Below are 57,671 nucleotides of genomic sequence, written 5' to 3'. Positions count from 1 at the left end.
TGAAGAATGCCGACCAGCTGTTCACGCGACTCGACAAGGAAGTCGTGCCGGAGGCGCGCGACACGCTGGCTGCGGCGAAGCAGACCTTCGGTTCGGCCGAGGCGACATTGCAGCAGGACTCGCCGTTGCAGTCGGATGTTCATCAGGCGCTGCAGGAACTGACACGTACGTTGCAGTCGCTGAATGCGCTGTCGGATTATCTGGAACGTCATCCGGAATCGCTGTTGCGCGGTAAAACAGGAGATAAACCATGATGTTTGCCCGGCTCCCCCGCCCGCCGCGCGGGCTTGTGCGCGGCGCTGTTTATGTCGGCGCTCTGGCCGGACTGATAGCGATGGCGGCGTGTTCGTCGCCGTCGAGCCGCTTTTATACGCTCGGCGCGGATAGTGCGCCTGCTGGCTCTGCGGCGGCGGTTAGCGCCCGGACATCGGCTGCGCCGGCGTGGCTGATCGAAGTCGCGCCGATCGATGTCCCGCCGCAAGTGGCGAAGAATCAGCTTGTGGTGCAGACGGGACCGACGCAGGTTCAGGTGCTCGAGCAGGAGCGTTGGGCTTCGTTGCCGGGTGACGAGCTTCGTCGGGCTTTGTCGACCAGTCTTACGCAGCAGCTGGACACGATCGATGTGTATGGCACTGCGTATGCCGATACGACACCGGTGTATCGGGTCAGCATGAATGTGCAGCGGTTCGAGTCATGGCCGGGGTCGCATGCGTTGATCGATGCGGTTTGGAGTGTGCGGGCTGTGCGTAGTAATGCTGTGATGACCTGTCGGAGCGTGGTGAGTGAGCCGGTTGGCGGCGGCTACGATGCGCTTGTCAATGGGCATCGGGTGGCGTTGCAGCGGATTGCTTTGCAGGTGGCGGGTGCGGTGCAGGCTATGGCTTCTGCTGCTCCGCAAGGGAAGGTTGGGGGTGCTACGGGCGCTGGTTTTGCCGTGCCGGCGTGTCCTTCAGCTGTTGCGGCTGCCAGTGCGGGGAGTTGAAGGTTTCTTTGCCAGATCAGGAAAAGGCCAAAACGACCCGTAATCCCGACCGCGTACAATAGCGCCTTATCTAACGCCTTCCGGCAACCTCAATGTCCTTCGATTTCTTCCTTCCCTGTCCGCGTGGCCTTGAAGCCTCGCTCGCCACCGAGCTCGCGGAAATTGCCGCGAAGCACCTGAACGGCGCGCCGTTCACGGCTGGCGCGCAAGTGCCCGGCGGTGTGCATTTCCGCGGCGGCTGGGCCGCCGGCATGGCCGCCAACCTGCACTCGCGCCTCGCGAGCCGCGTGCTGCTGAAAATCGCGCATCGGCCGTATCGCAGCGAACAGGACATTTACGCGCTTGCGGTCGAACAGCGCTGGGAGCAGTGGTTCTCGGCAAACGAAACGCTGCGCGTGGACGTCACCGCCATCAAATCGCCGCTGCGCAGCCTGGAATTCACGACGCTGCGCGTCAAGGACGCGATCTGCGACCGTCTGCGTGAAGTGAGCGGTGCGCGTCCGAACATCGACACCGCCATGCCCGACGTGCGCGTGTTCGCGTTCCTCACCGCCACCGATTGCACGCTCTATCTCGACACCTCCGGCGACCCGCTCTTCAAGCGCGGCTGGCGGCTGGACAAGGGTGCGGCGCCGCTGCGCGAGAACCTCGCGGCGGGCATCCTGCGCCTGACCGGCTGGACCGCCGGCACGCCGCTGTACGACCCGATGTGCGGCAGCGGCACCTTCCTCGCGGAAGCCGCGCAAGTGGCGCTGAATATCGCGCCGGGCGCGGAGCGCCGCTTCGGCTTCGAGAAGCTCAAGCAATTCGACGCCAGGACCTGGCAAACGCTGAAGGCCGCCGCGCTCGACGCCAAGCACGCCGCCCGCAGCTCGCGCGCCGATCTGCAGATCTTCGGCAGCGATATTTCCGGCGACATGCTCGACAAGGCGCGTGCGAACTTCCAGCGCGCTGGCCTGCCGTCAATTCCGCTCAAGCAGGTCGACGCACGCGGCATGACCGCACCGTCGGCTGAGCCGGGCATCCTCGTCGCAAATCCGCCGTACGGCGAGCGGATCGAAGTGCGCGGGCGCAACGCACGTGGTGAAATCCGCGAAGGCCGCGCCACACGTGAAGGCCGCGACGACGAGAGCTTCCACCGGGCCCAGGAAGAAGCACCGGATAGCGAGTTTTTCCAGTCGCTCGGCGATGCGCTGAAGCAGCGCTTTACCGGCTGGCACGCGTTCATCCTGACGTCGGATCGCAAGTTGCCCGGTCAGTTGCGTCTGCGTGAATCGACCAAGACGCCGCTCTTCAACGGCGCGCTTGAATGCCGGCTGTTCCGTTTCGACCTGATCGCGGGCAGCGTGCGTCAGCGGCCGCCGAACAACGACACGCCGCCGGCCTGAGCCCTTGCAGAGCAGCACCGGAAAAAGCCGCGGATCCAGGTCCGCGTTTTTTTCGCCGGTATGCCAGCGATCGGCGCACGCGGGGAGTTGGTTTCGCGGCCCGCCGCGAGGCAGGCCGCGCAGCACAGCGGTCCGTTATTCCACCGCCTTCACCATATCCTCGATCACCTTCTTGGCGTCGCCGAACACCATCATCGTCTTGTCCATGTAGAACAGGTCGTTGTCGAGGCCGGCATAACCTGCTGCCATAGAACGCTTGTTCACGATGACCGTGCGCGCCTTGTAAGCCTCGATGATCGGCATGCCCGCGATCGGCGACTTCGGATCGTTCTTCGCCGCCGGATTCACCACGTCGTTCGCGCCGAGCACCAGCACCACGTCGACCTGACCGAACTCGCCGTTGATATCGTCCATTTCGTAGACCATGTCGTACGGCACTTCGGCTTCGGCAAGCAGCACGTTCATATGCCCCGGCATCCGCCCGGCTACCGGGTGAATCGCGTACTTCACCTCGATGCCCTTCTCGACCAGCTTGTCGGTCAGCTCCTTCAACGCATGCTGTGCGCGCGCGACCGCCAGACCGTAACCCGGCACGATCACCACCGTTTCAGCATTGCCGAGCATGAACGACGCATCGTCAGCCGAACCGGATTTCACCGGACGCTGCTCCGCCGACCCACCTGCAGCCGCCGCACCCGCCTCGTTGCCGAAGCCGCCGAGAATCACGTTGAAAAACGAGCGGTTCATCGCGCGGCACATGATGTACGACAGGATCGCACCCGACGAACCCACCAGCGAGCCCGCGATGATCAGCATCGGATTGTTCAGCGAGAAGCCGATGCCCGCCGCCGCCCAGCCCGAGTACGAGTTGAGCATCGACACGACCACCGGCATATCCGCGCCGCCGATCGGGATGATGATCAGCACGCCGAGCACGAACGCGATGATCGTCATGATGATGAACGGCAACCACGACTGCGTGAGGAAGAAGATCACGCCGAAGCCGAGCATCGCGAGCGCGAGCAGCAGGTTGATCAGATGCTGCCCCGCATAGACCACCGGTGCGCCCTGGAACAGGCGGAACTTGTACTTGCCCGACAGCTTGCCGAATGCGATCACCGAACCGGAGAACGTAATCGCGCCGACAAACGTGCCAATGAACAGCTCGACGCGATTGCCGTATGGCAGGAAGCCCGGAATTGCATTCTCTGGATCGACGAGGCCGAAGGCCGACGGCTCCGACACCACCGCATACGCGATGCACACCGCGGCAAGACCGATCAGCGAGTGCATCGCCGCGACCAGTTCCGGCATCTTGGTCATCTCGACGCGCGCCGCGACGAACGCGCCGATCGCGCCGCCGATCACCAGCGCGACCAGCAGGAGGCCAAGCCCTAACCCAAGATTCGAGCCGAGCGCATTCGCCTGTTTGACGATCAGCGCGATCGTGGTGAGGATCGCAATCGCCATCCCGACCATGCCGAAGGTATTGCCGGTGCGCGCCGTCTTCGGATTGGACAGCCCCTTGAGCGCCTGGATGAAACAGACCGACGCGACCAGATAAAGCAGCGTGACGACGTTCAGACTCATTACGCGTTCTCCTTTGCAACTGCGGGGAGCTTCTTCGGCTCTTTCTTGCGGAACATCTCCAGCATTCGCCTCGTCACCAGAAATCCGCCGAACACGTTCACTGCCGCGAGCGCGACCGCGAGCGTGCCGAAGAACTTGCCGGTGTCGCCCACGGTGAGGCCGGCTGCCAGCATTGCGCCGACGATCACGATCGCCGAGATCGCGTTGGTCACGGCCATCAGCGGCGTGTGCAGCGCGGGCGTGACGTTCCAGACGACGTGGTAGCCGACGTAGATCGCCAGCACGAAGATGATCAGGTTAATGACGGTGTGGTTGATGACTTCCATCGCCGCTCTCCTATGTATTGATTCGATGTCGGCCAGAGTAAGCGCTTTAGCGCTTACTCTGGTCCCATGCAATTAATTGCTCAGGCCTTGCGCGTGACTTCGCCGTCGCGGGCCAGCAGCGTGGCCGCGACGATGTCGTCCGCGAGATCGATGTTCAGGGCGCCTTCCTTGGTGATGATCAGCTTCAGGAAGTCGAGCAGGTTGCGTGCGTATAAGGACGACGCGTCGGCGGGCACCATCGACGCCAGGTTCGTGTAACCCACGATCTGCACGCCGTGTTTTGTAACGACCTGGTCCGCTACGGTGAGCGGGCAGTTGCCGCCGCGCTGGCCTTCATACTCCGCGCCACGGCCTGCGGCGAGGTCCACCAGCACGGAGCCGGGTTTCATCGCCTGCACGGTTTCGACCGAGATCAGCGTCGGCGCGGCCCGGCCTGGAATCAGAGCGGTGGAAATCACTACGTCGGCCTGCTTCGCCCGTTCGTGGACCAGCGCCGACTGGCGCGCAAGCCACGATGGCGGCATTGGCCGCGCGTAGCCGCCGACGCCCTGCGCGGCTTCGCGCTCCTCGTCGGTTTCGTACGGGACGTCGAGAAACTTGGCGCCGAGCGATTCGATCTGCTCCTTGACCGCCGGACGCACGTCGGAGGCTTCGATCACGGCGCCCAGGCGCTTGGCAGTTGCGATCGCCTGCAAACCGGCCACGCCCGCGCCGAGAATCAGCACGCGGGCCGCTTTCACGGTGCCGGCAGCCGTCATCAGCATCGGCATGAAGCGCGGATAGAGCGTGGCCGCCAGCAGCACCGCCTTGTACCCGGCGATGTTCGCCTGCGACGACAGCACGTCGAGGCTCTGCGCGCGGGTGGTGCGCGGCGCGGCTTCGAGCGCGAACGCCGTCACACCCGCAGCCGCGAGCTTTGATGAGTTTTCGGTATTGAAAGGGTCAAGCATGCCGACCAGCGTCGCGCCGCGCTTCAGAAGCGGCAACTCGGCATCGGTCGGCGACTGGACCTTCAGGACCAGATCCGCGCCAAACGCGGTGGCCGCATCGACGACCTCCGCGCCAGCGGCTGTAAAGGCCTCGTCAGGAAAGCTTGCGCCGGTACCGGCGCCGCTCTGGATCGTGACCCGGTGGCCCTGGGTCACATACTTCCTGACCGTTTCGGGCGTCGCGGCGACGCGGGTTTCGTGCGCGCGCGTCTCGGCTGGCACTCCGATGTGCATCTTTTCTCCTCCTCGACTTCCTGTTTTACGACAGAGCTGCCGACGAGGCACGCCGGCATTCCGGTGCAACGGCTAACGGCGTCACTTTAACCGAAACTTGGTGCGGCGCAAAAATCGGGGACAATCCGGAGTCTTCGCCGCCGCCCGCTTCCCGGCAGCCCGGGCCCATAAACGGTAAAATGCGCACCCATGAAACCGGAAACCTGGCTGCCGCACGTCACCGTTGCGGCCATCGTCGAGCGTGACGGGCGTTTTCTCGTGGTCGAGGAACATACCGCCGACGGCCTGCGCCTGAATCAGCCCGCCGGCCATCTGGAAGCAGGCGAAACGCTCCTGGAGGCGGTCGTCCGCGAAACGCTCGAGGAAACCGCCCATCCGTTCAAGCCCGCGGCGCTGGTCGGCATGTATATGACGCATTTCGAGCGGCCCGGCAGTGAGGGGGTGACGTATCTGCGCTTCACCTATTGCGGCACGAGCGGCGCAGCGGATGCAGCGCGCGCGCTCGATCCCGACATCGTCCGCACGCTATGGATGAGCGCCGACGAATTGCGCGCCTGCCCCGAACGGCATCGCACGCCGCTTGTCATGCAATGTCTCGACGATTACCTCGCAGGACGGCGTTTCCCGCTCGACTTCGTGCACACGCATTCGGTCGCGCGCAAGCAGGTATAAGCAGACGTAAGCAGGCATCGCCAGGCCGAACCGGTCATAAACGGGCCTGATCCGTCACGAGCGGCCAGGCTGGCGACCGGGCAACACGGTCAACCTACGATCAATGAAGTCACGCGGTACCCAGTGAGCATCTTATGAGTAAGCAGAAAGTCGTTGTAGGCATGTCGGGCGGCGTCGATTCGTCGGTTACCGCGTGGCTGCTGAAGGAACAGGGCTACGACGTGGTCGGCCTGTTCATGAAAAACTGGGAAGACGACGACGACAGCGAGTACTGCTCGACACGGCAGGACTGGATCGACGTTGTTTCGGTGGCGGATCTGATCGGCATCGACGTCGAAGCGGTCAACTTCGCCGCCGAATACAAAGACCGCGTGTTCGCCGAATTCCTGCGCGAATACTCGGCCGGCCGCACGCCGAATCCAGACGTGCTGTGCAACGCCGAGATCAAGTTCAAGGCCTTCCTCGATCACGCGATGTCGCTCGGCGCGGAAACCATCGCGACCGGCCACTATGCGCGCGTGCGCGAGAACAACGGCCGCTTCGAGTTGCTGAAGGCCTTCGATCATACGAAGGACCAGTCGTACTTCCTGCATCGGCTGAATCAGGCGCAGTTGTCGAAGACGCTGTTTCCGCTCGGCGAGATTCCGAAAACCAAAGTCCGCGAGATCGCCGAACAGATCGCGCTGCCGAATGCGAAGAAGAAAGATTCGACCGGCATCTGCTTCATCGGCGAACGGCCGTTCCGCGACTTCCTGAACCGCTATCTGCCGACCAAACCCGGCCCCATGAAAACCACCGACGGTAACGTGGTCGGTGAACACATCGGCCTCGCGTTCTACACCTTCGGGCAGCGCAAGGGTATCGGCCTCGGCGGCAGCAAGGAAGGCAGCGGCGAGCCGTGGTTCGTCGCCGGTAAGGATATTGCGTCGAACACGCTGTATGTCGCGCAAGGCCACGACCATTCGTGGCTGCTGAGCCATACGTTGAGCGCAGGCAATACGAGCTGGGTCGCGGGCGAAGCGCCGGCCGACGGTTTCGCGTGCGGCGCGAAAACCCGTTACCGGCAAGCGGATGCGCCGTGCTCCTTTAGTGCGGCGGCCAGCGTAGCAGGTCGCGACGAAGGCCTTTTCGAACTGAATTTCGACGCCGCCCAATGGGCTGTCACACCAGGGCAATCTGCAGTGCTCTACGATGGCGACGTGTGTCTCGGCGGCGGCATCATCGAACATGCGGTGACCGGGCAGCCAACGGCGCGCCAGCCGCAACAGGCAGCGTTGCTAAGCGCCCGTTGAGCCAAGGGATTGATCGTGCGGCTACGCCTTGGCCCCGCTGCACGCGCTTCACCTTCATGTCTCATCTCCAAGCTTCATACTTCACGCTTCACCCATGCGTTTCATCTTCGAGCGCAGCTAGCTTCACCCTAACAAGCAGTGGTTCGTTTCCCTTCGCGGCGAATTCCGTCTGCGCCGACAGCGTCGACGATCCCTCCGCGACGATACTCACTGCACTGGAGTCCCCATGCTTTCCCGACGTTATCTGGCGATGTGGTGCGCAGTCATTCTGCTCGCAGCCTGTGCTCTGCTTGCCGCGACGCATCACCTTTCGTGGTTCTGGATCATCGTGCCGGTGGCGCTCGTCGCGCTCGGCCTGTTCGACCTCACGCAGCAGCGTCACGCGATTCTGCGTAACTATCCGCTGTGGGGCCACTTCCGTTTCCTGTTCGAATTCATCCGCCCCGAAATCCGCCAGTATTTCGTCGAGGACGATACCGACGAGAAACCTTTCTCGCGTGCGCAACGCAGCATCGTCTATCAGCGTGCGAAGAACGACGTGGATAGCCGCCCGTACGGCACCGAGCTCGACGTCAAAGCCGTCGCGCACGAATGGATCAGCCACTCGCTCGCGCCGACCAAGGTCGATAGCCACGACTTCCGTATCGTCGTCGGGCCCGACCGTGCGCAGCCTTATTCGATGTCGATCTTCAACGTCTCCGCGATGAGCTTCGGCTCGTTGTCGGCGAACGCGATCATGGCGTTGAATCTCGGCGCGAAGAAAGGCAACTTCGCGCACGACACGGGCGAAGGCTCGATGTCGAAATATCACCGCGAGCATGGCGGCGACATCATCTGGGAAATCGCCTCGGGCTACTTCGGCTGCCGTAACGACGACGGCACCTTCAGCGCGGAGAAGTTCGCCAGGCAGGCCGCCGAACCGCAGGTGAAGATGATCGAGGTGAAGCTCTCGCAAGGCGCGAAGCCCGGTCACGGCGGCGTGCTGCCGGCCGCGAAGATCACGCCTGAGATTGCTGAAACGCGCGGCGTGCCGATGGGCCGCGATTGCATCTCGCCCGCCACCCATTCCGAATTTTCTTCGCCACGCGGCCTGCTCGAATTCGTCGACCGGTTGCGCACGCTGTCCGGCGGCAAGCCGACCGGATTCAAGCTGTGCATCGGGCATCCGTGGGAATTCTTCGGCATTGCGAAGGCGATGCTGGAGACGGGGATTCTGCCGGACTTCATCGTGGTCGACGGTGCGGAGGGCGGCACGGGCGCAGCGCCGCTGGAGTTCACCGATCACGTCGGCGTGCCGTTGCAGGAAGGGTTGCTGCTGGTGCACAACACGCTGGTCGGCATCGGCTTGCGTCAGCGCATCCGCATCGGCGCGAGCGGCAAGATGATTACCGCATTCGATATCACGAAGACGCTGGCGATCGGCGCGGATTGGGTCAACGCGGCGCGCGGCTTCATGTTCGCGGTCGTTATCCACCCCAAACTACTCCAACTATTCAATCGAAGCCTGTTTCGACTCTTGAACATGATTCCCAAGCGGGACGGGGTTATGCTCGCAACTGCGTGAGCGCCAAATTTCCCATTGATTGGAAAAATTTAACCTGGTAGAGTGTAATAGACCTCTAACTATTATACTCGGAGGGTTGCCATCGTCCGCAGAACGATTCACTCGGTAGTTGAGGTTCCTATCGCGGCGGGGGCGATAGGAACCAGCATTCCGTTTCTGTTTCTGGAAACGGGAGAGGTCAGCATATTTGCGCTGGCGTGGGCTCGGCATCGCACCCTTCAGGACCCAATGGCATCAAGTGGGCTCTCGAAAGCGATTCACGCCATCGGCTGGTTCTATGACTATTACTATCTGATTGAGGGCGGTCGCCCTATCGACGCTGACGAGCTTGGCGGCGTCCTCGCGAGATTCATGGAAGCTCGCGAATTCGGAACATCGATTCTGGGCTGGGATGCCGTTCGCAAGAAAACTGCAATCGACGATGTCCGATACGTCAGCGCATTCACAGAATTCTGCGCCGACGAGTTTGGCCACCAGCCTATAAACAGGCGCGAAACAAAGTTCGCAACAGACCTTAATGTGCGCGAGCAACGCCGGTTCTTTGCCGCGCTCAGCCACCGCAAAGACTGGGACAACTTGGCGCACCTGGTACCTTCAACGCAAGCCGGAAAGGGCATCGTCAGCCGACCCGCGTTTGACCCGAAAGAAAAGCGGCGCACGAAGGCATCGTATGACCGGAAAAGCTTTCCGCCCGCGAAAGTCCTAGCCCTTATTGCTACCACCCCATCGACTCGAGACAAGCTTTATCTGCTGCTCTTGTTTTTTGGTAGTTTGCGGGCGTCGGAGCCATTGCATCTGTTCGTAACGGACGTAACGATTTCTTCCGACGGGACCGCCAAGGTGATACTTGGTCACCCCCGGACCGGCGCCTACGAGTGGGCAGATTCGCTGCGCGGTCGGCAGACTGGTAATCGAGCTACCTTTCTCAAGGAGAGATATTTCCTGGGCCCTCGCCACAAGCTCGGAGCCAAACATCCGCTGCATGCCGGCTGGAAGGGAATGGCATTCGATTCTGCTTCGAGAAACGAGGCCGAAGTCACTTGGCTCGTCCCCGAAATGGGAAGGTACTTCGCACGACTGCATATTGAGTACATGCATGCGACACGGCGACACGTTCGGGATGAGCACCCTTACTACTTCGTCAACGAGAAGGACGGAGCTCAATTCGGTAAGCCGGCGAAACTCTCAAACATGACGAAGGCATTCTACCGGGCTGCGCGACGAATCGGGCTATCACCTAGCGATGAAGGTGTTAATCCTCACGGCGCTAGGCATTTCTACGGCTATTTCTGTGCGTCTCAGCTGCGCATTTCTCTTGATTTGACACAGATGATGATGCATCACACAAGCATCCTATCCACCAAAACCTACTATGACCTTGACAAGGCGGTCGGCCGAGACGAACTCCAAAAAGGCCAAGCACGAATAGCGCGGGAACTTCCGTCCTTTTGCGCCGACGCGGCGCGTTTATTGACGTCAGGCTAAATCGACATGCCCGTTCAATATTTCAAAGCTCCCGGCTCCGGCAAACTGGTCGCGTTCAACAGTAGCGACACCGACTGCGTCTTGCTTGAAGAAATCTCGATTGAAGAGATGCGCGGCGCAATTGCCGAGTTTGAGCGGAAACGAATCGAAGCGTATTGGGAAGAAACCATGCTTCCCCAGTCTCCGCATGGTCCCTACATCAGCGCGTTCCTCCCCGAGAAAACAGCGACCTTTACCGGTCCCGTTTACTATAAGTCCTCGCATCTTCAAAAGCTACTCGACACCAACCAGCGCGGCGCAGCATTGCTGGGCAAAGCTCATGCCCTGTCAATCGATGTACAGCGCGACCTTGTGCTAGAGCACAGACCGACATCGCGAGCGAAGTTGCAGGAGGTTCTTCGAAGTGCAGCCCCGGTCATCGCACCAGACTTTTATGCGATGCTCGATGAAGCGGGGAGCGCTGATGAGTTTATTCAGCGATTAGCGCAGCCTCTTTGGAAAAATGAGCTGCCGACCATGCATCCGTTCAGATATTTTGAGCTTCTCACAATTTTATGGGCTCGCGGATGGTTTCTGTTTCCACAACGGGTGGCCGAATGGGAAACAAGAATAAAGTGGATGACCCTCACGAACCCGCTGTACGGCGCCGCTCGAAGTCTGCTGATTCGAGCTATCCACGTTCCGCCTCCGAAAGGCAAGTCCGACACCGGATACACTCACACCTGCACTTTCTTCGCGACAGCCGACGTCCGCACTTCGAAGGACCTTTCTCCTGACCTGATTGGCGCGTTCGAAGAGATATGCGTTGCAAAGGTCGGGGAACGATACCCACCAGACACAGCGGAAAAAAAATTCCGCTCCATGCGCGGCAGAGTGCGTTCGGTCGCGCTCTGGCTGCTTCAAAACTTCAATGTCGAAAACCCGCATCACGCGGTTGAACTCAAACGGCCGAAACGGAACGACGTTGCCGACGAAGACCGGCGCTCTGACGGTCAATTTCGCTGGCTGGCGACAATGCGACCGGAACTGGGTACGTGGGCAGACATGTTTCGGTCCTTCATCAAGTCTCAAGATACGGCTCGTCTACGGAGTCAAATTGATAGACTGAATACTTTCGGAAATTTCCTCTGTTCGCTCAGCAGCCCTCCACTGGAGCCATCGTCGGTTGTCAGGCATACGCACATTTACGATGCAACGCTCAAAAATTCCGACACATACCTTGAGTATCTCCGTGAGAACATGGAATCGGCGAAGCGCCGTAACGACAACCTCTCCACTGTCAGGAAGTTCTTCGACTGGCTACGGGACTATCTCATCGCCAGCGGCAACGAAATCGGTAGCTCATTCGCAAACCCCGTTTTAGCTTCCGATTCGGTCGGCAGGCCCGACCCGCCGTCTAAAACCGACCGTGACGCCCTCCCGCCATACGTGATGAACGAGATGAAGGAAATTCTCGTTGAAAATGATTTTGCCTTCCCGAGAACATACAGCAGTGCGACGGTACAAGTGCATGACTACCAAACCGGCCTTAACACGCGGGTGTTTGACCCGGGCCTCGCCACTTGCCTCTACACGCTATTTGATATGCCAATTCGTAGCCATCAGGCACGTTGGCTGGACTCGGGTCACCTCGACGAGAAAATCTATGACCCGAGATTGAATGCGCTCGTCCCAAACGATTCTGAGTTCGCAATCAAGGGCCGTCGCGAAGGTGCTTTGAGACTTGAGCACGACGGACTGCGCGCAGAATCATGGCTCACGCTTTGGGTAAATACCAACAAGACCGCCGTGTACGATAGCCCGCACATCGGATACGTTATCCCTTATGTGTCACCAACGCTCTCAGAGCTTCTGCGCACGTACTCTCAGTGGCAACAACGCTATCTGCCCGCGTTGCGAAAACCTCTCGCGTATCAAGTCTTTCAGGAAGATGTAAAAGAACGCGAACGCCCCCATGGTGTTAAGGGGCCACAAATTGCGCCGCTCTTCAGAGACCCGAACGCAGCGGACCAGAGTCGACCGATTGAATATAACCGGCTCGCACGTTTTTACACAAAAGTTCTCTCGGAAGCTCAAGCACGCATTGAGCGTAAGTACGGGCATAGGCTCAAGCTCGTGACCAAAGACGACAAGGGGGGACTAAAGTGGGCCGTCGACTTGCACTCGCTGCGCGTCAGTGGAATTACGAATCTGATTGAAGCGGGCGTCCCCCTTGAGGTAGTGCAACAATTTGTAGCAGGGCACGCGACCCTTGTTATGACACTGCACTACCTCAAATACTCGCCGGCGAAGCTTCGCAAATTCATCGAACTTGCACACGACCGGATGCTGAATGACGCAGATTTCCTCGGCTCTGAAATGTTCGCTGAGTATCTCGACGAATTCGCACCGTTTCTACTCGGGCAGAACGGAGCTGGCACGGGGGCTGGGTTTCGCGCACTGCAAGAGAAGTCCGGCATCATGACCATCACATCGGAAGGCATTTGCCCGGGTACATCGTGCAGCACGGGCGGTGCTCTCGAGAACCGCGCGCAGAAGAAATATGGACCCGTGCCAGGCGGACAACGATGTGGGCTCTGCCGGTACTGGCTCACGGGGCCGGCGCACTTACTCGGCCAGGTGGCAGCGGTCAACAACCTTGCATACGCCATCCGTAAGAAAGGACTAGAAATTGCTAGCCTGAATGACCAACGTATCGATGCCGAAGATGAGAAAAATCAGAGAAAAGCTAGAGAGCTTCGCGATAGGGTCGATATCCTGAACAGAGAGCTTGAGATTGACGTGAATGAATGGGCCGCGCGTTACCGTTACGCAGAGAAGTCCATTGCCCTGATGGAACAGTATTTGTCGGCCAAGCAAAAGATTATCGGCACCGGCGCGACCGTCCCGGTTCCTATCTTGACGTCTAGCAGCGCGCCTGAGCTCAAAGTTACGCTGGAGCAGGCACATGAATTCGCACTTCTCGACCAGATTACCCAGATGAGCGACTTCACAACGGGATTTAAGAATCGAGAAGCAGAACTGGAAAAGAACACTATCCTTTCCAGAATGATGGCCGCAAATGGCATTAAACCATTTCTGCTCAGCTTGAACGACGAACAGGCCCACGAGGCGGGCAATCTGCTCTCGGCCATGGTGTTGCAGCAAGTGCGCGGGCAGGAGCTCGACGAGGTATTGACTGGCAAGAGGTCCTTGGATGCGTACCCTCGCCTTGCAAACGCAATCAAGTTGTTAGAAGAGAGCTCCACACCCGAAGCGCTTGCACAAGCCGGCGAAATGAGTCGACTAGCGTCGCTTATGGGTGACGCCCCTGCGGCAGCCACACCGGAAGAAGACGAGGAGATGTTCGGATGAATCAAATCGCTACCGTCGACAACGTCTTTGCGGAATTGATGAAGGCCTCGTCGAATCCGCGCCAACGGGAGTCGCTCGAACGCATCAAGAAGGCATGTGACTACCTCGAAGAGCAAGGTCTGAAGATTTCACCGCCCGCAATCGAGGGCTACTGCCTCGATAGAGATTGGGGTGGACCGAAAGGGCAGTCCATCCGGAATTCAAAGGTTCTGAGCCACTACGTCGAAATTCGCCAGTCCGGGCAGAAGGTGACCATTAATCGGAACGCGGTATCGGCCGAACCGCTAATTGCTGATGAGACGATTCGGGCTTATGTGCGGCTTCTTCAGGAGGAACGTGACCAGGCGGTAGCCGCTCGAAATCGCATTGAGGCGGGCCTTCGAACAATTCCCGGGATTCCGGTTGACGACTTGATTCGTGTGGGTTTCGGAGGCACACCGGCATCAACGACTGCCGCACATGAGACCGCACAGCTACCGACGACGGTCAGGGAGGCACTCAGCCTGTTGTTCGAACCTAACCATCTGGCGAATTGCGGCCTTCAGTTGCACAAAGACCGCCTGCGGCAAGCCGTCACTGGAAACGTGCTGCTGGAAAAGCATCACGTTGTCGCCCTACGCTCGCTTGCTGCTGATAAATCGGACAGCGACGCGACAGCCTGAGAAATCCGCACTGTCTTCGATTGGAGATGCATGCACATCAGGAGCAGACGTACATGGCAAGCGGCAAACAACTGGCACAACAGTACTTGGGCATCTTCATCGGCTGGGTCGCAACCAAGACCGATGACGACTTCCGGCAGATAGTGAGTCGTGGCAAGCTGTCGAGAGTCGAGATAGCACATGAGTGCGGTTTTACGAAGTCTGTGTTGAACCAAAATCCGCGCATCAACGAGGCCCTCCGAAAACTCGAGGACGAACTTCGCTCGCGTGGCGTGCTGCCGGAAGTTGCTCAGTCGGAAGTTGTTCGGCCGGAAGACAGTGAGCATCCGGAGAACATGCCCATGCGCGAGCCGGGCCAGCAGCAAGCGGCACGCGATGCAGATGCGTTTCGACGGCTTCAAATCGAAAGCGCAAGCCAGAAGGCCGAAATCGCGGAGCTCAAGCGTCGTCTGGCGAAATATGAATCGTTGCACGAGGCGCTGGCCATTACTGGCCGAGTCCCCCGATGACTGAAGTGCATTTGGTCCGAGTCACATCAATCCGTAGCGACAATCCGCTCGGTCGCGGCGGCTGCATCTTCTACGGAGTTGCAGTCGACGAGAGCGGCAGCGTCATTGATGCACGTGAGAGCTTCGTCATCGTTGCGTCCGGTCGCCTGCTCGCAGACACTTCCGTGCAAGTCGGGCAATGGTGGCGAGTGAAAGGTGAGGCGCGCCCACGTGCTCGAACAGTAAACGGGTACCGGCTTCTCGAACAACAGATTGAAGCCGAAGACCTCGAACTGGCGCTGCCATCTGGCGAACATCTCATCACGCTGCTCTCAGAGGGCGATGGCTTCACCGGCATCGGTACAGCAAAAGCGCGGCGGCTGTGGGAAGCTTTTGGAGAGCGTCTTTACAATGTACTCGACGCCGGCGACGTTACATCGCTTGCCACGGTGAAAAGCGTGAGCCAGGAGATAGCGCAACGGCTTGTTACGGCATGGCGGCTCTATGGCGACGCACGAACGATTCAGTGGTTGCACAAGCGCGGATTCAGCGTTTCGTTAGGCAGAACACTGCTTGCACACTTCGGCGCTGAGACTTCCAACGCTATCGAGGAAGACCCATATCGACTACTGTCGTTCTGTGCAAACTGGAGTACCACTGACAAGTTCGCGCGCGAACACTTCGAGATGGCGGAGGACGACCCCCGACGTCTACAAGGCGCCATAGAAGAAGCGCTCTACCGTCTGTTCGCCGACGGCCACACAGCTGTCAGCCAGCAAATGGTGATGGTGCGCCTGTCCGCTGTTCTCGGAACGCAGTCAGAGAAATTTCCGTGGCGCACGCTCGCCTCAGCAGCAATGGACTCGGGGCGACAGAATGGGAGCTATGTCGTCGGCGCAGACAATCACCTTCATCAACTCGGCGCCTACGTCATGGAAACCTCGGTTGCCAGCGCGTTTGCAAATCGACTGGCTGACGATAAAGACGGATTACGCCTGCTTGACGTGCCTCGCGTCGATGCCATCATCGCGTTGTACGAAGCTGAAGAACGGCTGACGCTGAACAACGAGCAGCGGGCCGCTGTCCACGCCGCAGCTGCGGGGCGCCTGGCGCTTATCACGGGAGGCGCCGGCGTCGGCAAGACAACCGTCCTGAAGGCGCTCTATCGCGTTTACGACGAAGCTGGCGTGCGAGTGTTTCAAGCCGCTCTCGCGGGACGCGCCGCAAAACGCATGCAGGAGGCGACCAGCAGGCCAGCGCGGACGCTTGCCGGCCTGTTGAAAAACACGACGGAGGAGGACCTCGAAAGCCCGTGCGTGGTTGTTGTAGACGAGGCCAGCATGGTGGATATCATTTCCATGTACCGGCTCTGTTCGATGCTGCCGTCGGATGTTCGCCTGCTGCTCGCCGGCGACCCGTTCCAGTTGATGCCAGTTGGTCCCGGCCTGGTGCTGCACGCTCTGGTGAACCAACCGGGCGTCCCATGCGTCGAACTCAAAGTCGTCAAGCGGTACGGTGGCGCTATCGCGCAGGCCGCGAACTCAATCCGAGATGGCGTCTGGCCCGAACTGTCAAGGGACGACACGGCCCCCATCGCGTTTCTGCATCGCGCGTCCCGCCTCTTTGGCGACGACGGAGAGCCGTCATTCCCGATAGCGTCGACCGTGCTCGACCTATATCGAAAGGCGGCTGAGCAAACCCAGATTCTTGCTCCCCGTAAAAACGGCCCGGAGGGAGTAAAAGCCCTCAACAAGCTCTGTCAGTCTGCGCTGACCGCAGACGCTGAAAAGCTCACTTTGTGGAGCGACGAATTCGACTGTCGCGTGGACACTGGACTTCGCCTCGGTGACCCTGTTGTCTGCACACGAAACCTCTGGGATATTGGCTTGCAAAATGGCTCGCTTGGTCGACTCGTGCAGATTGAGCACGAGCCGCGTGAGCTGTCCGACGACCATGGCGACATCATCGGTAACGCAATAGCGTGGGTTGCGTGGGACGACGGTGAGCGTCGGCCGGTTACGGAGGCGCTCCTGGACGACCTGGAGCTGGCCTACGCCCTCACGGTGCATAAAGCCCAAGGCTCGCAATGGCCACGAATCATCGTGCCCATTACCGGCAATCGAATCCTCGACCGGACACTTATCTACACAGCCATCACTCGGGCACAGGGCCAGGTACTTCTGGTCGGCGACGAAGACGCTGCCCGACGGGCAGTGCACGCCCTGCCGCGTGCAAATCATCGAAGCACCGCGCTCGGTCCGTTCTTGCGGCGTCGGCTCGCTGAAGAGGCGGTCATCGCCTAGCGTCTTTGCCGGGTCAAGGGCGGGCGTAAGCCCGGCGCAGCGCACCCTTGACGCGGCGGAACCTTGATACGCTGTGGCATGGCCATGAGCACGGCATTTGGGTGCTCATGGCCATGCAGACCCGCACGCGCTCAGGAACTGAGAGCCAACGCGACAAAATTCGCGCTTTTTGTCACTGTACGCGACAAATACATGAGCGTAGAGCAGCTTCTTGCGACTCTACGCGACGCGTGGTGCGCTCCATCATGGTTGCGTTCGAGTCTGGGCGACCGCCCTTCTTAGGGGTTTCGCTCACGGCGCAAATAGTTTCTCAACTACTTAGAGTCCTTTTACTCACTCACATCCAAGGCAATAGTTGTATTTTAGGGTCCATAACGGTCGGTTGCATTCAGGCGCAGACCTGCCACACCGGCCGCTGCCCGACCGGCGTCGCGACGCAGGACCCGGTGCGTCAACGTGCGCTGGTCGTGCCGGACAAGGCCGAGCGCGTGTTCAACTTCCATCACAGCACGCTGCATGCTCTGAAGGAAATCATTCAGGCCGCGGGGCTCAAGCATCCCGCGGAACTGCGCGCGCATCACATCGTGCGGCGCGTGTCGTCGCATGAAGTGCGGTTGATGTCCGATCTGTTGAAGTATCTCGATCCGAACGATCTGCTGAACGGCAACTATCGCTACACGTTGTACGAGAAATATTGGCCTATGGCGCAAAGCGATTCGTTTGCGCCGAAAGTTGAACTGGCCGCGACGTAAGCCGGTTGTGGCGGCGCTTGGCTCGTGCGCCGATCGCCGCCTAAGTCTTAAATTTTCACGACGAGTTCTTGCAGAAAAATAAGAATCCTTAAGAGCTCGTCTTATATACAAGGACGGCGGCGGACCGTACATTTGCGTGATCTTTTTCCCGCTCAATGTCCATGGTTACGCCCCCTCCTGCTCCGCTGCCGCTCGGCGAGCACACACAACTCGTCCAGACCCGTCATGGCTGGATGCTCGCCAATCCAAACGACTTCTATCTCGGCCGCGCGCTCATCGAATACGGTGAATGCAGCGAACTCGAATCCGCTGTGTTGCGACAGTTGCTGGTGCAGCCGGGCATCGTCGTGGAAGTGGGCGCGAATATCGGCGTGCATACGATCATGCTGGCGCGTGAGGCGCAGGCGCGTCGGCAGGTGCTCGTCGCGTTCGAGCCTCAGCCGGTGATCTTTCAGAACCTCTGTGCGAATCTCGCGGCCAATGGTGTGCGCAATGTGCTGGCCTGGCCGTATGCGTGCGGGGCGAGTGCGGGGACACTGTATTTTGCGCGGCCGGACTATGACGCGCCGGGCAATTTCGGCGGAGTATCGATGCAGACCGAGGCTGCGGCGAATACGCTCCCCGTCCCGTGCGTGCGGCTTGACGATGTGCTCCGCTCTCATACCGTGGGGCTGCTGAAGCTCGACGTGGAAGGGTTCGAGTTGAACGCGCTGCTAGGGGCTGAGGAAACGGTTGCCCGCTCGCGGCCTGTGATTTATGTGGAGAACGACCGGCTCGATCAGTCGCAGGCGTTGATTGAGTGGTTGTGGTCGAAGGAGTATCGGATGTGGTGGCATTTGCCGCCTTTATTCAATCCGGAGAATTTCTTTGGGCGCGCTGAGAATATCTACGGCCGCGTGGTGTCGTGCAATATGCTCGCGCTACCGCGGGGGTTGGAAATGGAGATTGATGGGTTTGTCGAGGTAACGGATTCGGCGGCGCATGCGTTGATGGGGCTGGCCAGTTAATTAACGGCGCTTCCACAAGATGGCCGAGGGCTTGCATGCGGTCAAGCGTTCCACCCTTTTGAATTTAACGACGAAAGGCGGAACTTCGGTCATTGCCGTCGCTCGCGCCGTCGGTTGCCGATGTACCAACAAACGTTTGCTATCCGGAGTCTTTAGGTAACCGACACCAACACAGAAAGCGCGGAAGAATCGTATGGTTACCTTGCGGGTGTTTGCAGTAAAATTCTGCAACCTGACGCAAGTTGCCGCGATACTAACCATGAATCGTTCTGTCGCCCCTGAAATCACGCGCGTGACTGTCACGTTGTCCAGGCATCAAATCGAGGCGTTGCAAGTGATCGCTTTGCGCTAGGACGTGAGCGTCGCGTGGCTGGTTCGCAAGGCGGTGGACAAACTGCTGCACCAAGGCCATCAGGCTCCCATGGCCAGCGGCCACCAACCCGACAGCAAGGGCATCCATGAAAAACGAAACCGTCGCGTCTGACCACTACACGGTGGCGCGCTTCTGGCGCTGTGCCCTGCAGATCAATCCGTCGGGCTACCAATCCCGGTATCGCGGCAGCGAACACGGACTGGATGAGACTACCTACAACCAGCAACTGCTCGACCAATGTCTGACATTGGGAATTAAGGTCGTCGGAATTGCGGACCACGGCAGTGTAGATGCTGTCGATGGTCTGCGTCGCTTCCTGGAGCCTCACGGCATCGTCGTGTTTCCCGGATTCGAAATCGCCTCCAGCGAGAAAGTCCACATGGTGTGCCTGTTCCCTGAGGGCACCACCAGAGATCAATTGAACCGCTACCTAGGTCGCCTCGATCTCACCGATGTGCAGGATACCGTCTGGCCGTCGCGCAAGACCTGCCTGGATCTCGCGCAGATCATTTTCGAACTCGGCGGGTTCTGGTACGCAGCACATATGACTGGCAGTAATGGTCTGCTGCGCCTAAACCAAGACGGCGGCGGACTGGTCCATGTATGGCAGAACGAAACACTGGTGAAGGCCGGACAGATACCTGGGCCGCTCAAGGATTTACCAGCCAACTACAAAGACATTGTTCTTAATAAAAACCCGGACTACCGGCGTGCGCATCCTGTCGCGATGCTCAATGCCAAAGATGTCGCCAAACCCGAGGATCTGGCCGATTCCGGGGCGACCTGCTGGATCAAGATGACGCGCCCGGGTTTCGAAGGTTTTCTCACCGCGTTCAAGGACCCTGAGTCGCGTATCCGGCTGGGTCCTTTGCCTGAGGCCCACTATTCACGGCTGGAAGCACTGAACTTTCACGGCGGCTATCTGGACGGCATCAATATTGAACTGTCGGCGCATCTGAATACGGTGATCGGTGGGCGAGGAACAGGCAAGTCAACTCTGATCGAGTGCCTGCGCTATGTGCTCGATGCGCCGCCGCTTGGGCTCGCCGCGCGACGGCAGTATGAGGACATCGTCAAAGCTAATCTCGGTGCTGGTGGTCGCATCGAGCTGTCGGTGGTCTCGCATGTGCAGAACGGGCGACACTATCGGGTCTCGCGCCGCTATGGTGAGCTACCGATGGTCAAGGACGATCGCGGGCAGATATCGACCTTGCAGCCTCGCGACCTGTTACCCCGCATTGAGATCTATGGCCAAAACGAGATCTTCGAGTTGGCTCGCGACCCGGTCCGCCAAACCGACATCCTCAACCGTTTTCTGCCTGGTGGTACGGCGCTAACCGGTGAAATCTACGCTGTAGCCAAACGGCTGGCCGAAAATCGCGAAAAGCTACTCGCAGCAACGCGTCAGAAAGATGACCTGCAGGCTCAGGTTGGCCGCCTGCCCAAACTTACGGAACAGGTCCAGCAATTCCAGTTGCTTGGACTCGAAAGCAAGCTGGCGCTAGTGCCAAAGCTGGAGCGCGAAAAGCAGTTGTCCAAGCGAGTGAGCGAAGAACTGGATCGTGTGGCCGACGGACTGACCTCACTCGGAGATAGTCTCCCTGATACGGCGTTCCTGAGCGACAAGGCGCTCGACGGCATGCCTCATGCCGAGGTACTCGTTCGGATGCGCTGCACACTCGACGTACTGGCGACGGAGATCGGCAAACACGTAGAGGACTTTCGCAAGCTGCACGGTGAAAGCACCGCGGTGGTAAACGCACAGCAAACCGTGCTCAAAGCCCGGCTAGCCGAAGAATCGGCTGTACTCGAAAAGGTTTTCGCGAGCCTGCCCGCGTTTGCTGGCAAACCGGGGCGCGACGTCGGCCGTGCCTATCAGGAACTGTTGCGCGAAATCGAGGCCATTCGCCCCAGCGAGACTCGCGTGGCAACCATCAATAAGCTGCTACATGAGCTAGACACCCAGCGGCGCAATCTGCTGGATGAATTCGCGCAGGCGTGCGACAAACGTAGTGAGGAGTTGCGCACGACAGTCAAAAAGCTCAATCGCAAGCTCGAGGGCAAACTGCGGCTGAACCTGAAGATCGGCGGCCAGCGCAAGGCACTCAAGGAATTTCTGCTTCTATTGCCTGGGCTCGGAGAAAAGAAACTGGCCTGGATCGACCAGTCTGGTGACGACCTGACCATCCCTGCGCTGGTGCAGGGGATCCGGGACGGCGAAAATGCTCTCAAGACTCTGACCTACGACTGGGGCATGCAGAACTCCGTGGTTGAGACGCTGGCGCGGTTGGATCGCAGCCATTTGCTGGAACTAGAAGAAATCGATCTGCAGGACCGTATCCAGATCGAACTGAACGTTGCCCACCAAGGTGAGCTGTTCAAGCCGCTGGACCAGCTTTCGACGGGGCAGCAATGCACGGCCATTCTCCATCTGCTGCTGCTCGAAAACGATGATCCACTGCTGATGGACCAGCCTGAAGACAACCTGGACAACGCCTTTATCGCTGAGCGGATTGTGACGCAACTGCGCGGGGCGAAGACGGAGCGCCAGTTCCTCTTTGCCACTCATAACGCAAATATTCCCGTATTCGGGGACGCCGAGTGGATCGGTATCTTTTCAGCCTCCGACGCACATGCACAGATGCCTTCCGAGGCGCAAGGCTCCATCGACGTACCAGAGATTCGTGAACGCGTCGCCGAGATACTGGAAGGAGGTCGGGAAGCGTTCTCCCAGCGCAAAGAGAAATACGGATTCTAGGAACGAACCATGCTTAAGACAGAACTTCTGGAAATCATCGCCAATGGTGAGAACTCCGGCGTGGAGTTCAAGCGCGATGACCTACGCCCCGAAGCACTAGCAAGGGAAATTGTCGCGATGGCCAATTTGCGAGGTGGCATGGTACTGCTCGGCGTGGAGGATGACGGCAATATTTCCGGCATTCAGCGCGAGGACTTGGAAACGTGGGTAATGAACGCGATATTCGCGCACGTGCATCCCATGCTTCTGCCATTCTACGAAGTCGTCTCGATGGACAACGACGAACACGTGGCAGCAGTATCCGTCACGATGGGCACGAGCAAGCCCTACGTGCTCCGTCACAATGGTCGCGAAGACATTTATATTCGCGTGGGCAGCACATCCCGGCTTGCGGACCGTGAAACGCAGGCACGCTTGTTCGCTACAGGCGGGTTGCTGCATAGCGAAACCTTGCCTGTTTCTGGTGCAGATCTGGACACACTGGATCGCGCCCGTCTGGAGGATTATCTGTTGACGTTTGCCGGCGACAGGGAACTGCCTGCAACCGAAGAAGCGTGGCTGCGACGTATGGTGGGACTCGGCTTTATGACCGAAGCAGACGGTCGCGCCCCTGTATGCAGCATCGCCGGGTTGGTGCTATTCGGGCGCACACCGCGTCGGTTTCTGCGCCAGACCGGCATCCGCTGGATGGTGTTCGACGGCAATGACAAAAGTTACCAGGCGCTCGACGACACACTGCTCGATGGCCCGCTCGTAGGCCGCTTTGCGCGCCGAGAGGGCGGTGGGCCTGGCGAACTGATCGAAAATGGGCTGATCGAAGACTTGCTGGATCGGATGCAGGGGCAGTCGCTCGTTAGCGCCGAAGGGGAGGATCTGGGCGATGGCCTTCGGCGAGAGCGCATCTGGCACTACCCGCCAGACGCACTACGCGAAGCGATCGTGAACGCTCTCGCTCACCGAGACTGGACCCGCAACTTGGAGGTGGAAATAGTCGCCTATGCAGACCGCCTTGAAGTGCTCAGCCCCGGGGCACTACAGAACTCAATGACTGTTGAGAAGATGCTCGCCGGACAACGGTCTCCGCGTAACACGACGATCGTGGGCGTCCTGCGCGACTATGGCTATGTGGACGCCCGGGGTATGGGCGTGCGCAATAAGATTGTTCCCTTGGTGCGGGCGGCGACCGGAATTGAACCCACCTTCGATGCGACGGAAGACTATGTGCGCGTGGTCCTACCTCGCTCCTGAGTAGGTGGATATATGTAGTCGCCAAGGTTTCGAGGCCGCGCTGATTCTAGCCGTCAATGCCGGAACCGTAACTGCTACTACCTTCGGGCCAAAGCAGATTTAGCACTTTTCCCGAAAGCGGACGCTCTGCCATCTTCGCCACGTAGAGATTTCCAATGTCCACAATGACCGAACATCGGATTTTCGAAGTCTGTTTGCCGAACGGCGCTTGTTTGGTAGTTAGTGCCTGCAATGTCGCGCGCAAAAATCCCGCTACGCTTCCCAACACCGAAATATCTAAAGATATCGAAGGCTGACTCCTACAACCGCCCCTTCGCGTGAAATTTGATCAACGCGAAAATCTGCGATTCAAATCAAGGCTTCGACCTTAAGACTCGATTGAAAACACGCCGGGATTAAGCTCCCCCAGGCGCCACGCTGCACGTCCGCGTCACTCCCACCGCACAATCGCGACGACCGACCCAGCCCACGCCGCTCGCCAACTCCACAACTCGCAAAACGGACACCCCCCTCCCTTTCCGTTAAAATCTACGGTTTAGCACTTCGCTCCACGGCCAGCTCGCGCGCTCCGGCGTTTGCGGCGCGGCCCTATGCCCGAAAGGCACTTCATGCTCACGTTTCAGCAAATCATCCTGACACTGCAGTCCTACTGGGATAAGCAGGGTTGCGCGTTGCTCCAGCCGATCGACATGGAAGTCGGCGCGGGCACGTCCCACGTCCATACGTTCCTGCGCGCGATCGGTCCGGAACCGTGGCGAGCAGCCTATGTGCAGCCGTCGCGCCGTCCCAAAGACGGCCGGTACGGCGAGAACCCGAACCGCCTGCAGCATTACTACCAGTACCAGGTCGTGCTGAAGCCGGCGCCGGAAAACATCCTCGACCTGTACCTCGGCTCGCTCGAAGCCCTCGGCTTCGACCTGAAGCAGAACGACGTGCGCTTCGTCGAAGACGATTGGGAAAATCCCACGCTCGGCGCCTGGGGCCTTGGCTGGGAAGTGTGGCTGAACGGCATGGAAGTCACCCAGTTCACCTACTTCCAGCAAGTCGGCGGTCTGGATTGCAAGCCGGTGCTGGGCGAAATCACCTACGGTCTGGAACGTCTCGCGATGTATCTGCAGAAGGTCGAGAACGTCTACGACCTGGTCTGGACCGAGTGGGAAGAGCAAGGCCCGAACGGCCCGGAACTTCGCCGCCTGACGTACGGCGACGTGTACCACCAGAACGAAGTCGAACAGTCGACCTACAACTTCGAATACGCAAACGTCGAGTTGCTGTTCTCGATCTTCAACAGCTACGAAGCGGAAGCGAAGCGCATGATCGAAGCACAGATCGCGCTGCCTGCTTATGAGCTCGTGCTGAAAGCCGGCCATACCTTCAACCTGCTCGACGCGCGCGGCGCGATTTCCGTGACGGAACGCGCAGCGTATATCGGCCGCATCCGCGCGCTGTCAAAGTTGGTCGCCCAGGCTTACTACGACTCGCGCGAAAAGCTCGGTTTCCCGATGCTCGGCAATCCCGTGCACGGCGTGCCCGGCCTCACGACCGACGAGCAAGATGCCGCCATGCCCGCGTGGGCGCCGCCGCTGAAAGTCGAACGCAAGATCGACCAGGACTGACGAGAACATCAAGAAATGACTCAACCCCATCAAGCTACCCTGCTCGTCGAACTACTGACCGAAGAACTGCCGCCCAAAGCGCTCGCGCGTCTGGGCGACGCCTTCGCCGAAGGCATTGCGCAGCGCCTCGCGGCGCGCGACCTGGTCGAAGGCGAACTGTCGTTCGAACGTTACGCCACGCCGCGCCGCCTCGCCGTCACGATCAAGAACGTGCGTTCGGTCGCGCCGGAAAAACACGTGCGCGAAAAAGTGCTGCCGGTTTCAGTCGCGCTCGATAAAGACGGCCAGCCTACCGCGCCGCTCGCGAAGAAACTGGCCGCGCTCGGCTTTCCCGATTTTTCGGTGAACGACCTGGAGCGCGCGCAGGACGGCAAGGCCGAAGCCTTCTTCCTGCGCTACGCCGCGCCGGGCGCCACGCTCGTCGAAGGCCTGCAAAGCGCGCTCGATGAAACGCTCGCCAAGTTGCCAATTCCGAAGGTGATGACGTATCAGCGCCCGGACGGCACCAATGTGCAGTTCGTGCGTCCCGTGCATCGTCTGACCACCTTGCACGGCGAACAGGTCGTGCCGGTCACGGCACTGGGCGTCGACGCCGATGACACCACGCTCGGCCATCGCTTCCTGTCTGAAGGCTTCGTACAGATCCAGCACGCGGATTCGTATGCCGATACGCTGATGCACAAGGGCCGCGTAGTCGCGAGTTTCGCCGACCGCAAAGAAACCATCCGTACGCACCTGCTCGCGCAAGCCGACGGCGACCAGGTCGTGATGCCGGAAGCGCTGCTGGATGAAGTGAATTCGCTGGTCGAATGGCCGGTGGTCTACGCCTGCCGTTTCGAGGACGAATTCCTGCAAGTGCCGCAGGAATGCCTGATCCTGACGATGCAGACGAACCAGAAATACTTCGCGTTGACGGATGCGAACGGCAAGCTGCGCTCGCGCTTCCTGATCGTGTCGAACATCGAAACGAAGACGCCTGGCGATATCGTCGAAGGCAACGAACGCGTGGTGCGTCCGCGTCTGGCCGATGCAAAGTTCTTCTTCGAGCAGGACAAGAAGAAGCCGCTCGCCGACCGCGTGCCGCTGCTCGCGAACGTCGTGTATCACAACAAGCTCGGTTCGGCGCTGCAACGCGTCGAGCGCGTCGAAGCGCTGGCGGGTGCAATTGCCTCGCTGATCGGCGCAGATGTCGCGCTCGCGAAGCGTGCTGCACGTCTGGCCAAGGCCGACCTGATCACCGACATGGTCGGCGAATTCCCCGAGCTGCAGGGCACGATGGGCACGTACTACGCGCGCCACGACGGCGAGCCGGAAGAAGTCGCGCTGGCATGCTCGGAGCACTATCAGCCGAGGTTCTCCGGCGATGCGTTGCCGGCCACGGCAACCGGCACCGTCGTCGCGCTCGCCGACAAGCTCGAAACGCTGGTCGGCATCTGGGGCATCGGCCTGCAACCGACCGGCGAGAAAGACCCGTTCGCGCTGCGCCGTCATGCGCTCGGCGTGCTGCGGATTCTGGTCGAGAAGCAATTGCCGGTCGACCTGGTCGAACTGCTGCGCACCGCTTACGCGCAATTCGCCGCAGTGCCGGGTGTTGCTGATTCGACGCAAGCGATCTACGAATTCGGCATGGACCGTCTGCGCGGTCTGCTGCGCGAGCGTGGTTACGCGCCGGCCGAAATCGACGCGGTGCTGGCACTGAACCCGACGCGCCTCGACGACATCGTCGCGCGTCTGGATGCAGTGCGCGAATTCGCGGCGCTGCCGGAAGCGGCATCGCTCGCGGCAGCCAACAAGCGGATTTCGAACATCCTGAAGAAATCGGAAGGTTCGGCGACCGGCGGTGTGCAGATTGCACTGCTGACCGAAGCGCCCGAAAAAACCTTGCATGCGCAACTCGAACAAGTTGCACCTCGCGTGCAATCGCAACTCGCCGCACGCGACTACACGGGCGCACTAACCGCGCTCGCTGCGTTGCGCGAACCGGTCGACGCGTTCTTCAACGACGTGATGGTCAACGCCGAAGATCTGGCGTTGCGCGCCAATCGTCTGGCCTTGCTCGGCGCGCTGCATCAGCAGATGAATTGCGTCGCCGACATTTCCCGACTCGCCGCCTGAGCCCCGCGCCATGCCGACCAAAAAGGTGGTGATCCTCGACCGCGACGGCGTGATCAACGTCGATTCCGATGCGTTCATCAAGTCGCCGGACGAATGGGTTGCCCTGCCCGGTTCGCTCGAAGCGATCGCACGGCTAAATCAGGCGGGTTATCGCGTTGCGATCGCGACGAACCAGTCGGGCATCGGCCGCGGTCTCTTCGATATGAACGCGCTCAATGCGATGCATCTGAAAATGCATCGCATGGCGGCGGCGGTCGGCGGGCGCATCGACGCCGTGTTCTTCTGCCCGCATACGGCGCAAGATCAGTGCGAATGCCGCAAGCCGAAGCCCGGCATGCTGAAGATGATCGCCGAACGTTTCGAAGTCGATCCGCACCATACGCCGGTGGTCGGCGACGCGATGCGCGACCTGCAAGCGGGCGCCTCGCTCGGCCATCCGACGCATCTGGTGCTGACCGGCAAGGGCCGCAAGACGCTCGCAGCCGGCGGCCTGCCCGAGGGCACCCGTGTGCACGACGACCTGCGCGCGTTCGCACTCGACTTCCTTTCCGACGCTCACGAGTGACGCGCACCACGCGCGTCCCCCACCCTCACTGACCACGCCGATGCGCTTCATTCGTTCTTTGCTGCTGCTGATCTATTTCGTGCTCTTCACGGTGCCGTACGCAACCGCGTGTTTCATCGCGTTTCCGTTCATGCGCGCCGACAATCGCTACTGGATGGCAGCCGGCTGGTGCCGCGCCACGCTTCACACGGTGCGCTGGCTAAACGGCATCCGCTACAAGATCGAGGGCTATGAGAACCTGCCTAACGGTCCGGCCGTGCTGCTGTCGAAGCATCAATCGGCCTGGGAAACGCTGGCGTTTCCGGCGCTGATGCCGCGGCCGCTGTGCTACGTGTTCAAGCGCGAGCTGCTGTTCGTGCCGTTCTTCGGCTGGGCATTGGGCATGTTGAAGATGGTTCACATCGACCGCAAGGAAGGCAAGTACGCGTTCGAATCCGTCATCAAGCAAGGCAAGCAGCGCATGGCGGAGGGCGCCTGGGTCATCATGTTTCCGGAAGGCACGCGCACGCCGACCGGCAAGCAAGGCAAGTACAAAACCGGCGGCGCGCGTTTTGCGATTGCCACCGGCGCGCCGGTCGTACCGATCGCGCACAACGCCGGACGTGTGTGGCCGCGCAACTCGTTTCTCAAATATGCGGGTATAGTCACAGTGTCGATCGGCAGGCCGATCGACACGACGGGGCTCACGCCCGATGAAGTGAACACGCGCGTCGAAAAGTGGATCGAAGCTGAAATGCGTCGCATCGATCCTACCGCGTACCGCGCGGCGGAAAGCACCTCCGCCGCCGCACCAATCTGACGCGCCCGCGCCCTCGAAGGCGCATTTGCGCGAAGCCGAATCCGATGCAGAAGTCTCCTACGTCGCAGCCCGCTGCGGCGCTCGATAACCGGCAGCTCGATCTCCCGCTCTTCGCCGAGCCGGGGTCGACGTCGTCGTCCCCAACACCCTTCGCACCGACAGCCGGCTCGCAGATGGGGCAGCAGCCGGCCGTGCCCCTCGCACCAGACGGCACCAGGCTGCGCAGCCTCACCATCGGCTCTCGCACGCTGCACTATGTGCTCAAGCGCTCGGCACGCCGCTCGATCGGCTTTGCGATCGACAGCACCGGCCTGATGATCACTGCACCACGCTGGGTCACGCTCGCCGATATCGAAACCGCGATCACCGAAAAGCAGCGCTGGATTTTTACGAAACTGATCGAATGGCAAACGCGGGTCGAACAACGCGCGTTGCCCAAGGTCGACTGGAAAGACGGTGCGGAAGTGCCGTATCTCGGTCAGCCCGTGCGCGTGAAGCTCGGCTCGCCGCAAGGCACGCTCGCGTTCAATGCGGATGAAGCCGCCTTGCAAGTGCCGCTGCCATTGCAAGCCGATCCGCAGCAGATCAAGGATCGCGTGCAAGGCTGGCTGCAAGGCGAAGCAAAACGCCTGTTCGGCGAGCGCCTTGCGATCTACGCGGAGAAGCTGGGCGTCAACTATCGCGCGTATGCACTCTCGTCAGCGGCCACGCGTTGGGGCAGCTGTTCGAGCGACGGCAAAATCCGCCTGAATTGGCGGCTGATCCACTTCCCGCTGTCGATTATCGATTACGTCGTGGCGCACGAGCTCGCGCATCTGCGCGAGATGAATCACAGTCCGCGCTTCTGGCAGACGGTCGAATCGATTTTTCCGGAATTCCGCGAAGCGCGGCAGACGTTGAAGTCGCATCCGCCGGAATTGCTGCCGACGCTTTAAGGCCTTCGGTCGCGAGACCTTGAAGCCCCGGCGCCTCAACGCGAAGCGCCGGCCTTCTGAAACCCGCCGCTCACTCCATGCAGAAGGTTTCCTGCAGGTGACGCCACGTCACCTTGCCGTGCGCGTCCAGATCCATCACCGCTGTCGAGCGCCGCACGTTCGCATTGCCCGCGCTGTCGCGCTGATACTCACGATATTTCACCACCGCGCCCGACGGATACTCGGACACGATCTCCATGTCGCGGATCGTGATCTGCGAGCCGGGACGCGCGCCGTTCAGCTTCGCGAAAGTCGCGCGCAGGCTCGCGTGGTCGAGCGCGAGACCGGACGGCATCACCAGCGTGAATTGCGGAGCGAAGCGCGCCATGATGCGCTCCAGCGCGCCGTGATCCGCGGAGCCGTCGAACAACGCCTGGATTTCGACGTGGATGTCGCCAAGTTCTTTGAAATAGGGATTGCTGTTATTCATTGCGTGCCTTCGCCCCGCCGCTTACGTCATTTTTTCTTCTGGATGAACTCGATCTTGTAGCCGTCCGGATCCGTCACGAAAGCGATCACCGTGGTGCCATGTTTCATTGGGCCGGCTTCGCGCACAACCGTGCCGCCTTGCGCCTTGATCTTGTCGCACGCGGCGTAGGCATCTTCGACTTCGACGGCGAGGTGCCCGAAGCCGGTGCCGAGGTCATACGACGGCGTGTCCCAGTTGTGCGTGAGTTCGAGAACAGTGCCGTCACGTTCGTCTTCATAGCCGACGAAAGCGAGCGTGAACTTGCCGTCCGGATAGTCCTCGCGGCGCAGCAATTTCATACCGAGCAGGTCGGTGTAGAAGGCAATCGAACGGTCCAGGTCGCCGACCCGGAGCATGGTATGAAGCAGGCGCATCGTGTACTCCTTGGTGCGTGATGTCGAGAACGACAATGTACCCGGAATCACGCTGCACTGCAGAGCGCGCCACACGCGACAAGACGCGGCACGCTCGTTGCCAGAACCCCGTGATTGGGCGACTTCACGGCGTCCCAACTGGCTTTGCGCTGCGACGCCCGCAGCAACGACGCGTGATACAGCCCGCGATTGCGCCGGAACGTGGGATCGCTGTATCAACCGCATCCAGGGCAAACACGAAGCTCGTCATGCGATCACCCAGCCGGCCGTTCAGCGGCCTATTCATGTCGCCAATGAGTCGGGATGCAGCAAGCCCTGCGCGGCGCGGTTGGCGTCCTCCATCACCTGTTCGGCGATCCCCAACGCGGAATGCGCGGCAGGCGAAGGCGTGCGCTCGGCCAGATACACCAGCGCGAATTCCAGCGCGAGACGCGGCGGATTGGCAAGCGGGATGTGCGCCAGCCGCCGCCTCTCCAGATCGCGCCGCACCGCGGACGCCGTGGAGAACAGCACGGCATCGGTTTGCGCTACGACGTCTTTCAGCACTGCTACGTCGTTACATTCGACCTGCAACGGAATCTGCTCGTGGGCGCGGTACTTGAGCAGGCGATGCAAGGCATCCTTCATAAACGCGGGCAAGGTCACCGAGACCAGCGGGAACTCGCGCAACGCCGCGAGCGGCACCGTGTCACGCGCAAACAGGGGATGGTCCGGCCGCGCGAACCATCCGCCCTCGTGACGCGGCAGACGCCGCAACGTGACATCGGGCGTCACGGGCGGCACACGGCGGTCGGTGACCAGAAAGTCGATCTGTTCGGCGCCCAGTTTGGCAAATAGCGCATCGCCTTCGCCGAGTTCGATCGATACCTTGATCTTCGGAAAGCGCCGAGCGAACTCCACCAGCAGGTCCGGCAGCAACACGACGGCCGCATAGGGTCCGAGGCCGATGCGCACCTCGCCGAGCTCGTGCGCCTTCAGCAGTTCGACGTCGCGAAACAGGCAGCGCGTTTCGAACAGCACCCGCCGGGCGCGCTCGACCAGCAGCCTCCCGGCCGCCGTCATCGCGACGCCGCGGGCGGCGCGGTCGAACAGTTTCATGCCGACTTCCTCTTCGAGCGCCTGAATGCTGCGGCTCAATGCGGGCTGGCTCAGATGAACCCGCTCCGCCGCGCGCGCAAAGCTGCCTTCCTCAGCGAGCGCGATAAGATGGGTAAGGCGGCGGGAATTGACCTCATGCATAGTTTGCAAGCTCCCGATAACGAGAATGCACTTGAACAATTCGTTTATACCACCTCAAATGGGCGAAAATCGAGCGCCCCGCGCCAAAATTGGAGACATGCTTTGCCCACCATCCTCAGCAGCACGAAACGCTGCGCGGCGCTTGCCGCCGACACGGCGTCGGCTCACCCCACCCACGCACGCGAGACTGCACAGGGGCGCCGGTGGGTGATCGTCGCCTCACTGTTCCTGTTCATGATGATCAACTTCGCCGACAAGGCCGTGCTCGGTCTGGTCGCGATCCCGCTGATGCATGACATGCAGTTGACGCACGGTCAGTTCGGCCTCGTCGGCAGCGCGTTTTTTGTGTTGTTTTCGATCTCGGGCATCGCCGTCGGCCTGATCGCCGACCGCGTCAACATGAAATGGCTGCTCGCCGCGCTCGCGCTCATTTGGGCGGTCGCGCAGCTGCCGCTCGCATGGCCGACCAGCTTCGCCGTGTTGCTGCTGTGCCGCGTCCTGCTGGGCGCGGGCGAAGGGCCGGCCTCGCCGCTCGCGCTGCATGTCGTCTACACCTGGTTCGACGACCGCGAGCGCAATCTTCCAACGGCCATCGTGCAACAAGGGGCGACTGCCGGCGTCATTATCGCGGGTCCGTTGCTCACCTATATCTCGCAGCAGTGGCACTGGCACGCGACGTTTCTCACGCTCGGCGCGGTCGGCATCGGCTGGACTGTCTTGTGGCTGTGCCTGGGCAAGACGGGCAATCGTCAGCACAACGCATCACCCGCGTTTGCCGTCGAAGTGGCGGCCCCTCGTGCCGTGTCATTGCGCTGTCGGCGCATGCTGAGCGACCGCACGGTCATCGGTGTGATGCTGCAATGCTTTGTCGGCTACGCGGTGGTCGCGATCGGCTTCACCTGGGTGCCCGCGTATTTCCGGCTCGGCCTCGGCTTTGCCGCGACACAGGCCGGTTGGTTATTCGCGCTGCAAGTCGCGGCGCAAATCCCGCTTGGCATCGCGCTCGCGATGGTGTCGCATCGAATGCTCAAGCGTGGCGTGCCGTCAAAGGTGGCGCGCGGCAAACTGATCAGTACGGCTTGCGTGGTGAGCGGAGTTGCGTACTGCTCACTGTTGTTCGGCGCGCCGCCGTTCGTCCAGGTCGCCCTGATGGGGCTCGCCAGCGCGTTGGCGATCCAGACTTTCACCTTCGGTCCGATGCTGGTCGCCGAAGTCGCGCCGGCGGCGCGGCGCGGAGCCCTGCTCGCGATCACCAACTCGATCGTCACTACCGCCGGACTGATCGGACCCGTCGCGATGGGCAAGCTGCTCGGCGCGGCAGGCGACGCGCGCGGCTATGAGATCGGCTTCGCGGTAACCGGCACGTTGCTGCTGATCGTCGGTGCGGCGGGTTTCGCATTGATCGATCCACAACGGTCGAAGCGACGCATGGAAAGCATACCTGCGTGAGACTCCTGGTCGCGCTGTCGCGTGGCTGATTGCCTGGCCTTTGCGCCCCGCCCGGGAGCAGCTTCCTTCACCTGCGGTCATACGGCGCGTCGCTCCCCTTCTGCGCCATTAGGGTTGTTGACTAAATTCGTCTGACGATACATTCTCTTGCACACCGTCCAGCCGCGGTATCCAAGAGACGGCGCAGCACATAGAGCGAACCCACCAGGAACTGACCAGGCCTGTTCAACTGGAGGACCACCGTATGCGTCGTGCATGCTCGCGGCATGTGCCTGTTCGTTTGCGTCTGCTTGAAGCCCTTTCGTCCGCGCTCGGAATAGCGCTCCTTCTGCCATGCGAGCCTGCGCTCGCCGCCTGTGACAACACCGCGCCGGCCAGCGGCCAGACCGTCACTTGCAGCAACAGCACCCCCAACCCGTCCACTACGCCGGTCGCCGCAGTGACCGGCAGCACCAACGTCACAGTGAACGTGCAAGTGGGGGCCGAACTCGATGTCACCGGCAACAACGTCATTCTCGTGCGCGACGGCAGCACCGTCACCAACCTCGGCACCTTGCACGGCGCCGGCGACACCTTCGACGCCATCTCGGCACACGGTGCAAGCGGCGGTGCCGGTCATGACGTCTTGATCAACCGCGGCACGATCGTCACCAGCGGCGTCGAATCGGAAGGCATGTTCAACAGCGCTGCCGCAGTGACAATGCTCAACGACACCGCCGGCGTGATCCACACCACGGGCGGCGACTCAGTAGCGATGCACGACTTCGCGAGCCCCGGTGGCGGCACGCTGACCAACAACGGCACGCTATCGACGAGCGGCGACGGTTCGCACGGCATGGCCGCGTTGACGAACAACGACACGCTCGTCAACAACGGCTCGATCACGACGACGGGTGCCGGTTCGCATGGGATGCTGGCTAACGGTAACGCCATCGGCGGGACTGGCAACAATGCGTTGACGAATCACGGCACAGTCGACGTCTCGGGTACGGGTTCGCACGGCCTCGTTTCGTTCGATGCCACGCCCGGCGTCGTGACGAATACTGGCGTGGTCACGGCGCGTGGAGCCGGCGGCCTCGGCGGTTTCTTCTCGGGCAACGTCACGCTAAACAATGCCTTGGGCGCAAGTATCGCGAGTGAGCAGGCCAACGGCATCGACGCGAACGGTGGCGGCACCTTCAACAATGCCGGAACGATCGCCGGCGCAATCAATGCGATTGCCATTGCCAATGGCGCGGCGACCGTGACGAACAGTGGCTCGATCACCGCCGTTTCAAGCCAGGCGATTAGCACCACCGGCCCATTCGATATCACCATCAACAACACCGGCACCATCGCTGGCGGCAATGGCCGCGCGATCTGGACCGATAGCGGCGACGATACCCTTAACTGGAGCGGCGGCACCGTCATCGGCTTCGTGCGGCTCGGTGCGGGCAACGACGCAGCCAACCTCACCGGCCTTACCGACGCCAATCTCGCCGGTGTGCCGAGCTTCGACGGCGGCACCGGCAATGACGTGCTCAATTTCAACCGCACGTCGGCAAGCGGTCTCGGCCGCTTCATCAACTGGGAGATCGTCAACGTGACCAACGGCAGCCAGTTGACGCTCGACACCCACGGCCTCGTGCTCGGCGACAGCGGCACGTTGACCGGCACGCTCAATGTTGATTCGAGCAGCGCGGTGTTCGCGGGTGGCTTTGGCGGCACGGCGACGATCGCGCCGGCGGTTGCAGGTCAGCTCGCGAACGTCAACAATGCGGGCACTATCAACCTGACCAACGGCGCGACGGCTACGCGCAATACGCTGGCGATCAACGGCAACTACACCGGGCTCGACGGCCGCTTGCTGCTGCAGACGGTGCTGGGTACAGACGGTTCACCGAGCGACAAACTGGTGATCGCGCAAGGCGTCGGCTCGGGCAATACTTCGCTCGGCATCACCAACGTCGGCGGCTCCGGCGGTGCCACGCTCACGGATGGCATCCTCGTGGTGCAGGCGAGCAATGGCGCGACGACTACGGCGAGCGCATTCACACTGCCGAAACCGCTGTCCGCGGGCGCTTATACGTACTACCTGTTCAAGGGCGGCGTGAGCGCGGGGACCGCGGACAACTGGTATTTGCGCTCGAGTCTGGCTGCGGTGGCGGCTCCGGCTCCGACACAGGCACCGACTCCGGCACCCGCGCCGACTCCAACTCCAACTCCAACTCCAACCCCAACTCCAACCCCAACTCCAACCCCGACTCCGACTCCGGCGCCGACTCCAACTCCGACACCCGCGCCGACTCCAACTCCAGCACCCACGCCGACTCCAACTCCAGCACCCACGCCCACACCAGGCGCCGTGGCCGCACCGATCGCGGCGCCCGGCACGCCGTCCCTGCCAGCGCCGCCGCCCGCTGGCACCGCAGCAACGCCGCTCTACCGGATGGAGGTACCCGTCTATGCCGAGGTCCCGGTTCTCACGCGCGAACTCAGTATCGCGCAGATCGGCACCTTTCATGACCGCCAGGGCGAGCAGGCACTGCTGAACGAAAGCGGCCCGCTCGCCGCCGCATGGTCGCGTGTCTGGGGCGAGCACACCTCGCAGAGCAACGGCGGCGGCGCCAACCCCGAATTCAGCGGCACGATGGCCGGCGTGCAAGTGGGTCAGGATATCTACGCGGATCGCAGCGCAAGCGGCCATCGCAATCACTATGGCTTCTTCATTGGCTTTGCCCGCGCCCAAGGCGACGTGAACGGATTCGCGCTCGGCTTCCCCGATTTGTCGGCCGGGCGGCTGTCGATCAATGCGTACAGCGCAGGCCTTTATTGGACGCACATCGGTCCGGGTGGCTGGTACACCGACGCGGTGGCGATGGGCAGCTCGCTCACGCTCGATCCAGCGTCGAATCAGGGCATCGGCGCGAGCACGCATGGACATGCCGTGACGACTTCGCTGGAAGCCGGCTTGCCTATTCCACTGCGCGCCGATCTCAGTCTCGAACCGCAAGCGCAACTGATCTGGCAGCACGCATCGATCAACGATCTCAACGACGGCATTTCGACCGTATCGTTTCACGCGGCGAACGGCCTGGTGGGCCGGCTCGGCCTACGCCTGCAAGGCAGCTTCGAAGGTGCGGGCGCGCAGTGGCAACCGTATCTGCGCGCGAATCTGTGGCGCTATTTCAATGGCACCGATAGCGCGACCTTCGCCGGCACGACCGTGATTCCCACCGATGTCGCCGCCACGGCCGCCCAGTTCGGCATCGGCATGGTTGCGCATTTGAGCGCCCGGGGCAGCGTGTTCGCCACCGCGAGCTACACCATGAACGTGAACGGCGAGCACCGCAGCACGGTGGAGGGCAATCTGGGCGCGCGCTGGAGCTGGTAAGTGCTCAGAACTGATGGCGCACACCGGCCATCAGGCCGATCTGGCTACCCTTCTGCGCAAGCCCGACACCGTTGACGCCCTGCAACTGCGCGCCGATCAGGTCGCCCCGGTACAGCGAATAATCGCCTTCCAGGTAGACATCGGTACGCCTCGACAGGTTGTAGTCGGCGACCAGTTGGTACTGCCATGCCGAACCGTCCTGCGCGGCGCTCTTGCCGTCCTGCAGCGTGCGCCAGACATTCGCGGCGAAGTGCCACGTGTTGCCGACCTGCTGCATGATGCCGCCCATGATCATGCGGCGCCGCGAAAAGTCCGTGTACTTGAGCGCGGCCAACGCGGGCGCGGTGAACGGCCCGTTGGCGAAATTCAAAAAGCCGGCGTCGTTCTGGTCGACGATATAGCCAACGGAGAACCGGGTCAGGTTCCACGTGTACGACCCGCCGAAGGTCCATGCTTTCGCGGCTGCGCCGTTGACCGAATCTTTCGACACCTGATACGCGCCGCCGAAAGTGAACGGGCCGCCCGGCGCGTAAGCAGCCGCCACGCCGAGCTGGCTGCCGTACGAATTGCCCGCATTGCCGCCAAATGCGTAGCCGGCGGCAACATGGAAACCGTTGTATTTCGCCTGATACTGCACCTGGTTGCTGGTCCAGATACCGCCTGTCATCGTCACTTCCGGCTGGAAGCTGAAATCGTAAGGAATCCAGATATTGCTGCCGTAACCGCCGATGGTAACGCCCTCGATCATCACGTTGTACTGACGGCCGAAGATCATCTGACCGTAGGAATCCGAGCGCAAGCCCACTTGCGCTTCATTGAAGAACGGCAAAGTCGGATCGCTTTGGCCGCTATTCATGTAAAAACGGTTTTCGAGTTTGAAGAACGTAGACCAGCCGCCGCCCAGATCTTCAACCCCCCTCAGCCCCCAGCGGCTTTCCGTCATGCCGCCATTACCGAGCCCAATCGACGAATCGCCCGCCCGGTTTGCGTGGGTCAGATACCGCACGCTTTCGTCGATCACACCGTAGAGCGTCACGCTCGATTGGGCGTGCGCCATCTGACACGCCAATGCCGCGGGCACAACTGCCATCGCCCACCTGCTTACGCTCTTCATGTCGTCTCCTCGTACAGATTCCCGCTTTTCACGGATATCTCGACACCGTCACGCCTGATGCAAAGTATCGGCACGCTGCTCATTTGAGACCGCTCAAATCGACAGGTATGGCGCAGAGTCCGCATCGGAACCCTGCACGACGGCCAAGCCAGGCTGTTTGAATAAACTGACGAAATACGCGTGGGTGAACCTTAGCGCGAAACAGGGGCTGTAAGAAAATTGACTGATGTAAGTGTTGTTATGTCATCGAAGTGCTTGCGGCTTGTAAGAAGCACGCGTAGGCGGTCCGGTCACCGCCTTGCGGGGCGGATGATTTTGATTTCGTATGACCTATGATCGCCATGCCACGAGACCCATGAGCACCACCGCCCTGCCCAGGCGCCGCACGGGTTACTGCTTAAGGAGTGGGGGGTTTCACGCGCGCTGCAGGACGCAGCGCGCTTCCTTCAAGACCGTGCAACGCAACTCAGGCGTCGTCGGTCCCGGTTTCCGCAGCCGCGGCACCGCGCGCCGGCGAAGCCGCCACGATCTGCGCCACACGCACATACTCGGCGACCGGCACATCTTCCGCGCGGCGTTGCAGATCGAAGCCTAGCGCCTCGAAATCCACTGAGTCACGAAACGCGGCCAACGTGTTGCGCAGCATCTTGCGCCGCTGCGAGAAGGCCGCCGTCACCACCTCGCCGAGCACGCGCTCGTCCACGGCCGGCAGCTCATGCAGTTCGTACGGGATCATCCGCACAATCGCCGAATCGACCTTCGGCGGCGGCTGGAATGCTTCGGGCGGTACATCGAGTTGCTTGTCGATCGCATAGCGGTATTGCAGCATGACCGAGAGGCGGCTGAACGCCTTGGTGCCCGGCTCCGCCACCATGCGCTCGACGACTTCGTTCTGCAGCATGAAATGCTGATCGATCACGCGATGGGCGAACGCGGTCAGATGAAACAGCAATGGGCTCGAAATGTTGTACGGCAGATTGCCGACAATGCGCAGCGACGCCTTCTCACCGGGTGCCGCCAGCGTGCCGAAGTCGAACGCGAGCGCATCGCCCGCATGCAACTCGAGCAGGTCGCCGAATTTTGTCTTGAGACGGCCGATCAGATCGCGATCCAGCTCCACCGCATGCAAGGGCGCTTCGGGCGTTGCCAGACGCTCGATCAGCGGCCCGGTGAGCGCGCCAAGCCCTGGCCCGATCTCGACCATGCGCTCGCCGCGCTGCGGCCGGATCACGTCGACGATCGAATCGATCACGCCCATGTCGACCAGAAAATTCTGTCCGAAACGCTTGCGCGCGATATGGCCTTGGTGCCGGCCCGGTTGCTGTCTGCTGGTGGACATCGAAGAAACGCTAAGAAAGAAAACTGCTTAAGGATAGGGACAACTCGGGAACAAGTCAGGAACACGCGCAACGAACGCGAAAACAGCGAGCGGCGAAAAGCGCGTACGCCCCTCTCCGCGACGGCTAAATCAGCCCGCGCGGCGGTGCTGTGCCATCGAAACCGCCGTATCGATCGCGGCGATCAGACTGCCGGCGTCGGCACGGCCGGTGCCGGCCAGATCGAGCGCGGTGCCGTGATCGACCGAGGTGCGGATGATCGGCAAGCCGAGCGTGATGTTGATGCCTTCGCCGAAGGTTGCGTACTTCAACACCGGCAATCCCTGGTCGTGGAACATCGCCAGCACGCAGTCGGCCTGTTCCAGATAACGCGGCTGGAACAGTGTGTCCGCCGGATAGGGGCCAGGCGCGTCGATGCCTTGCTCGCTCGCGAGCTTCAGTGCCGGAGAAATCACCTCGATTTCCTCGCAGCCCAGATAACCGTTTTCGCCCGCATGCGGGTTCAACCCCGTCACGAGGATGCGCGGCGCAGGCAAACCAAAGTGGTGACGCAAATCGTGATCGATGATGCGCAACGTCTCGACGATACCTTCGATCGTCAACGCGGCGGAGACGTCTTTGAGCGGCAGATGCGTGGTAGCGAGCGCGACGCGCAACGGACGCTTGCCGGTGCCGGCCAGCATCATCACCACGCGCGGCGTGTGCGTGCGCTCGGCCAGATATTCTGTGTGGCCGGTAAACGGCACACCGGCGTCGTTGATAGTGCTTTTTTGCAGCGGCGCGGTAACGATCGCGTCGAACGTGCCGGCCACGGCGCCGTCGATCGCACTGTCGAGCAGATCGAGCACGTAGCGGCCGTTGGCGGCGTTCAGCTTGCCGGCCAGCGAGGGCGCGCCAAGCGGCCGATGCTGCACCCGCACGCGCTTGCCGCCCGCCACCAGCGTGGCCCAATCGACGCCCACCGCGCGCGCGCGGTCAGCCAGCAAATCCGCATCGCCCAGCACGGTGAACTGTGCGCCCGGCCAATGCGCCGCCGCGCCCGCCAGCGCCTGCGCGGTCAGCTCGGGGCCGACGCCGGCAGGCTCGCCGGTCGTGATCGCGATCTGCAACGGAAGGCTGGTGGACTGCGCGGCGGATGTCATGATGTTTATTGCGTGCTGGTCAGCGTGGGCTTCACTTCCACGTAGGCGGTGTCGCGCAATTCGCGCAGCCAGTCGGCGTAAGCCTGCTCCGCCTTGCGCTGACCGATCGCCTGACGCGCCAGATCCATCTGCTGCGACACCGAGCCTTCCGATTCGCGGCGGCCCAGCACCTGAATCAGGTGATAGCCGTATTCGCTGCGCACCGGATCGCTGATCTGACCGTCCTGCAGGCTGTTCATGGCACGCTCGAATTCCGGCACCGTCTCGCCCGGGCTGATCCAGCCGAGGTCGCCGCCTTGCGACGACGAACCGTCTTGCGAGTAGGTGTGAGCGAACTTCGCGAAGTCGCCGCCTGCGGCGATCCCGTTCTTGATTTCGAGCAGCTTCTGACGCGCTTGCGGCTCGGACATGCCGTCGCCGACGCGCAGCAGAATGTGGCGAACGTGCGTCTGCACGAGCTTCGGTGCATCGGAACTGGTGCCCTGGCCGGCGCGACGATCGACGAGGCGCACGATTTCGAAACCGTCGTTGGTGCGGATCAGATCCGGATTGACCTGGCCCGGGCGCAGCGCCGAAGCGGCCTTGACGAACTCAGGCGGCAGCTGGGACGGCGGCACGAAACCCGTATCGCCGCCTTTCGACGCATCCGGCGCTTGCGAATTCGATTTCGCCAGCTTTTCGAAGCTGGCGCCACCCTTGGCTTCGGTCAGCAGGGCCTGAGCCTTTTGCTGCGCGGCTTCGATGTCGGTTTCCGACGCGTTCAGCGGCGCCTTCACGAAAATGTGCTGAAGGTGCAGATCGCTTGTCAGGCCGGAGTTCGGACCGCGCTGGCTGGCGATGTAGTTCGCGACCTCGGCGTCCGACACCGTGACCTTGCTGTCCACTTCCTTCTCACGCAGACGCGACAGCGTCAGCTCAGTACGCGCGTCGCTCGTGAAGGTGGTCCAGGGCACGCCTTGCGCCTCGATACGCGAGCGATACACGTCGAGCGACATGTTGTTCGCCTGCGCCAGCCGCTCGAGCGTTTTTTGCACGGCAGCGTCGTCGATGTTGATGCCGTCTTCTTTCGCCTTCTGCAACTGGATGCGTTCCAGCACCATCTGGTTGAGCACCTGCTGGCGCAACTGGTCCATCGGCGGGACCGGCGCGTTCTGCTGGTTCAGCCGGCGGGTGATCAGGCCGATGCGCTCGTCGAGCTCGCGCCGCGTGATGACACCGTTGTTGACCACTGCGGCGATGGTGTCGACCGTCTGGCCGTTATTGCCGGCCGTCAGCGCCTGCGCCTGAACCGGCGCAACCGACAGAAAAGACGCTGCGGCGGCAAGACCGGCCGCAAGCGTTGCCAAGCGAAGCTTTTTCATGATTGCCACAGATACTCCAATGATGTCGGGCGCGCCTGGCCCGTCTTTTCGCATTCTATAAATGATCGGGCGAGCGTCATTCGTAATTGGTGAAACGCGCTTCCGGCGGCGGCGGCGGGGGCAACGGCGTATAGCCCGCCACGCTGGAACGGAACGCGGCAATCAGCCCGTTGTCGACGCTCGACAAGCCCTTGAACGTCAACTGTGCGAGAAACCGCGTGCTCGACTGCTGCTGCGACGATGTGTTAAGGCCGTTCGCATAGCGCTGGATCCCGGCGCCGAGCGTCCAGCAGTCGGCGTCGTATTGCAGGCCGATCAGACCGTCGACGACCCGATGCCCGCCCAGGTCGTAATTGAACCGGCCCACCCCGTACACGCGGTGTGTCAGCGGCCACTGCCCCGAAATCAGCACCTGATTGATCGGCTGGTTGTCCAGCGTGGTGTTCGCGCGGGTGTAGCGGTACGCGACATTGATCACCTTGCCCGTGGCAGGGCTGAACCCGAAGCCGACGCTCGTCTTCACCAACTGGTTGTTGTCGGCATTATATTGGAACGCCGTTTCCGAAGCGAAACCGGCGCCGAGCTTGAGCGACGCACCCGCGATCAGGTCCGAATGCGTGGCCTGCGTGCTGGTCTGCGTAGGCAACAGCGTGACGCGCTGATCCTGGAAGTAATACTGCTGCGCGATCACGAAGCGCGCGCGTTCGTCGCCCGTGGCCGGGTTGATGAAGCGCGTGGTGATCGCTGCGGTCAGACGGTTGGCGTCGGCGATCCGGTCGTTGCCGACGAACGTGTTCGGCGTGAAGATTTCCGCCAGCCCGAAGTCGGAGTCGGCCGTATCGAACAGCGGCGCGGACTCCTGGTTGCGGTACGGCGTGTAGACGTAGTAGAGCCGCGGCTCCAGCGTCTGGATGTAATCCTCGCCGAAGATCCGCACCGAACGGTCGAAAATCAGCCCGGTGTCGAAGCTGAGCGTCGGAATCGATTCGGTGAAATTCTTCGGCGTGCCGACCGGCACGTCAGTGCCGATATTGTTCAGGTTGTACGACGCAAAGTGCCACTGCACCTTCGGCGTGACGAAGTAGCCCGGCCCGACCACCGAATACGACAGGTACGGGTTGAACATCACCCGCTGACCTTCCGTCATGTCCGCGGTGGTGATGCGGAAATTCGAGTAGTCGGCTTCCGCGCCGTAATCGAAGCCGCCGACGTTGTACTTCGCGTACTTCACGTTCAACTGCGGCTCGCGGCCGTACGGCGCCACCGAAGGCGTCAGCGTCTGCCAGTGCTGTTCGCGGGCGAGCACCGACCACGGGCCGTTGTTATAGGTCAACCCGGCTTCCTGTTGATACAGGAGCTGGGTGCCGTTCATGAACTGACTGACCGACGACGACAGGTCTTCCGGATACGTGTTGTCCGAGACCTTGTTGTAGTAGATATAACCGCCGAACCCGTTGCCGAAGTTCTGGTTGTGCTGGATATACAGCGCGTAGCGGTTGGTATGGGTCAGGTGGTCGTCCGGCAGGAATTCACCGGTGATCGAGCCCGAATATGTGGGCGACAGATAGCGGAAGGACGACTGCAACTGCACGCCGCGCTTCGAAATCAAATGCGGCGTGACCGTCAGATCGCGGTTCGGCGCGATGTTGAAGTAGTACGGCACCGACAGTTCGAAGCCGTTGCTCGAACTCACCGAGAACGTGGGCGGCAGGAGCCCGCTGCGCCGCTCGCCCGACAGCGGGAACGACAGCCACGGCGAAGCGAATACCGGCAGGCCCTGGAAGAACAGCACGCTGTTGTACGCAACGCCTTCGTCCGCGCCGGTGTCGAAATCGAACTCGCTGCCTTTGATATACCAGGCCGGATTGTCCGTGCACGAGCAAGCCGTGTACGTGCCCTTCGTGAACACCGAGCGCTCGTTGTCGAGCAGGTCGACGCGCTCCGCGCTGCCCGAACCACCCGTCACGGTGAAGTGGTACTTCGGCGCGGTCATGAAACCTTCGCTCGAGTCCACCCGCATATGCGCTTCCGGGCCGGCGAACGTGGCGCCATTGTTGTTCAGGTGAACCTGGCCATATGCGTCGGCCATGTCCGTGTCCTGATCGTAATGCAGCGCGTCGGCCTTGATCACGAAGGTATTGCGCCGCACCTCGGCCGAACCTTTCGCGGCCATGTCCTGGTCGGTGGTGCCGCTCGCCGTGTCGCCGAGTACGAAGGTGGCCGCTTTCTGGCCTGCCTGCAACGGGTGTTCTTCGAGCTGCGGCGCGAGCTGCATGCCCCAAGGCGCGTCGATAGGTTGCGGCTGCGCGGCTTCCCCCACCAGCTGGGCGTGCGCAAGCGCGGGCATCAGGCCCGGGACGGCGATTAACGCCGCTACGAGCCGCCTTTTGCGCAGCACCGCGGCACAAGAGGGGGGCGTTTGGGAAAGCTGTCTAGGCGGCATGTATCGTTTGGCGAATCGGCCCGTCCGCCAGCTTCTGCAGTCACGATCCACCGCCTGCACAACCCGACCGTGACAGTCGGCTGCACATCAATATTTACAATCTGTCGAACGATGAGGCGGGCGGTAAAGCGGAATACGCGAAAGCTGGCGTGAGTCGCGTCAAAAAGTCGTGGGGTATTATATGGCAAGACGTTGCCCCTCTGAATTTGTTGCCGGTTTTCATGACGCTGCCCCTTTCCAAAGACTCCACAGATACCCGCCTCGAACTGCTCAAGGCCTGGCTGAATGCCCACGCAGCGCGCTATGCGCTCGATCTCGACACGCTTGCCCCGGCTTCGTCCGACGCCAGTTTTCGACGCTATTTCCGGCTCGCCGGTAAGGCGGCGGAAGGCGCTAGCGCCGGCACCCTGATCGCCGTCGATGCCCCGCCCCCCGAAAAGTGCCGCGAATTTGTGCAAATCGCACACTTGCTCGAGGCCGCCAACGTGCATGTGCCGCGCGTGCTGGAGGTCGACTTCGACGCCGGATTCATGCTCGTCACCGATCTGGGCACCGATTCATACCTCGGCGCGCTGACTGAGGCGCAAAACGGGGATGAACCGCGCCGTGCCCGCTCGCTGGTGCGCGACGCGCTCGACGCGCTGATCCGCTGGCAGCTCACGTCGCGCGAAGGCGTGCTGCCGCCGTTCGACGAAGCGTTCCTGCGCCGCGAGATGGAATTGATGCCGGAGTGGTTCATCGGCCGCCATCTGGGCCGCGCGGTCGACGAGAAGACCCGCGGACTGCTCGATCGCACCTTCGCGCTGCTGATCGCGAGCGCCCGGGCGCAACCGCAGGTGTTCATGCTGCGCGATTTCATGCCGCGCAATCTGATGATCGCGGCCGCCCCCAACCCCGTGAATCCCGGCGTACTGGACTTTCAGGACGCGGTGGCCGGCCCGATCACCTACGACGTCGCCTCCTTGCTGCGCGATGCATTTCTCAGCTGGGACGAAGAGTTCGAGCTGGATTGCTTCGTGTACTACTGGGAGCAAGCGAAAAAGGCGGGCCTGCCGGTCGATCCGGATTTCGGCGAGTTCTATCGGCAGCTCGAATGGATGGGGCTGCAGCGGCACATCAAGGTGCTCGGGCTGTTCTGCCGGATCAACTACCGTGACGGCAAACCGCACTACATGAGGGATCTGCCGCGTTTCATCGGTTACGCCCGCAAGGTCGCCGAACGGTATGCGCCGCTGCGTCCGTTCGCGAAGCTGCTGGACGATCTCGAAGGCCGCGCGAACGAAGTCGGCTACACGTTCTGACCGATGACGATGTCTCTGAAGAAAGCCATGATTTTCGCCGCCGGGCGCGGCGAGCGTATGCGTCCATTGACCGACACGTGTCCGAAGCCTTTGCTCGAAGCGGGCGGCAAACCGTTGATCGTGTGGCAGATCGAACGCCTCGCGCGCGCCGGCTTTCAAACCGTTGTGATCAACCATGCCTGGCTCGGCGAGCGGATCGAAGCCACGCTCGGCGACGGTTCGCGCTGGGGGGTGCAACTGCGCTACTCGGCCGAGCATGAAGCGCTGGAGACGGCCGGCGGAATCGTGCAGGCGCTGCCGTTGCTCGAAGACGAGGGCAACAGCGAAGTATTCGTCGCAGTCAGTGGCGACGTCTATGCGGATTTCGATTACGCGACGCTGAATACGCGCGCCGAAGCGCTGAAGGCGCTAGCCGGACCCGGCATGCATCTGGTGATGGTGCCGAACCCGGCGTTTCATCCGAACGGCGACTTTGGGTTGGCCGACGGAACGCTGTCGCTCGATGCGCAACCGCGCTTCACGTTCGGCAACATCGGCCTCTACGACACGCGCATGTTTCGCGATCTGCCGCGCGGCACGCGGCGCGCGCTCACGCCGTACTATCGCGAGACGATTGCGCGTGGTCTTGCGAGCGGGGAATTATATGAAGGCCTGTGGGAAAACGTTGGTACGCCCGCGCAACTGCAGGCTTTGGATCAGCGTTTGAACGAACGCTGAGCGCGGCAAGGCGTTGAGCGGCACCGTGCGATAACGCGCCACTCGACGTGCTACGACCTAGGCAAGAAGGTCTGGCGCTGAATGCCAAGCGCTCAGCGGCTAACACGCTACACGCGCCATCGAGCAAGCAAATGCGGCGCACCTCACCGCCGCTTGCTTAACGTCCACCCTCTCCCGCCCCAACCGTTTCCGCCGACTCCGACGCCTCCGCGGCACGTTGCTGCTGCAATGCCCACATCTGCGCGAAGAGACCGTTGGCGCGCAACAACTCGGCATGCGTTCCGCGCTCGACGATGCGCCCTTTGTCCATCACGATGATCTGCTGTGCGTGCACCACCGTCGAAAGCCGGTGGGCGATGATCAGCGTCGTGCGTTCGCGGGCGATCTGATCGAGCTCATGCTGGATTGCGCGCTCCGAACGCGAATCGAGTGCCGAAGTCGCTTCATCGAACAGCAGGATCGGCGGGTTCTTGAGGATGGTCCGCGCAATCGCGACACGCTGCTTTTCCCCGCCGGACAACTTCAGGCCACGCTCGCCGACCGGGGTCTCGTAACCCTTCGGCAACCCCTCGATGAAGTCGTGAATATGCGCCGCGCGCGCCGCCGCGATCACTTCCTCGCGTGTGGCCGACGGACGGCCATAAGCAATGTTGTAGTAGATCGAATCGTTGAACAGCACCGTATCCTGCGGCACGATGCCAATCGAAGCACGCAACGAATCTTGCGTGACGTCGCGAATATCCTGACCGTCGATGGTGATCGCGCCACCCGTCGCGCGGTCCAGATCATAGAAGCGGAACATCAGCCGCGCGAGCGTCGATTTGCCCGAACCACTGTGGCCGACTACCGCCGTGGTGCTGCCCGCTGGAATCGTGAAGCTCACGTCGTGCAGAATCTGCCGCGCCGGCTCATACGAGAAGTTCACATGCTCGAAGCGCACCTGCGCACCGCTCACCCGTAACGCCGGCGCGTCAGGCATATCGGGCACTTCCTGGGCCGCGCCAAGCAACGTGAACATGCGGTCCATATCGGTGAGGCTTTGCTTTAGTTCCCGATACACGACGCCGAGAAAATTCAGCGGTATATAGAGCTGCAACATGAAGGTGTTGATCAGCACCAGGTCGCCGAGCGTGAGGCGCCCGGCCATCACGCCTTGGGTCGCGCGCCACAGAATGAACACGAGCCCCGTGCCGATGATCGCCTGCTGCCCGAAGTTCAGCGCCGACAAGGACCGCTGCGATTTGATCGCGGCCGTGCGATAGCGTTTGAGATTTTCGTCGTAACGGTGCGCTTCCCACTCCTCATTGCCGAAGTACTTCACTGTCTCGTAGTTGAGCAGTGAATCGATCGCGCGCGAATTCGCCTTTGAATCGAGATCGTTCATCGTGCGGCGAAAATGCGTACGCCACTCGGTGACTTTCACAGTGAACGTGATGTACACGGCGAGCGCAATGAACGTGACGATCGCGTAATACGCCTCGTATTTGACGACGAAAAATCCCAGCACGAGACCGACTTCGACCAGTGTCGGCAGGATGCTGTAGAGCGAATACGAAATCAGTTGCGTGATGCCGCGCGTGCCGCGCTCGATATCACGCGACATGCCGCCCGTCTGCCGTTCGAGATGAAACCGCAATGACAGCGCGTGCAAATGGCGGAACACTTTCAGCGCGAGCTGGCGCACCGCGCTTTCGGTCACCTTCGAAAACAGGATCTCGCGCAGCTCGGTGAACAGCGAGGTGGACAGCCGCACCACCGCATAGGCGACCACCAGCAAACCGACGCCGCCCAGCAGCACGATGGCGGGCGAATCGTGCGCGCGGCCGAGCGCGGTGAGATGTTGCACCGAAGCGAGGCTGTCTACGATCCGTTTCATCACGATCGGCACGCCGAGATTGGCGACCTTCGCGCCGATCAGGCAGCTCAGCGCGAAGCCGACGCGCCATTTATAGGTGGCGAGGTAGGGCAGCAGCGACAGGATTGTCTGCCAGTCGTTGCGCGGCTGGGTCGAGATCGGTGAAGGTTCGGACGAGGGCGTACGGCGCATGGGGTCGGCTGGAGAGAGTGTGGAAACGACGGAGTTCGCAGCGGCGCACCGACCGGCAGCGTGCAAACCCGGCACCCTGCGTCATGTCGCGCGACCCGGCTGGGCGCTTTCCCGTACAATTCCTGATCTTTCTATTGTCGCAGAAGCTGGCTGGCGCCGCTTTTCATGGGCTGTCCGGCCGCCGGTTGCACATGGGCCGCGGATTGGGCCGTACCGCTGTGTGGTGCCGCCGTGTGGTGCCGCCGTGTGGTGCCGCCGTGTGGTGCCGCCGTGTGATGCCGCCGTGTGATGCCGCCGTGTGATGCCGCCGTGTGATGCCGCCGTGTGATGCCGCCGTGTGGTGCCGCTGCGTCGTGCCGCCGTCATGAAGCCCCCCGCCTGCCTGTCGAGCCGACCGAGCCATTACGAATTTCAAGGGTGCCCCGATGACCGATCTCCTTCAACTTCCACAAAAGTCTTGCGCGCTGCGCGTCGTGCCGCAACCGTCGGACGCGAATGTCCACGGCGACGTGTTCGGCGGCTGGATCATGGCGCAAGTGGATATTGCCGGTTCGATTCCGGCAAGCCGCCGTGCCAACGGGCGGGTGGCGACCATCGCGGTCAATTCGTTCATCTTCAAGCAGCCCGTGTTCGTCGGCGATCTGCTGAGCTTTTACGCGGATATCGTCAAGACGGGCAACACGTCGGTAACGGTGGCGGTCGAAGTCTACGCCCAGCGCATGAGCCTGACCGAAGACCTCGTGAGAGTCACCGAGGCGACCCTGACCTATGTCGCGACCGACAGTGACCGGCGCCCACGCGCGCTGCCGGTGCTGGATTGAGCGAACCCTGTCGAGGACATTGAACGAAAACGAGGCGCCTGAGCGCCTCGTTGAGCTTCATACGCTGTGCTTTCCAGGTGGCATTTTCAGGGTTTTTGCCCGGATCGCCAACGCAAGCATGACCGGGCCGACAGCCTCCGTCCAGCCCGCAGCCCTTTACTGACTCGCCGCTGCGCCTATCCCCGCCTTCTTCTGTGCGTTCTGGAGATCCGTCGGATAGTTCGGATCGTTGCGCGACGGGTTATACCCGTTGCTTTCCAGTTGCTTCAACTCGGCATTCTTCTTCGCCCGCGCCTCCTTGCGGGCGGCCTTGCGTTGCGCCTTGGCCGCTGCCTTGGATGCGGCCGACGGCTTGGCGGCATTGCCGGCATTGGCTTCATCGGCCGCCGGAGCACTACTGCCGCCGCTTTGCGCGAACGCCGGCGCAACAGAAGCCACGCTCAGTACAACCGATGCGAGCAGCACAGCCCATTTCTTTGCAGGTGAAGACGTCATTTTTCTCTCCAGTCGTTTTAGAAAATATTCGACGGCGAAACGCCCATAGCAGAGTGCGAGCAGCGAAAAGCGGGCGCAACGCCACGTGAATCGATGCTTCGTGGTTCCCGGTAAAGTCTGAGATGGGAACCCCGAATATATACGACTGAAAGCCGCCCGGAAACCGGTTTAACCCCGCAAGCGCCTGCCAGACACACGAATCGACGCCAGCGTGCGGAGACGTTAATCTTGCGGTTCAACACCTCAAGAGCGCCGCTGGGCAAGCCATCAGCCGCACGCTGGCCGATTCGGGCGCGCCATGATAGATCTTCTAACGGGAATGAGATGAAACTGATTGGAATGCTGGATTCGCCCTACGTGCGCCGCGTCGCTATCTGCCTGAAGTTGCTGAAGCTCGACTTCGAGCACCAGTCGATTTCCGTGTTCAGCACGTATGAGGCGTTCGCGAAGATCAACCCAGTCGTGAAAGCGCCGACGCTGATCCTCGACAACGGCGAGTGCGTGATGGATTCAACAGTGATCCTGCAGTACGTCGCCACGCTTGCCGCGCCCGATCAACGGATCTTCCCGTCACAGCCGGAGCACTGCCTGCGCGCCGCGCGCCTCACGGGCCTCGCGCTGGCCGCTTGCGAAAAGACCGTGCAGATCGTCTACGAACGCAATCTGCGCCCGGCGGACAAACAGCACGAGCCTTGGATCGATCGCGTGACCGAGCAATTGCACGCCGCCTACCGCGAACTCGAAGAGGAACTCGCGTCGGCCCCGCTGCCGGTCGAATCGAACCATTTCGGCGCGGTGGACGTGACGGCAGCCGTCGCGTGGAATTTCACGCAGATGTTCTTGCCGGAGATCGTCACCAAGGCGGCACATCCACGCTTGCAGGCATTTTCCGAGGCGGCAGAACAACTGCCGGTTTTCCTCGACACGCCTGCCGTCTGAGAGACACGCAGCCGGTAGCCGGTAGCGGGGAGCGGGGAGCGGGGAGCCGAACTACACCGTCTCCGCTTCCCGCCCCACGCCCCTCTGGAACAACGCCGAAATCGCATCCGTCGACATCGGCTTCGCAAAGTAGAAACCCTGCATTTCGTCGCACGCACGCTCTCTCAGAAAGTCGAGTTGCGCCGACGTCTCCACGCCTTCAGCGATCACCTGCAATTTCAGCGAATGCGCGAGCGCGATGATCGCCGAGGTGATCGTCTCGTCGTCGCCCGACACGCCGATATCCGACACGAACGAGCGGTCGATCTTCAGGCGGTCCACCGGGAAGCGCTTCAGATAGCTGAGGCTCGAATAGCCGGTGCCGAAGTCGTCGATGGCAAGGCCGATGCCGAGCGCGTGCAGCTCGTTGAGCATCGACACCGCCTCCTCGGCATTGCGCATGATGGTGCTTTCGGTGAGCTCGAGTTCGAGATACTGCGGCTCGAGACCCGTCTCGGCGAGCACCTGCATGACGAGCTTCGCGATATCGCGCTGCTGAAAAACGCGCGCCGACAGATTCACCGAGACCCGCGCCGGCGGCAAGCCTTCGTCCTGCCACGCCTTGTTCTGGCGGCACGCCTCGCGCAACACCCATTCCGACAACGGCCCGATCAAGCCGCTCTCCTCGGCGACGGGAATGAACGTCGACGGCAGCACCAAACCCACTTCCGGATCGCGCCAGCGCACCAGCGCCTCGGTGCCGACGATCTGCCCGCTCACGATATCCACCTGCGGCTGGTAGTGCAGCAGGAATTCGTTGTCGCGCAAGGCGCGGCGCAAACGCCGTTCGAGATTCAGACGCGCGCCCGCGCTCGCATTCATCTCCGGCTGGTAGAACTGAAACGTATTGCGGCCCATGTCCTTCGCGCGATACATCGCGAGGTCGGCCTTTTTCATCAGCGTTTCCGCGTCTTCGCCGTCCTGCGGGAAGAGGCTCGCGCCCATGCTGCAGCCGACATACAGCTCAGTGCCGTCGAGCCACACCGGCTCGGAAATCGACGCGCGCACACGCTCCATCCACGCGATCAGCGACTGCTCGTCGACGGTATCGGTCATCACGATCACGAACTCGTCGCCGCCGTGCCGCGCGACCGTATCGCTGGTGCGCGTGCAACGGGCGAGCCGTTCCGCCACCACGCTCAGCAAGCGGTCGCCGACACTATGGCCGAGGCTGTCGTTGACGTTCTTGAAGCCGTCCAGATCGATGAACACGACCGCGATGCCCTTGTGATGCCGCTGCGCCACGATCAACGCATGCTGCAGGCGATCGCGCAGCAAGTTGCGATTCGGCAGCCGCGTGAGACTGTCATAGTTGGCCTGGTATTCGAGCTGTTCCTGATAGCGCATCAGATCGGTCACATCGTTGATCACGCCGATGTGATGCGTAATCATGCCCTCCGCGTTCGGCACTGGCGCAATGAACAGCTGATTCCAGAACAGCGCGCCGTCCTTGCGATAGTTGCGCACCACGGCGCTTACTTCGCGGTTCGCGGCAAGCGCCTGGCGAATCAGGGTGACGCCTTCCTGGTCGCGGTCGTCTCGCTGCAGCACGCGGCAATCGTGACCGATCACTTCGGCGGGATCGTAACCGGTGATACGCATGAACGCGGGGTTCACATATTCGACCAGATTGCCCGCCGGCGACGGCGCGGTAATCAGAATTGCGTTGACGCTGGCATCGAGCGCGCGGCTTTGCAGACGCAAGGCCAGATCGGCGCGCTTGCGCTCGGTGATGTCCGTGTAAGAGCCGAGCACGCCGAGCACGCGGCCGTCGCCGTCGGTGAACGGCAGCTTGCTCGTGACCGTGGTGCGATGCACGCCGTCGATCACCAGGTCGACCTCGACATTCATTTTCGGCACGCCGGTGGTCACCACCTCTTTATCGTGCTCGTTCAGCAGGGCAGCAAAGGCGCGCCATGGCATATCGCTATCGCTCTTGCCGACCACCTGCTCAGGGTAAGAAAGCCCCGCATCGCGCGCGAATGCCATGTTGCAGCCGAGATAGCGCGACTCCTGATCCTTCCAGAAAATCCGCTGCGGAATGTTGTCGATCACCGTCTCGAGCATTTGATTCGAACGCTGCGCTTCGGCTTCGGCGTTGATCTGTTCGGTGACGTCGTCGGCCAGCACGAAGAAGGCGGCGCGGCCCATAAAGTTGAGCGCGTGATACGAAATGTCGGCGCTGATCATTGAACCGTCTTTGCGCCGGTGATGCCAGACACCCGCCATCGTGCGGCCCTGTTGCAGGACGTCGCTGCGCTGCAGGTGCAATTCGAGGCGCGAGATTTCGCCATTCGGCCGGAGCGCGCGAATCGTCATGCCGAGAAATTCGCTTTCCGAGTAGCCGTATTGCTGGATCGCGGCCGCGTTGACGGCGAGAAAGCGCATCGTCTCGCGCTCGAAGATGTACATCGGCACGGGATGCTCGTCGAACAGGCCACGGAATCGCTCGTCGTTGCGGCCGAGCGCGCGGACGGCACGCAGTTTCTCGCGCGCGCGGCTTTCGCGGGCTCCGAACGTGAAGATCAGGAGCGCACTGCCGGTCAGCATCGTGACGATCAGCAGGAACATGGCGCGCTGGGTTTCGTTCGCGGAAATCGCGAGCGACGCCCGCAACGCCTCGTTCTCCTGCTTGCGCAACACCGCCAGACCGGCTTCCACACGGCCGAGACCCAGCCCGAGATGCGTATAGGTCGACGCCGCCCACGCGCGCGACTCGTTCGGCGTGGCGCTGGCGCTCTTCAACAGCGCATCGTCAATGTCGTGTTGCAGCGCGTGACTGTCCGTGCTCAGTTTGGCGAGCGTGTCGAGCAGCGCCGGTTCGCCGGCGAGCTCTCGGCGCAACTCGCGCTCCAGGGCGGCCAGCGAGGTCGCCATGGCGGTGGCCTCGTTGACAGGCGCGGCCTCACCCGAAGCTTCGAAACGGCCGAGCGCGGCCAGGCCGCCGTCGAGCGCCGTATGGTAGGCGTCGAGATTCTGACGCACGCTTGTCGAACGCAGCATGCGCGCGTCGGCGTCGCGCTGGCCGCAAATCTGCGTATAGACGGCGAACGCGTTCGCGCCAACCGCCGCGACGACGACCGCCAGATTGATCAGCAGCCGCTTCGATAAAAAAGGAGTCATGGGTTCCGAACGTCAATCGTTCTGAGGGCGGGAGCACGAGGGTCGCTTTCGGTGCGTCGGGTCGCATCGAGTCGAGTCTTTTTACGCGCCAACTCATGGATAACGGCAGGGTTCGGAACAGATTGAGGGGTTGGAGTGAAAAAAATTCGCGGATTTGGCGGGGGGCGCGTAGCTGGGGCCGCCTAGCTGGGGCACCTAGCTGGGGGCGCCTAGCCGGCCGCACCTAGCCGGCCGCACCAAATTCCTTCATCGCGGGAACGAAGTCGTGGTTGCTTTCCAGCTTGCGCGACAATTTGGCGAGTACATAGCGCTTGAACGGCTCGAGTTCGGCCCACTGAGCGACGCCCGGCGTGGGCAGACCGGCGAGTCCCGCCTGGTGCGCGACACCCTCAGGCACGGCATCGGTGCGCCGCCAGGCGGGCGCTTCTTCAGGCGTGAACCACTCCGGTTCGACATTCGCGTGCGTGCGCAGCATCTCGAACAGCGCGTGGTCGAAATTCGGCTCGATTGCCGCGTCTTCCTCCACCGGAAACCGGGCCAGCAGCTTGCGGTCTTCGAGCGGCAGCAACTGCCATTGCACGAGCGTGATGCGCAGCCCGAAGCGATCGAGATTGAAGCGCACCGACATCGGGATGTAGGTGAAATTCTCCGAAGATGCGACTTCGAAGTTGAACAGAAGCGGTGCTTCGTTGAGTCCCATGACAGTATTCCTCTTTGGTGACGGGCAACGCTCAAGCCCAGCTTGAGGTATTTTAGAACCTTATTCGCGCGATCGCAGTGAGGTCTGGCACCGCTTCGCGCCGCCGGGCAAGGCTGCAAGCCGCTCAAACGCGCGCAGCATGAAAGGAGTGAAGCAGCTTGAACGAACTGGAAACAGCCGGGCAGCCGGGCGCCGTGGAACGCCAGGCGCACCGGCACCGCGGCGCAGCGGTCGAAACCGTCACCGATCACGTCGGTCAGGAGTGGCCGGTGGCGCTCGTCTTCAACGGCATCTCGCACGCGGTGATGATGTGCACGCCGCGCGATCTGGAAGCGTTCGCGGTCGGTTTTGCGATTTCGGAAGGGATCGTGGAACGCGGCAGCGACATTCAGGATATCGAAGTCGAGTTGCACGACGATAACGAATTGCCGCATGCCGAAGTGCAATTGACGGTAGTGCAGCAGGCGTTCGTCGCGCTGAAGGAAAAGCGCCGCGCGCTCGCCGGGCGCACCGGCTGCGGCGTATGCGGGATCGAAAGCATCGATCTGCTGGATCTGAAACCGGAACGCGTGCCGGACACCGGCTTCCTGCAACGGCTCACGCCGGATGCGATCGCTCGTGCCGCACGCGAGTTGCCGGAACACCAGGCACTGACGCGCCTGACCGGCGGCCTGCACGCCGCTGCCTGGTGCGATGCGGCAGGCGCGATTCGCTACGCGTTCGAAGATGTCGGCCGTCACAACGCGCTCGACAAGCTGATCGGCCAGCTGGTGCTCGATCGCGTGGATACCAAGGAAGGTTTTGTGTTTCTGTCGAGCCGCGCCAGCTACGAGCTGGTGCGCAAGGCGGCGCGTGTCGACGTGCCGATGGTCGCGACGATTTCGGCGCCGTCGTCGCTGGCAATTGCGATTGCCCGCAAAGCGGGCGTACGGCTTGTCAGCTTCTGCCGGGAAACCAGCTACGTCGACTACGACACCTCGCAGCCGGCGCAACCCTGAGCGCACGAGGCGCCTGAGTTATTTTCAGGCGCCTGAACCCAGCCGGTTCAATCGAACTGCCGGAAGTCCGGCTTGCGTTTCTCGAAAAATGCCTTGAACGCCTCGCGCGCTTCCGGCGCGAGCAGCATCTTGCTGAAGTGCACCGCTTCCTCGGCCATCTGCGTTTGCAGTTCCTGATGGCTCGCGCGCTTCATCAGACTCTTCGTCACCCGCAGCGACGACGCCGGCAGCGCCGCCAGCTTCGCCGCTTGCGCGGCTGCGAATGCATCGACTTCAGCTGCGGGCAGCACGCGATTCACGAAGCCCATGCGCTGCGCTTCGGCGACGTCGAATGCTTCGCCGAGCAGCAGCTTTTCCGCTGCTGCCTGATAACCAGCCACACGCTGCAACAGCAAACTCGACGCCGCTTCCGGACACAGCCCAAGCTGCGTGAACGGCAGCGAAAAGCTCGCCGTAGTCGCGGCATAGACCAGATCGCAGTGCAGCAGGAGCGTCGTGCCGATGCCGATTGCCGGCCCCGCCACGGACGCTACCACCGGCTTTTCCGCCGAACAGATGGCACGCAGAAACTGGAATACCGGCGCGTTTTCGCCGCTTGGCGGCGTCTTCATGAAGTCATCGAGATCGTTGCCGGCGCTGAAGATGCCGGCGCTGCCGCGAATCAGAATCGCCCGAATCGATGCATCGCCGTGCGCTTGGACCAGTGCATCGGCCATCGTCTGATACATCGCGGCCGTGATCGCGTTTTTCCTATCGGGCCGGTTGAAGGCAATCGTCAGCACGCCGTCGGCGCGCTCGACCAGAATATCCACTGTCATCTCCTCGTACTCCTCTGGATGCTGCTGAATGGAAAAAACGGCTCGCAAGCCAGGCGGCCTGCGAACCGTTTCCGCGGTCCCTAGGTGGTCACTGCAGGGATCACTACGGGGACCAGGGTAAACACGATTACAGACGTTCGATGATACCCGCCGCGCCCATGCCGGTGCCGACGCACATCGTCACCATGCCGTACTTGAAGTTGCGGCGGCGCAGGCCGTGCACGACCGTCGACGCACGGATCGCGCCCGTCGCACCCAGCGGATGGCCGAGTGCGATCGCGCCACCGAGCGGGTTGATCTTCGCCGGATCGAGACCAAGGTCCTGAATCACCGCCAGCGATTGCGCGGCGAACGCTTCATTCAGTTCGACCCAGTCCATATCTTCGATCTTCAGGCCGGCGGCCTTCAGCGCGGCCGGAATCGCTTCCTTCGGACCGATGCCCATGATTTCCGGCGGCACGCCGCGCACGGCAAAGCTGACGAAACGGGCGAGCGGCGTCAGGTTGAATTCCTTCAGCATCTTTTCCGACACGACGATCAACGCGCCCGCGCCATCCGAGGTCTGCGAACTGTTGCCCGCCGTCACCGAACCCTTGTTCGCGAACACCGCGCGCAGTTTCGCCAGACCTTCCATCGACGTTTCCGCACGCGGGCCTTCGTCGAGCGCGACTTCACGCGTCTTCAGCTTCACTTCGCCGGTGGCGAGATCGGGGAAACGTTCGGTGATCGTATACGCGGCGATTTCGTCGTTGAACTCGCCGGCTTGCTGCGCGGCGATGGCACGGCGGTGCGATTCGACCGAGAACGCGTCTTGCGCTTCGCGGCTGATCTTCCAGCGCTCGGCGACCTTCTCCGCGGTCAGGCCCATGCCGTAGGCGATTCCGATGTCTTCGTTGCGATCGAAGATATGCGGCGACATCGACGGCTTGTTGCCCATCATCGGCACCATGCTCATCGATTCACAGCCGCCCGCGATCATCGCGTCGGACTCGCCGACACGGATACGGTCAGCCGCCATGGCCAGCGCGGTCAGGCCCGAAGCGCAGAAGCGGTTCACCGTGACGCCGCCCACCGTGTTCGGCAGGCCCGCCAGCAGCGCGCCCATCCGCGCGACGTTCAGGCCTTGCTCCGCCTCCGGAATCGCACAGCCGATGATGGCGTCTTCGATCACTTTCGTATCGAGGCCGGGCACTTGCGCCACGGCCGACCTGATCGCGTGCACCAGCAGTTCGTCCGGGCGCGTGTTCTTGAACATCCCGCGCGGCGCCTTGCCGATCGGCGTGCGGCTCGCCGCGACGATATATGCGTCTTGCAATTGCTTTGTCATTTAAAGCTCCTATGTCGACGGGAGTTGGCGCTTTAGCACCTACTCCGCCCCATGCAATTTATTGCGGTCGTTCGTCGCTTAGTTACGTACCGGCTTGCCGGTCTGCAGCATGCCCATGATCCGTTCCTGCGTCTTTTGCGTGCCGAGCAGATCGACGAACGCTTGACGCTCGAGTTGCAGCAGCCACTCTTCGTCGACGAGGCTGCCGGCTTCCACGTCACCGCCGCACACCGCTTCCGCGATGCGGCTGGCGATCAGGAAATCGTGCTCGCTGATGAAACGACCGTCGCGCATGTTGACGAGCGATGCCTTGATGGTCGCAATCGCCGAGCGGCCCGCCACCGGCACTTGCGTGACACGCAGCGGCGGACGGTAACCCGCGGCGGACAGCGCGCGCGCTTCTTTCTTCGCGATGTCGAGCAGTTCGAACACGTTGAAGACGATCGTGTCGGACGGCTTCAGGTAGCCCATTGCGCGGGCGTCGAGCGCGGAGGCCGAAACCTTCGCCA

At 61.6% G+C, this 57,671-nt stretch carries 43 protein-coding genes and 2 pseudogenes (2 of these 45 cut by a window edge); 27 read left to right on the top strand and 18 right to left on the bottom strand.

Features of this window, described 5'->3' with window-relative positions; translation table 11 throughout:
- The 3 genes from AYM40_RS02255 to AYM40_RS02245 all read left to right on the top strand — a co-directional run.
- Positions 1 to 254, top strand: the 3' portion of a protein-coding gene (locus tag AYM40_RS02255; RefSeq protein WP_063494796.1) for an intermembrane transport protein PqiB. It extends 1,405 nt beyond the left edge of the window; only the last 254 of its 1,659 coding nucleotides appear in the window; its start codon lies beyond the left edge, outside the window; its stop codon occupies positions 252 to 254.
- A complete protein-coding gene (locus AYM40_RS02250; RefSeq protein WP_063494795.1) occupies positions 251 to 982 on the top strand; it encodes a PqiC family protein in 732 nt (243 codons plus the stop codon). Before AYM40_RS02255 ends, AYM40_RS02250 begins: the two co-directional genes overlap by 4 nt.
- Positions 983 to 1,074: 92 nt before the next feature.
- Entirely contained in the window at positions 1,075 to 2,370 is a 1,296-nt protein-coding gene (locus AYM40_RS02245; RefSeq protein ID WP_063494794.1) for a THUMP domain-containing class I SAM-dependent RNA methyltransferase, read from the top strand.
- A gap of 135 nt (positions 2,371 to 2,505) precedes the next feature.
- Here the strand turns inward: AYM40_RS02245 and AYM40_RS02240 are convergent, their stop codons facing one another.
- The 3 genes from AYM40_RS02240 to AYM40_RS02230 all read right to left on the bottom strand — a co-directional run bounded on the left by AYM40_RS02240 (position 2,506) and on the right by AYM40_RS02230 (position 5,509).
- The gene (locus AYM40_RS02240) at positions 2,506 to 3,960 is read right to left on the bottom strand and encodes an NAD(P)(+) transhydrogenase (Re/Si-specific) subunit beta (RefSeq protein WP_063494793.1); all 1,455 of its coding nucleotides are present in this window, start codon (positions 3,958 to 3,960) and stop codon (positions 2,506 to 2,508) included.
- Positions 3,960 to 4,286, bottom strand: a complete 327-nt coding sequence (locus AYM40_RS02235) for an NAD(P) transhydrogenase subunit alpha (protein WP_063494792.1) — start codon at positions 4,284 to 4,286, stop codon at positions 3,960 to 3,962. Before AYM40_RS02235 ends, AYM40_RS02240 begins: the two co-directional genes overlap by 1 nt.
- 80 nt (positions 4,287 to 4,366) lie before the next feature.
- Positions 4,367 to 5,509, bottom strand: coding sequence for a Re/Si-specific NAD(P)(+) transhydrogenase subunit alpha (locus AYM40_RS02230; protein ID WP_063494791.1), 1,143 nt, complete (start codon positions 5,507 to 5,509; stop codon positions 4,367 to 4,369).
- Between the two features lie 189 nt (positions 5,510 to 5,698).
- Between AYM40_RS02230 and AYM40_RS02225 the strand changes: the two genes are divergently transcribed.
- From AYM40_RS02225 to AYM40_RS02140, 17 genes and pseudogenes are all read left to right on the top strand, one after another.
- Positions 5,699 to 6,181, top strand: a complete 483-nt coding sequence (locus tag AYM40_RS02225; protein WP_063494790.1) for an NUDIX hydrolase — start codon at positions 5,699 to 5,701, stop codon at positions 6,179 to 6,181.
- Between the two features lie 134 nt (positions 6,182 to 6,315).
- A complete protein-coding gene (gene mnmA, locus AYM40_RS02220) occupies positions 6,316 to 7,473 on the top strand; it encodes a tRNA 2-thiouridine(34) synthase MnmA (protein ID WP_063494789.1) in 1,158 nt (385 codons plus the stop codon).
- A 226-nt stretch (positions 7,474 to 7,699) separates the two neighbouring features.
- Positions 7,700 to 8,938: pseudogene (locus AYM40_RS02215) on the top strand (FMN-binding glutamate synthase family protein); the annotation flags it as partial.
- 327 nt (positions 8,939 to 9,265) lie between these two features.
- Positions 9,266 to 10,522: a site-specific integrase gene (locus AYM40_RS02210; protein WP_063494787.1), complete on the top strand. Its 1,257-nt coding sequence runs from the start codon at positions 9,266 to 9,268 to the stop codon at positions 10,520 to 10,522.
- 6 nt (positions 10,523 to 10,528) lie between these two features.
- On the top strand, positions 10,529 to 13,876 hold the full coding sequence (locus AYM40_RS02205) for a VPA1269 family protein (RefSeq protein ID WP_063494786.1): 3,348 nt from the start codon (positions 10,529 to 10,531) through the stop codon (positions 13,874 to 13,876).
- On the top strand, positions 13,873 to 14,538 hold the full coding sequence (locus tag AYM40_RS02200) for a hypothetical protein (RefSeq protein ID WP_063494785.1): 666 nt from the start codon (positions 13,873 to 13,875) through the stop codon (positions 14,536 to 14,538). The genes AYM40_RS02205 and AYM40_RS02200 overlap by 4 nt, the downstream gene beginning before the upstream one ends.
- A 53-nt stretch (positions 14,539 to 14,591) precedes the next feature.
- Complete coding sequence (locus tag AYM40_RS02195; RefSeq protein WP_063494784.1) at positions 14,592 to 15,047, top strand: VPA1267 family protein; 456 nt, start codon at positions 14,592 to 14,594, stop codon at positions 15,045 to 15,047.
- Positions 15,044 to 17,329, top strand: a complete 2,286-nt coding sequence (locus AYM40_RS02190) for an AAA family ATPase (RefSeq protein WP_063494783.1) — start codon at positions 15,044 to 15,046, stop codon at positions 17,327 to 17,329. Before AYM40_RS02195 ends, AYM40_RS02190 begins: the two co-directional genes overlap by 4 nt.
- Before the next feature lie 377 nt (positions 17,330 to 17,706).
- Positions 17,707 to 18,081 (top strand): annotated as a pseudogene (locus AYM40_RS02185) (glutamate synthase-related protein); the annotation flags it as partial.
- 161 nt (positions 18,082 to 18,242) lie between these two features.
- The gene (locus AYM40_RS02180; protein WP_201788152.1) at positions 18,243 to 19,088 is read left to right on the top strand and encodes an FkbM family methyltransferase; all 846 of its coding nucleotides are present in this window, start codon (positions 18,243 to 18,245) and stop codon (positions 19,086 to 19,088) included.
- Between the two features lie 458 nt (positions 19,089 to 19,546).
- Positions 19,547 to 22,219 carry a TrlF family AAA-like ATPase gene (locus tag AYM40_RS02170; RefSeq protein WP_063494779.1) on the top strand — a complete coding sequence of 891 codons (2,673 nt, stop codon included), beginning with the start codon at positions 19,547 to 19,549 and terminating at the stop codon, positions 22,217 to 22,219.
- Positions 22,220 to 22,228: 9 nt separating this feature from the next.
- On the top strand, positions 22,229 to 23,467 hold the full coding sequence (locus tag AYM40_RS02165) for an RNA-binding domain-containing protein (RefSeq protein WP_063494778.1): 1,239 nt from the start codon (positions 22,229 to 22,231) through the stop codon (positions 23,465 to 23,467).
- Between the two features lie 608 nt (positions 23,468 to 24,075).
- On the top strand, positions 24,076 to 25,083 hold the full coding sequence (glyQ, locus tag AYM40_RS02160) for a glycine--tRNA ligase subunit alpha (protein ID WP_082854914.1): 1,008 nt from the start codon (positions 24,076 to 24,078) through the stop codon (positions 25,081 to 25,083).
- A 15-nt stretch (positions 25,084 to 25,098) separates the two neighbouring features.
- Positions 25,099 to 27,198, top strand: a complete 2,100-nt coding sequence (glyS, locus tag AYM40_RS02155) for a glycine--tRNA ligase subunit beta (RefSeq protein WP_063494777.1) — start codon at positions 25,099 to 25,101, stop codon at positions 27,196 to 27,198.
- A gap of 10 nt (positions 27,199 to 27,208) precedes the next feature.
- Positions 27,209 to 27,763 (top strand): D-glycero-beta-D-manno-heptose 1,7-bisphosphate 7-phosphatase, encoded by a 555-nt coding sequence (gmhB, locus tag AYM40_RS02150; protein ID WP_063494776.1) that lies wholly within the window; start codon positions 27,209 to 27,211, stop codon positions 27,761 to 27,763.
- Positions 27,764 to 27,803: 40 nt separating this feature from the next.
- Entirely contained in the window at positions 27,804 to 28,562 is a 759-nt protein-coding gene (locus AYM40_RS02145) for a lysophospholipid acyltransferase family protein (protein WP_063494775.1), read from the top strand.
- A 44-nt stretch (positions 28,563 to 28,606) separates the two neighbouring features.
- The gene (locus AYM40_RS02140) at positions 28,607 to 29,497 is read left to right on the top strand and encodes a M48 family metallopeptidase (RefSeq protein WP_063494774.1); all 891 of its coding nucleotides are present in this window, start codon (positions 28,607 to 28,609) and stop codon (positions 29,495 to 29,497) included.
- A 70-nt stretch (positions 29,498 to 29,567) separates the two neighbouring features.
- Here AYM40_RS02140 and AYM40_RS02135 read toward each other — a convergent pair whose 3' ends face one another.
- The 3 genes from AYM40_RS02135 to AYM40_RS02125 form a co-directional block, all read right to left on the bottom strand.
- Complete coding sequence (locus AYM40_RS02135; protein ID WP_063494773.1) at positions 29,568 to 29,966, bottom strand: hypothetical protein; 399 nt, start codon at positions 29,964 to 29,966, stop codon at positions 29,568 to 29,570.
- A gap of 26 nt (positions 29,967 to 29,992) precedes the next feature.
- Positions 29,993 to 30,379: a lactoylglutathione lyase gene (gene gloA, locus AYM40_RS02130; RefSeq protein ID WP_063494772.1), complete on the bottom strand. Its 387-nt coding sequence runs from the start codon at positions 30,377 to 30,379 to the stop codon at positions 29,993 to 29,995.
- A gap of 282 nt (positions 30,380 to 30,661) precedes the next feature.
- Positions 30,662 to 31,618, bottom strand: a complete 957-nt coding sequence (locus AYM40_RS02125; protein WP_063494771.1) for a LysR family transcriptional regulator — start codon at positions 31,616 to 31,618, stop codon at positions 30,662 to 30,664.
- Positions 31,619 to 31,720: 102 nt separating this feature from the next.
- Here AYM40_RS02125 and AYM40_RS02120 point away from each other — a divergent pair, with 102 nt between their 5' ends.
- Positions 31,721 to 33,067, top strand: a complete 1,347-nt coding sequence (locus tag AYM40_RS02120; RefSeq protein WP_158515227.1) for an MFS transporter — start codon at positions 31,721 to 31,723, stop codon at positions 33,065 to 33,067.
- A 244-nt stretch (positions 33,068 to 33,311) separates the two neighbouring features.
- Positions 33,312 to 36,440: an autotransporter outer membrane beta-barrel domain-containing protein gene (locus AYM40_RS02115; RefSeq protein ID WP_063494770.1), complete on the top strand. Its 3,129-nt coding sequence runs from the start codon at positions 33,312 to 33,314 to the stop codon at positions 36,438 to 36,440.
- 4 nt (positions 36,441 to 36,444) lie between these two features.
- On the opposite strand, the gene AYM40_RS02110 is transcribed toward AYM40_RS02115, so the two are convergent.
- The 5 genes from AYM40_RS02110 to AYM40_RS02090 all read right to left on the bottom strand — a co-directional run bounded on the left by AYM40_RS02110 (position 36,445) and on the right by AYM40_RS02090 (position 43,837).
- Positions 36,445 to 37,554, bottom strand: a complete 1,110-nt coding sequence (locus AYM40_RS02110; RefSeq protein WP_063494769.1) for a porin — start codon at positions 37,552 to 37,554, stop codon at positions 36,445 to 36,447.
- A 466-nt stretch (positions 37,555 to 38,020) separates the two neighbouring features.
- Complete coding sequence (rsmA, locus tag AYM40_RS02105; RefSeq protein WP_063494768.1) at positions 38,021 to 38,893, bottom strand: 16S rRNA (adenine(1518)-N(6)/adenine(1519)-N(6))-dimethyltransferase RsmA; 873 nt, start codon at positions 38,891 to 38,893, stop codon at positions 38,021 to 38,023.
- Positions 38,894 to 39,022: 129 nt separating this feature from the next.
- Positions 39,023 to 40,033, bottom strand: coding sequence for a 4-hydroxythreonine-4-phosphate dehydrogenase PdxA (gene pdxA / locus AYM40_RS02100; RefSeq protein ID WP_063494767.1), 1,011 nt, complete (start codon positions 40,031 to 40,033; stop codon positions 39,023 to 39,025).
- A 5-nt stretch (positions 40,034 to 40,038) separates the two neighbouring features.
- The gene (locus AYM40_RS02095) at positions 40,039 to 41,403 is read right to left on the bottom strand and encodes a peptidylprolyl isomerase (RefSeq protein WP_082854912.1); all 1,365 of its coding nucleotides are present in this window, start codon (positions 41,401 to 41,403) and stop codon (positions 40,039 to 40,041) included.
- 67 nt (positions 41,404 to 41,470) lie between these two features.
- Positions 41,471 to 43,837 (bottom strand): LPS-assembly protein LptD, encoded by a 2,367-nt coding sequence (locus AYM40_RS02090; protein WP_063494765.1) that lies wholly within the window; start codon positions 43,835 to 43,837, stop codon positions 41,471 to 41,473.
- A 221-nt stretch (positions 43,838 to 44,058) separates the two neighbouring features.
- Between AYM40_RS02090 and AYM40_RS02085 the strand changes: the two genes are divergently transcribed.
- Entirely contained in the window at positions 44,059 to 45,138 is a 1,080-nt protein-coding gene (locus AYM40_RS02085) for an aminoglycoside phosphotransferase family protein (RefSeq protein WP_063494764.1), read from the top strand.
- A gap of 3 nt (positions 45,139 to 45,141) precedes the next feature.
- Positions 45,142 to 45,855, top strand: a complete 714-nt coding sequence (murU, locus tag AYM40_RS02080) for an N-acetylmuramate alpha-1-phosphate uridylyltransferase MurU (RefSeq protein ID WP_063494763.1) — start codon at positions 45,142 to 45,144, stop codon at positions 45,853 to 45,855.
- A gap of 157 nt (positions 45,856 to 46,012) precedes the next feature.
- Here murU and AYM40_RS02075 read toward each other — a convergent pair whose 3' ends face one another.
- On the bottom strand, positions 46,013 to 47,902 hold the full coding sequence (locus AYM40_RS02075) for an ABCB family ABC transporter ATP-binding protein/permease (RefSeq protein WP_063494762.1): 1,890 nt from the start codon (positions 47,900 to 47,902) through the stop codon (positions 46,013 to 46,015).
- Between the two features lie 425 nt (positions 47,903 to 48,327).
- Between AYM40_RS02075 and AYM40_RS02070 the strand changes: the two genes are divergently transcribed.
- On the top strand, positions 48,328 to 48,723 hold the full coding sequence (locus AYM40_RS02070; RefSeq protein ID WP_063494761.1) for an acyl-CoA thioesterase: 396 nt from the start codon (positions 48,328 to 48,330) through the stop codon (positions 48,721 to 48,723).
- Between the two features lie 156 nt (positions 48,724 to 48,879).
- Here the strand turns inward: AYM40_RS02070 and AYM40_RS02065 are convergent, their stop codons facing one another.
- Positions 48,880 to 49,218, bottom strand: a complete 339-nt coding sequence (locus AYM40_RS02065; RefSeq protein WP_063494760.1) for a hypothetical protein — start codon at positions 49,216 to 49,218, stop codon at positions 48,880 to 48,882.
- Between the two features lie 324 nt (positions 49,219 to 49,542).
- On the opposite strand from AYM40_RS02065, the gene AYM40_RS02060 reads away from it, so the two are divergent.
- Positions 49,543 to 50,157 carry a glutathione S-transferase N-terminal domain-containing protein gene (locus AYM40_RS02060; protein WP_063494759.1) on the top strand — a complete coding sequence of 205 codons (615 nt, stop codon included), beginning with the start codon at positions 49,543 to 49,545 and terminating at the stop codon, positions 50,155 to 50,157.
- A gap of 51 nt (positions 50,158 to 50,208) precedes the next feature.
- On the opposite strand, the gene AYM40_RS02055 is transcribed toward AYM40_RS02060, so the two are convergent.
- Complete coding sequence (locus AYM40_RS02055) at positions 50,209 to 53,319, bottom strand: EAL and GGDEF domain-containing protein (protein WP_063494758.1); 3,111 nt, start codon at positions 53,317 to 53,319, stop codon at positions 50,209 to 50,211.
- Between the two features lie 223 nt (positions 53,320 to 53,542).
- Entirely contained in the window at positions 53,543 to 54,019 is a 477-nt protein-coding gene (locus AYM40_RS02050) for a nitrate reductase associated protein (RefSeq protein WP_063494757.1), read from the bottom strand.
- Positions 54,020 to 54,177: 158 nt separating this feature from the next.
- Between AYM40_RS02050 and fdhD the strand changes: the two genes are divergently transcribed.
- The gene (gene fdhD / locus AYM40_RS02045) at positions 54,178 to 55,017 is read left to right on the top strand and encodes a formate dehydrogenase accessory sulfurtransferase FdhD (RefSeq protein WP_063494756.1); all 840 of its coding nucleotides are present in this window, start codon (positions 54,178 to 54,180) and stop codon (positions 55,015 to 55,017) included.
- Positions 55,018 to 55,064: 47 nt separating this feature from the next.
- Here fdhD and AYM40_RS02040 read toward each other — a convergent pair whose 3' ends face one another.
- The 3 genes from AYM40_RS02040 to AYM40_RS02030 all read right to left on the bottom strand — a co-directional run.
- Positions 55,065 to 55,835, bottom strand: coding sequence for an enoyl-CoA hydratase (locus AYM40_RS02040; protein ID WP_063494755.1), 771 nt, complete (start codon positions 55,833 to 55,835; stop codon positions 55,065 to 55,067).
- A gap of 127 nt (positions 55,836 to 55,962) precedes the next feature.
- A complete protein-coding gene (locus tag AYM40_RS02035) occupies positions 55,963 to 57,162 on the bottom strand; it encodes an acetyl-CoA C-acyltransferase (protein ID WP_063494754.1) in 1,200 nt (399 codons plus the stop codon).
- Between the two features lie 78 nt (positions 57,163 to 57,240).
- Positions 57,241 to 57,671, bottom strand: partial view of a 3-hydroxyacyl-CoA dehydrogenase/enoyl-CoA hydratase family protein gene (locus AYM40_RS02030; RefSeq protein ID WP_063494753.1) — the final stretch only. 2,005 nt of this gene lie beyond the right edge of the window; 431 of the gene's 2,436 nt are visible here — the last part of the coding sequence; its start codon lies beyond the right edge, outside the window — the gene reads right to left on this strand; the stop codon is at positions 57,241 to 57,243.

It is taken from the genome of Paraburkholderia phytofirmans OLGA172 (assembly GCF_001634365.1).
Taxonomy (GTDB): Bacteria; Pseudomonadota; Gammaproteobacteria; order Burkholderiales; family Burkholderiaceae; genus Paraburkholderia.
The sequence above is the reverse complement of the archived record's forward strand: the minus strand, read 5'-3'. Positions and strand labels throughout refer to the sequence as shown.

What these genes read in the sequence shown, in the direction of transcription:
- AYM40_RS02195 (WP_063494784.1), top strand. Translation starts at nt 14,592, where the DNA reads ATGGCAAGCGGCAAACAACTGGCACAACAGTACTTGGGCATCTTCATC.
- AYM40_RS02055 (WP_063494758.1), bottom strand. Translation starts at nt 53,319, where the DNA reads ATGACTCCTTTTTTATCGAAGCGGCTGCTGATCAATCTGGCGGTCGTC.
- AYM40_RS02225 (WP_063494790.1), top strand. Translation starts at nt 5,699, where the DNA reads ATGAAACCGGAAACCTGGCTGCCGCACGTCACCGTTGCGGCCATCGTC.
- glyQ (WP_082854914.1), top strand. Translation starts at nt 24,076, where the DNA reads ATGCTCACGTTTCAGCAAATCATCCTGACACTGCAGTCCTACTGGGAT.
- AYM40_RS02230 (WP_063494791.1), bottom strand. Translation starts at nt 5,509, where the DNA reads ATGCACATCGGAGTGCCAGCCGAGACGCGCGCGCACGAAACCCGCGTC.
- gloA (WP_063494772.1), bottom strand. Translation starts at nt 30,379, where the DNA reads ATGCGCCTGCTTCATACCATGCTCCGGGTCGGCGACCTGGACCGTTCG.
- mnmA (WP_063494789.1), top strand. Translation starts at nt 6,316, where the DNA reads ATGAGTAAGCAGAAAGTCGTTGTAGGCATGTCGGGCGGCGTCGATTCG.
- AYM40_RS02135 (WP_063494773.1), bottom strand. Translation starts at nt 29,966, where the DNA reads ATGAATAACAGCAATCCCTATTTCAAAGAACTTGGCGACATCCACGTC.
- AYM40_RS02035 (WP_063494754.1), bottom strand. Translation starts at nt 57,162, where the DNA reads ATGACAAAGCAATTGCAAGACGCATATATCGTCGCGGCGAGCCGCACG.
- AYM40_RS02085 (WP_063494764.1), top strand. Translation starts at nt 44,059, where the DNA reads ATGACGCTGCCCCTTTCCAAAGACTCCACAGATACCCGCCTCGAACTG.
- AYM40_RS02250 (WP_063494795.1), top strand. Translation starts at nt 251, where the DNA reads ATGATGTTTGCCCGGCTCCCCCGCCCGCCGCGCGGGCTTGTGCGCGGC.
- rsmA (WP_063494768.1), bottom strand. Translation starts at nt 38,893, where the DNA reads ATGTCCACCAGCAGACAGCAACCGGGCCGGCACCAAGGCCATATCGCG.
- AYM40_RS02165 (WP_063494778.1), top strand. Translation starts at nt 22,229, where the DNA reads ATGCTTAAGACAGAACTTCTGGAAATCATCGCCAATGGTGAGAACTCC.
- AYM40_RS02140 (WP_063494774.1), top strand. Translation starts at nt 28,607, where the DNA reads ATGCAGAAGTCTCCTACGTCGCAGCCCGCTGCGGCGCTCGATAACCGG.
- AYM40_RS02235 (WP_063494792.1), bottom strand. Translation starts at nt 4,286, where the DNA reads ATGGAAGTCATCAACCACACCGTCATTAACCTGATCATCTTCGTGCTG.
- AYM40_RS02170 (WP_063494779.1), top strand. Translation starts at nt 19,547, where the DNA reads ATGAAAAACGAAACCGTCGCGTCTGACCACTACACGGTGGCGCGCTTC.
- AYM40_RS02040 (WP_063494755.1), bottom strand. Translation starts at nt 55,835, where the DNA reads ATGACAGTGGATATTCTGGTCGAGCGCGCCGACGGCGTGCTGACGATT.
- AYM40_RS02065 (WP_063494760.1), bottom strand. Translation starts at nt 49,218, where the DNA reads ATGACGTCTTCACCTGCAAAGAAATGGGCTGTGCTGCTCGCATCGGTT.
- gmhB (WP_063494776.1), top strand. Translation starts at nt 27,209, where the DNA reads ATGCCGACCAAAAAGGTGGTGATCCTCGACCGCGACGGCGTGATCAAC.
- AYM40_RS02200 (WP_063494785.1), top strand. Translation starts at nt 13,873, where the DNA reads ATGAATCAAATCGCTACCGTCGACAACGTCTTTGCGGAATTGATGAAG.
- AYM40_RS02050 (WP_063494757.1), bottom strand. Translation starts at nt 54,019, where the DNA reads ATGGGACTCAACGAAGCACCGCTTCTGTTCAACTTCGAAGTCGCATCT.
- AYM40_RS02190 (WP_063494783.1), top strand. Translation starts at nt 15,044, where the DNA reads ATGACTGAAGTGCATTTGGTCCGAGTCACATCAATCCGTAGCGACAAT.
- AYM40_RS02090 (WP_063494765.1), bottom strand. Translation starts at nt 43,837, where the DNA reads ATGCCGCCTAGACAGCTTTCCCAAACGCCCCCCTCTTGTGCCGCGGTG.
- AYM40_RS02070 (WP_063494761.1), top strand. Translation starts at nt 48,328, where the DNA reads ATGACCGATCTCCTTCAACTTCCACAAAAGTCTTGCGCGCTGCGCGTC.
- AYM40_RS02145 (WP_063494775.1), top strand. Translation starts at nt 27,804, where the DNA reads ATGCGCTTCATTCGTTCTTTGCTGCTGCTGATCTATTTCGTGCTCTTC.
- AYM40_RS02210 (WP_063494787.1), top strand. Translation starts at nt 9,266, where the DNA reads ATGGCATCAAGTGGGCTCTCGAAAGCGATTCACGCCATCGGCTGGTTC.
- glyS (WP_063494777.1), top strand. Translation starts at nt 25,099, where the DNA reads ATGACTCAACCCCATCAAGCTACCCTGCTCGTCGAACTACTGACCGAA.
- AYM40_RS02115 (WP_063494770.1), top strand. Translation starts at nt 33,312, where the DNA reads ATGCGTCGTGCATGCTCGCGGCATGTGCCTGTTCGTTTGCGTCTGCTT.
- AYM40_RS02060 (WP_063494759.1), top strand. Translation starts at nt 49,543, where the DNA reads ATGAAACTGATTGGAATGCTGGATTCGCCCTACGTGCGCCGCGTCGCT.
- AYM40_RS02245 (WP_063494794.1), top strand. Translation starts at nt 1,075, where the DNA reads ATGTCCTTCGATTTCTTCCTTCCCTGTCCGCGTGGCCTTGAAGCCTCG.
- AYM40_RS02205 (WP_063494786.1), top strand. Translation starts at nt 10,529, where the DNA reads ATGCCCGTTCAATATTTCAAAGCTCCCGGCTCCGGCAAACTGGTCGCG.
- murU (WP_063494763.1), top strand. Translation starts at nt 45,142, where the DNA reads ATGACGATGTCTCTGAAGAAAGCCATGATTTTCGCCGCCGGGCGCGGC.
- AYM40_RS02180 (WP_201788152.1), top strand. Translation starts at nt 18,243, where the DNA reads ATGGTTACGCCCCCTCCTGCTCCGCTGCCGCTCGGCGAGCACACACAA.
- pdxA (WP_063494767.1), bottom strand. Translation starts at nt 40,033, where the DNA reads ATGACATCCGCCGCGCAGTCCACCAGCCTTCCGTTGCAGATCGCGATC.
- AYM40_RS02125 (WP_063494771.1), bottom strand. Translation starts at nt 31,618, where the DNA reads ATGCATGAGGTCAATTCCCGCCGCCTTACCCATCTTATCGCGCTCGCT.
- AYM40_RS02240 (WP_063494793.1), bottom strand. Translation starts at nt 3,960, where the DNA reads ATGAGTCTGAACGTCGTCACGCTGCTTTATCTGGTCGCGTCGGTCTGT.
- AYM40_RS02110 (WP_063494769.1), bottom strand. Translation starts at nt 37,554, where the DNA reads ATGAAGAGCGTAAGCAGGTGGGCGATGGCAGTTGTGCCCGCGGCATTG.
- AYM40_RS02075 (WP_063494762.1), bottom strand. Translation starts at nt 47,902, where the DNA reads ATGCGCCGTACGCCCTCGTCCGAACCTTCACCGATCTCGACCCAGCCG.